39 protein-coding genes and 1 pseudogene (2 of these 40 running past the window's edge) are annotated in these 57,671 nt (G+C 59.9%); 20 read left to right on the top strand and 20 right to left on the bottom strand.

Features of this window, described 5'->3' with window-relative positions; genetic code table 11:
* The 3 genes from DBV08_RS27645 to DBV08_RS27655 all read left to right on the top strand — a co-directional run.
* Window positions 1-967, top strand: partial view of an FAD-dependent oxidoreductase gene (locus tag DBV08_RS27645; protein WP_019749255.1) — the 3' portion only. It extends 710 nt beyond the left edge of the window; only the last 967 of its 1,677 coding nucleotides appear in the window; its start codon lies off the left edge, out of view; its stop codon occupies window positions 965-967.
* A gap of 9 nt (window positions 968-976) precedes the next feature.
* Window positions 977-2,413 carry an ATP-binding protein gene (locus tag DBV08_RS27650; protein ID WP_124569519.1) on the top strand — a complete coding sequence of 479 codons (1,437 nt, stop codon included), beginning with the start codon at window positions 977-979 and terminating at the stop codon, window positions 2,411-2,413.
* Between the two features lie 70 nt (window positions 2,414-2,483).
* Complete coding sequence (locus tag DBV08_RS27655) at window positions 2,484-2,837, top strand: UBP-type zinc finger domain-containing protein (protein ID WP_124569520.1); 354 nt, start codon at window positions 2,484-2,486, stop codon at window positions 2,835-2,837.
* Between the two features lies 1 nt (window position 2,838).
* On the opposite strand, the gene DBV08_RS27660 is transcribed toward DBV08_RS27655, so the two are convergent.
* Window positions 2,839-3,168, bottom strand: coding sequence for a hypothetical protein (locus tag DBV08_RS27660; RefSeq protein WP_240952918.1), 330 nt, complete (start codon window positions 3,166-3,168; stop codon window positions 2,839-2,841).
* A 26-nt stretch (window positions 3,169-3,194) separates the two neighbouring features.
* Window positions 3,195-3,785, bottom strand: a complete 591-nt coding sequence (locus DBV08_RS33315) for a DUF3558 domain-containing protein (RefSeq protein WP_397488117.1) — start codon at window positions 3,783-3,785, stop codon at window positions 3,195-3,197.
* An 83-nt stretch (window positions 3,786-3,868) separates the two neighbouring features.
* On the opposite strand from DBV08_RS33315, the gene DBV08_RS27670 reads away from it, so the two are divergent.
* On the top strand, window positions 3,869-4,924 hold the full coding sequence (locus DBV08_RS27670) for a 2,3-butanediol dehydrogenase (protein WP_124569522.1): 1,056 nt from the start codon (window positions 3,869-3,871) through the stop codon (window positions 4,922-4,924).
* Here the strand turns inward: DBV08_RS27670 and DBV08_RS27675 are convergent.
* The 3 genes from DBV08_RS27675 to DBV08_RS27685 all read right to left on the bottom strand — a co-directional run bounded on the left by DBV08_RS27675 (window position 4,914) and on the right by DBV08_RS27685 (window position 7,193).
* The gene (locus DBV08_RS27675; RefSeq protein ID WP_007726052.1) at window positions 4,914-5,237 is read right to left on the bottom strand and encodes a ferredoxin family protein; all 324 of its coding nucleotides are present in this window, start codon (window positions 5,235-5,237) and stop codon (window positions 4,914-4,916) included. The genes DBV08_RS27670 and DBV08_RS27675 overlap by 11 nt on opposite strands.
* Window positions 5,234-6,823 (bottom strand): FAD-dependent oxidoreductase, encoded by a 1,590-nt coding sequence (locus DBV08_RS27680; RefSeq protein ID WP_124569523.1) that lies wholly within the window; start codon window positions 6,821-6,823, stop codon window positions 5,234-5,236. Before DBV08_RS27680 ends, DBV08_RS27675 begins: the two co-directional genes overlap by 4 nt.
* Before the next feature lie 124 nt (window positions 6,824-6,947).
* Window positions 6,948-7,193 carry a hypothetical protein gene (locus DBV08_RS27685; RefSeq protein WP_020908376.1) on the bottom strand — a complete coding sequence of 82 codons (246 nt, stop codon included), beginning with the start codon at window positions 7,191-7,193 and terminating at the stop codon, window positions 6,948-6,950.
* Window positions 7,194-7,416: 223 nt separating this feature from the next.
* Here DBV08_RS27685 and DBV08_RS27690 point away from each other — a divergent pair, with 223 nt between their 5' ends.
* Window positions 7,417-7,797, top strand: coding sequence for a helix-turn-helix domain-containing protein (locus DBV08_RS27690; RefSeq protein ID WP_124569524.1), 381 nt, complete (start codon window positions 7,417-7,419; stop codon window positions 7,795-7,797).
* On the opposite strand, the gene DBV08_RS27695 is transcribed toward DBV08_RS27690, so the two are convergent.
* The 5 genes from DBV08_RS27695 to DBV08_RS27710 all read right to left on the bottom strand — a co-directional run bounded on the left by DBV08_RS27695 (window position 7,794) and on the right by DBV08_RS27710 (window position 13,628).
* Window positions 7,794-9,587, bottom strand: a complete 1,794-nt coding sequence (locus DBV08_RS27695; RefSeq protein ID WP_124569525.1) for a long-chain fatty acid--CoA ligase — start codon at window positions 9,585-9,587, stop codon at window positions 7,794-7,796. The two genes, DBV08_RS27690 and DBV08_RS27695, sit on opposite strands and share 4 nt — an antisense overlap.
* Window positions 9,584-10,027 carry a MarR family winged helix-turn-helix transcriptional regulator gene (locus DBV08_RS27700; RefSeq protein ID WP_007726042.1) on the bottom strand — a complete coding sequence of 148 codons (444 nt, stop codon included), beginning with the start codon at window positions 10,025-10,027 and terminating at the stop codon, window positions 9,584-9,586. Before DBV08_RS27700 ends, DBV08_RS27695 begins: the two co-directional genes overlap by 4 nt.
* Window positions 10,028-10,129: 102 nt before the next feature.
* Window positions 10,130-10,261 (bottom strand): putative transporter small subunit, encoded by a 132-nt coding sequence (locus DBV08_RS32625; RefSeq protein WP_221621624.1) that lies wholly within the window; start codon window positions 10,259-10,261, stop codon window positions 10,130-10,132.
* Window positions 10,262-10,288: 27 nt separating this feature from the next.
* Window positions 10,289-11,941 (bottom strand): sodium:solute symporter family transporter, encoded by a 1,653-nt coding sequence (locus tag DBV08_RS27705; RefSeq protein ID WP_185564955.1) that lies wholly within the window; start codon window positions 11,939-11,941, stop codon window positions 10,289-10,291.
* A gap of 388 nt (window positions 11,942-12,329) precedes the next feature.
* Window positions 12,330-13,628, bottom strand: coding sequence for a plasmid pRiA4b ORF-3 family protein (locus DBV08_RS27710; protein ID WP_311716978.1), 1,299 nt, complete (start codon window positions 13,626-13,628; stop codon window positions 12,330-12,332).
* 339 nt (window positions 13,629-13,967) lie between these two features.
* Between DBV08_RS27710 and DBV08_RS27715 the strand changes: the two genes are divergently transcribed.
* The 12 genes from DBV08_RS27715 (at window position 13,968) to DBV08_RS33320 (ending at window position 40,229) form a co-directional block, all read left to right on the top strand.
* On the top strand, window positions 13,968-14,564 hold the full coding sequence (locus tag DBV08_RS27715; protein WP_007726024.1) for a T3SS (YopN, CesT) and YbjN peptide-binding chaperone 1: 597 nt from the start codon (window positions 13,968-13,970) through the stop codon (window positions 14,562-14,564).
* Window positions 14,565-15,240: 676 nt separating this feature from the next.
* Window positions 15,241-21,150: a DUF4011 domain-containing protein gene (locus DBV08_RS27720; RefSeq protein ID WP_260395783.1), complete on the top strand. Its 5,910-nt coding sequence runs from the start codon at window positions 15,241-15,243 to the stop codon at window positions 21,148-21,150.
* A 180-nt stretch (window positions 21,151-21,330) separates the two neighbouring features.
* Window positions 21,331-22,419 (top strand): DNA/RNA helicase domain-containing protein, encoded by a 1,089-nt coding sequence (locus DBV08_RS27725; protein WP_397488104.1) that lies wholly within the window; start codon window positions 21,331-21,333, stop codon window positions 22,417-22,419.
* The gene (gene pglX / locus DBV08_RS27730) at window positions 22,419-26,021 is read left to right on the top strand and encodes a BREX-2 system adenine-specific DNA-methyltransferase PglX (RefSeq protein ID WP_124569528.1); all 3,603 of its coding nucleotides are present in this window, start codon (window positions 22,419-22,421) and stop codon (window positions 26,019-26,021) included. The genes DBV08_RS27725 and pglX overlap by 1 nt, the downstream gene beginning before the upstream one ends.
* Window positions 26,021-28,516: a DUF6079 family protein gene (locus tag DBV08_RS33050; protein ID WP_260395788.1), complete on the top strand. Its 2,496-nt coding sequence runs from the start codon at window positions 26,021-26,023 to the stop codon at window positions 28,514-28,516. Before pglX ends, DBV08_RS33050 begins: the two co-directional genes overlap by 1 nt.
* Entirely contained in the window at window positions 28,468-29,931 is a 1,464-nt protein-coding gene (locus DBV08_RS33055) for a hypothetical protein (protein WP_260395784.1), read from the top strand. Before DBV08_RS33050 ends, DBV08_RS33055 begins: the two co-directional genes overlap by 49 nt.
* Window positions 29,928-32,729: a BREX-2 system phosphatase PglZ gene (gene pglZ / locus DBV08_RS27740; RefSeq protein WP_124569529.1), complete on the top strand. Its 2,802-nt coding sequence runs from the start codon at window positions 29,928-29,930 to the stop codon at window positions 32,727-32,729. The genes DBV08_RS33055 and pglZ overlap by 4 nt, the downstream gene beginning before the upstream one ends.
* Window positions 32,726-34,018, top strand: coding sequence for a BREX system ATP-binding protein BrxD (gene brxD / locus DBV08_RS27745; RefSeq protein ID WP_124569530.1), 1,293 nt, complete (start codon window positions 32,726-32,728; stop codon window positions 34,016-34,018). The genes pglZ and brxD overlap by 4 nt, the downstream gene beginning before the upstream one ends.
* The gene (locus DBV08_RS27750) at window positions 34,015-36,114 is read left to right on the top strand and encodes a DEAD/DEAH box helicase (RefSeq protein WP_124569531.1); all 2,100 of its coding nucleotides are present in this window, start codon (window positions 34,015-34,017) and stop codon (window positions 36,112-36,114) included. Before brxD ends, DBV08_RS27750 begins: the two co-directional genes overlap by 4 nt.
* Window positions 36,115-36,328: 214 nt before the next feature.
* Complete coding sequence (locus tag DBV08_RS27755; protein WP_124569532.1) at window positions 36,329-38,170, top strand: McrB family protein; 1,842 nt, start codon at window positions 36,329-36,331, stop codon at window positions 38,168-38,170.
* Window positions 38,167-39,606: a 5-methylcytosine restriction system specificity protein McrC gene (locus DBV08_RS27760; RefSeq protein WP_124569533.1), complete on the top strand. Its 1,440-nt coding sequence runs from the start codon at window positions 38,167-38,169 to the stop codon at window positions 39,604-39,606. The genes DBV08_RS27755 and DBV08_RS27760 overlap by 4 nt, the downstream gene beginning before the upstream one ends.
* A 35-nt stretch (window positions 39,607-39,641) precedes the next feature.
* Window positions 39,642-40,229 (top strand): DUF6642 family protein, encoded by a 588-nt coding sequence (locus DBV08_RS33320; protein ID WP_397488108.1) that lies wholly within the window; start codon window positions 39,642-39,644, stop codon window positions 40,227-40,229.
* Between the two features lie 178 nt (window positions 40,230-40,407).
* Here DBV08_RS33320 and DBV08_RS27765 read toward each other — a convergent pair whose 3' ends face one another.
* From DBV08_RS27765 to DBV08_RS27795, 7 genes are all read right to left on the bottom strand, one after another.
* Window positions 40,408-41,223 carry a hypothetical protein gene (locus tag DBV08_RS27765; protein ID WP_124569534.1) on the bottom strand — a complete coding sequence of 272 codons (816 nt, stop codon included), beginning with the start codon at window positions 41,221-41,223 and terminating at the stop codon, window positions 40,408-40,410.
* 47 nt (window positions 41,224-41,270) lie between these two features.
* Window positions 41,271-41,762, bottom strand: a complete 492-nt coding sequence (locus DBV08_RS27770; RefSeq protein ID WP_124569535.1) for a hypothetical protein — start codon at window positions 41,760-41,762, stop codon at window positions 41,271-41,273.
* Window positions 41,759-42,613, bottom strand: coding sequence for a ParA family protein (locus DBV08_RS27775; protein WP_003940667.1), 855 nt, complete (start codon window positions 42,611-42,613; stop codon window positions 41,759-41,761). The genes DBV08_RS27770 and DBV08_RS27775 overlap by 4 nt, the downstream gene beginning before the upstream one ends.
* Window positions 42,614-42,645: 32 nt before the next feature.
* Entirely contained in the window at window positions 42,646-45,570 is a 2,925-nt protein-coding gene (locus DBV08_RS27780; RefSeq protein WP_124569536.1) for a Z1 domain-containing protein, read from the bottom strand.
* Complete coding sequence (locus tag DBV08_RS27785; RefSeq protein WP_124569537.1) at window positions 45,567-47,084, bottom strand: ATP-binding protein; 1,518 nt, start codon at window positions 47,082-47,084, stop codon at window positions 45,567-45,569. The genes DBV08_RS27780 and DBV08_RS27785 overlap by 4 nt, the downstream gene beginning before the upstream one ends.
* Window positions 47,077-49,200, bottom strand: a complete 2,124-nt coding sequence (locus DBV08_RS27790; RefSeq protein ID WP_260395785.1) for a hypothetical protein — start codon at window positions 49,198-49,200, stop codon at window positions 47,077-47,079. Before DBV08_RS27790 ends, DBV08_RS27785 begins: the two co-directional genes overlap by 8 nt.
* Before the next feature lie 109 nt (window positions 49,201-49,309).
* Complete coding sequence (locus DBV08_RS27795) at window positions 49,310-50,410, bottom strand: LLM class flavin-dependent oxidoreductase (RefSeq protein WP_124569538.1); 1,101 nt, start codon at window positions 50,408-50,410, stop codon at window positions 49,310-49,312.
* Between the two features lie 297 nt (window positions 50,411-50,707).
* Here DBV08_RS27795 and DBV08_RS27800 point away from each other — a divergent pair, with 297 nt between their 5' ends.
* Window positions 50,708-51,709, top strand: coding sequence for an MBL fold metallo-hydrolase (locus tag DBV08_RS27800; RefSeq protein ID WP_124569539.1), 1,002 nt, complete (start codon window positions 50,708-50,710; stop codon window positions 51,707-51,709).
* Between the two features lie 42 nt (window positions 51,710-51,751).
* On the opposite strand, the gene DBV08_RS27805 is transcribed toward DBV08_RS27800, so the two are convergent.
* The gene (locus tag DBV08_RS27805) at window positions 51,752-52,672 is read right to left on the bottom strand and encodes a universal stress protein (protein WP_124569540.1); all 921 of its coding nucleotides are present in this window, start codon (window positions 52,670-52,672) and stop codon (window positions 51,752-51,754) included.
* Window positions 52,669-54,114: an amino acid permease gene (locus DBV08_RS27810; RefSeq protein ID WP_124569541.1), complete on the bottom strand. Its 1,446-nt coding sequence runs from the start codon at window positions 54,112-54,114 to the stop codon at window positions 52,669-52,671. Before DBV08_RS27810 ends, DBV08_RS27805 begins: the two co-directional genes overlap by 4 nt.
* Window positions 54,115-54,274: 160 nt before the next feature.
* Between DBV08_RS27810 and DBV08_RS27815 the strand changes: the two genes are divergently transcribed.
* Together DBV08_RS27815 and DBV08_RS27820 are read left to right on the top strand one after the other, a co-directional pair.
* Window positions 54,275-56,068, top strand: a complete 1,794-nt coding sequence (locus DBV08_RS27815; protein ID WP_124569542.1) for an alanine racemase — start codon at window positions 54,275-54,277, stop codon at window positions 56,066-56,068.
* 31 nt (window positions 56,069-56,099) lie between these two features.
* Window positions 56,100-56,942: a hypothetical protein gene (locus DBV08_RS27820; RefSeq protein ID WP_124569543.1), complete on the top strand. Its 843-nt coding sequence runs from the start codon at window positions 56,100-56,102 to the stop codon at window positions 56,940-56,942.
* Here the strand turns inward: DBV08_RS27820 and DBV08_RS27825 are convergent.
* Window positions 56,943-57,671 (bottom strand): annotated as a pseudogene (locus DBV08_RS27825) (TauD/TfdA dioxygenase family protein) (it continues 246 nt past the right edge of the window). It lies immediately after the preceding gene.

Raw genomic sequence — 57,671 nt, forward strand, 5'->3', positions numbered from 1 at the left:
CATCGGCGGCGGCCCAGCGGGTCTGGGAGCTGCTCTGTACGGCGCTTCGGAGGGGCTTCGGACGGTTCTCATCGAACGGCGAGCGACAGGCGGTCAGGCCGGCCAGAGTTCGCGGATCGAGAACTACCTCGGCTTCCCCGACGGAGTCTCCGGCGCACAGTTGGCCGATCGGGCGAGGCGCCAGGCAACCAAGTTCGGCGCCGAAGTCATCACCGCTCGCGACGTCACCGGTTTGGAAATCAACGGCTCGGCCCGCACAGTGCGTTTCGACGACGGTTCGTCGGTCGACGCTCATTCGGTCATCTTGGCGACAGGTGTTTCCTATCGCCAACTTTCGGCGCCGGGGCTCGATACATATACCGGGCGAGGGGTCTACTACGGGTCAGCTGTAACCGAAGCCGCTCGGTGCAGCGAGCAGGATGTGTACATCGTCGGCGGCGCCAATTCGGCCGGCCAAGCTGCGGTCTACCTCTCCCGCGGAGCTAGGTCCGTCACCATTCTCATTCGCGGCAACTCACTCGAAGCCTCGATGTCCTACTACCTGATTCAGCAGATCGAAAAGAATCCGAAGATCACCGTGCGCACGTGCACGGAGGTAGTCGGCGCTGAGGGTGACGATCACCTCGAACGAATCACACTGCGTAACAGAGCCACCGGAGAAGAAGACACTGTCGATGCTCAGTGGTTGTTCATCTTCATCGGTGCCGCTCCCCTGACCGACTGGCTCGGAGACGTGGTGGTCCGCGACGGAAATGGCTTCGTTCTTGCCGGCCCGGACCTTCCGTCCGAAGGCGTCACCCCGGACGGGTGGCCGCTCGACCGCGCACCACATCATCTCGAAACCAGTGTCCCCGGAGTGTTTGTCGCCGGGGACGTGCACGCCGAATCGGCCAAGCGCGTCGCGTCGGCCGTCGGAGAGGGCGCGATGGCCGTGATGTTTGTCCACCGCTATCTCGCTCAACAATAGGGAGATTCGATGTCCATTCCTGAGTGCAGCCCCGACCTGCTTCGCACCCTGTTCCTGTTCGAGAAGCTCACCGACGATCAGCTCGAATCGCTTTGCCAGGCAGGCCATATCACCGAGATTGACCGAGGTCAGGTCTACCTCGAAGGTGAGCCTGCCACCTGCTTCTACGTCCTGATCGAGGGCGAGGTGGTGCTGTCCAAGCTGTCGGGCGGCGAAGACATCGAGATCAACAGGACCACCCAGCGCGGCGTCTACTCGGGAGGCTGGACGGCGTATCTCGGCGATCGTGTACCGCAGGTCTACGCGGGGTCGATGCGAGTGACGACTCCTTCGACGTTTTTCGTCCTGGACGCCGACAAATTCGGCAACGCGATGCGCGAGTGGTTTCCGATGGCGGTTCATCTGCTCGAAGGTGTTTTCTTCGGCAAGAAGAACACCCAGCAGATCATCGACCAACGAGAACGACTGCTAGCGCTTGGATCACTGTCGGCGGGATTGACTCACGAGCTCAATAATCCTGCAGCCGCGGCAGTTCGAGCGACGGCGTCGTTGCGCGAGCGCGTGGCAGGTATGCGTCACAAGCTGGGAATGGTCGCGTCAGGCACCTACGACCGAGATGCCCTCGTCACGCTCATGCGACTTCAGGACGAAGTTGCAGAAGTTGTCGCCAAGGCGCCGACGCTCACGCCCCTCGAAGCCTCCGATCGGGAGGATTCGTTGGGCGAATGGTTCGAGGATCATTCGATTCGGGAGGGTTGGGATCTGGCTCCGACCTTCGTGCAGGCTGGTCTCGACACCGCTTGGCTCGACAATGTTGCTGCAGCCGTAGACGACTCGGTGTTGGAAGGCGCAATTCGCTGGCTGAATTACACCATCGAATCCGAACTCCTGATGAACGAGATCGCAGACTCCACAACGAGAATCTCGACGCTCGTCGGTGCGGCGAAACAGTATTCACAGATGGACCGCGCTCCCTTCCAGACCATCGATGTCCACGAACTACTTGACAGCACGTTGATCATGTTGGGGCAAAAGATCGGAAGCGGAATCGAAGTCGTCAAGGAATACGACCTCGCGCTGCCACCGATCGACGCGTACGCCGCCGAACTCAATCAGGTGTGGACCAACCTCATCGACAATGCGGTCTCTGCCATGGACGGGTCGGGAACACTCACCGTTCGGACAAGCCGCGATGGCGACCGCGTGTGCATCGAGATCTGCGACACCGGTGCCGGGATTCCCGATGACGTCATCGACAGGATCTTCGAACCGTTCTTCACGACTAAGCCTGTTGGCGAGGGAACCGGTCTCGGTCTTGATATTTCGTGGCGAATTGTGGTTGGCAAGCACCGTGGCGAACTGCGGGTGACGTCGGAGCCCGGTAACACCCGGTTCAGAGTTTTGTTGCCTATCGCGGGCCCACCGCGGGATACGCGCGACGACTAGTCGCCCTTGCACGGCCAGAACGCAAAGCGCACGATGAAATGACCGACTTCAGCCAGTGAGAGGGTGGACCATGACCGAGGGACTTCCAGCCGGGATCGATCCGAGCGTCCCGCCCAGTGGCGCGGGATGCGTCGAATGCGATGCGAGCGGCGGTTGGTGGGTGCACCTGCGTCGATGCGCGCAGTGCGGTCATGTCGGTTGTTGCGACTCCTCACCGTCACAGCACGCGAGCAAGCATGCGGCCTCGACGAAGCATCCGTTCATGCAGAGCTACGAACCTGGCGAGGATTGGTTCTGGAGCTTCGAAACCAACGAGGCGTACGACGGACCTGAATTGACGGCGCCCACTTCACATCCCGCAGATCAGCCGACCCCAGGGCCTAAAGGCCGTGTCCCGGCCGATTGGCAGCGACACATCCACTGACTCAGTTCGGTTGGTTGATCGACCTCAAAGTCGAGACGTTCGACGACTCCTGATCCAATGCGTTGTCGATGCAGGCTTGAAACTGAGCCTGCATTGCCTCCACGACCGCGATATGACTCGCCAACACATCGACGAGCGCATCGTGGCCACCGACAGCCTTCTGCGCGAACTTGTCCCGCAACGCCTGCGCCGAGCCCAGAGTCCCGAAGCCGTCAACTGTTCCCAATCGCTGAGCGGGAACGGAGAGTTTGCGCAACTCACCAAGCCAGTCGCCGCAATAATCGCGCAGTAGTTCTGCAGTTTTCGGATCGAGTGAAAACATCTCAACCATTGCCGCCATCCCTCTCAACGCAAGTATCACTTTGGTAAGTACGCCAGCAGGGCGATCGCCTGGCGGGTCGCCAATGCACAGACTTCCTCCTGGTGTCGCTCGCCCAGAAATGCGTCCACTCTTACGAACACCGCACCCTGAACAACTGGAATCGCGACCATGCACAGATTCTTTTGGACGTCCGTGACCTCGCGAAAGGTGACAGCGCCGGGAGCAACCATCGGAGCATCACGGATGTCAGTGTCCTTGGGATTTCGACGAACGTCGTCAAGCGAGTGAAATGTCGACCAAACGCCCAGCGCGTACCAGTCGGATTCCCAGCTACAGATTTCGAACTCCGCTTGACGTACGCCGAGCACTCCGTTGTCCTCCGTCCCGACGTCAACGCCAAGACTCGAGACAACATCGTCCGGGATCGCCGAACATGGATCGAACAGCCCATCAGTTCCTTCTGGGCGCACTGCATGCCCCTCGACCGTTGAGGAACAACCCCCGACCAACAGTGCGGCCGCGACCAAGACCACTGCACCCCTCACTCCCACAGCACTCCCCCTCATTCGCGGCCCGCTCACAGTATTGGACGCTCCCCAGTACCGATCGGTTCCACCCCATTGCATTCCGTTGCAACCCTTCACTCGCGCCGATAATCGGCCTAGCGTCGATCTACCAGGGGATTCACAACGAAGTGAGGTGCGGATCAATGAAGGCAGCACGGTTCCACGGGCAGAAGGACATCCGGATCGAAGAGATCCCTGAGCCCGAATTGCGGCCAGGAACAGTCAAGCTGAAGGTCGCGTGGTGCGGAATCTGCGGCACCGATCTCCACGAGTACCTCGAGGGACCGATCTTCATCTCCGCGCCCGGACACCCGCATCCACTCTCACACGAGAATGCGCCGGTCACGATGGGCCACGAATTCTCCGGCACCGTCGAAGAGATCGGCGAAGGTGTCACGGACGTCGAGGTCGGCGAAAATGTCGTCGTCGAGCCGTACTTCGTCTGCAACGAGTGTGCCCCCTGCAAGGCGGGCAACTACCACCTGTGTACGAAGATGGGGTTCATCGGCTTGGCCGGCGGCGGTGGTGGGCTCAGTGAGAAGGTCGTCGTCGACCGTCGCTGGATCCACAAGATCGGCAACATCCCGCTCGACGAGGCAGCTCTCATCGAACCGTTGAGCGTCGCCCATCACGCAGTCGTACGCAGTGGAGCCGAAAGCGGCAACGTCGCAATTGTGGGCGGAGCCGGACCGATCGGACTCCTCGTTGCGGCAGTTCTCAAAGGGCTGGGTGTCACGACGATCGTCACCGAACTCAGCGAAGCCCGCAAGGCCAAGGCCCTCTCCAGTGGCGTCGCCGACTACGTCATCGATCCCACCACCGAGGACGTCAAGGCGCGCGTCCTCGAACTCAGCGGAGGCATCGGCGCAGACATCGGCTTCGAGTGCGCAGGCGTCAACGCGGTCCTCGACACCATGCTCGACACGGTCCGGCCTGCTGGAGTTGTTGTCAACGTGTCGATTTGGGGCAAGCCCGCGACAATCGACATGCAGAAGCTGGTCCTCAAGGAAATCGATCTACGCGGAACCATCGCGTATGTACGCGACCATGAAGCGGTCATCAAGATGGTCCAGGACGGTGTCGTCGATCTGGCGCCATTCATCACCGGTCGTATTCAGCTCGAAGAATTGATCTCCGAAGGGTTCACCACTCTGATCGAGCACAACGACACTGCAGTCAAGATTCTCGTCAGGTCGTGACCGGACGGGGCACCTCCGGACCCACCGCAGTCAGCGATCCGGGTGCCCTCCCTTTGCCCCATCCGATTTTCTCTCGGTAGCGGCCGATGTGATCGTCCTCGATCACATCGGCCGTTTCCAGCGGTGTGGATTGCGGATGCACATACAGCGCATCCGTCGGGCAATATGCCTCACACATGAAGCAGGTCTGGCAATCCGATTGGCGCGCAATCACCGGGACGCCCGACGGCGTCCGATCGAAAACATCTGTGGGACAAACATCTACGCACTTGTCGCAGCCGATGCAGTCAGGCGCAGACACCAGCTCGATCATGAAGCCACCAGTGCAGACCCGGCAGATTCAGAAGTTCGGGTCCACACCGAATCCAAACCGCCGGTAAGAACGTGATGGTGCTGTGTCACATCGAGTTCGGGATAATCGTCCCGCTTGCTCATTCCCCGAGTCTCGGTCCGCGCCAACGTCGAGTGATACATCCAGCGACCGACGGCCGTGATCGCGGCAGCCTGTCGCGCCGCCATCCGACCTGCTGGATCCGCGCCCAGATCCGCACTCACTGCACCCCACAGCGATTCGAGCTCACCGAGCGCTGCGGATACTCGATCACCGCTGCGGAGGTAGTTCTTGTCGAAGGGAATCAGCTGCGCCTGAGCAGCTTTCACCACATCGTCGGCAGCAAACCCGGTTCGTACCGGATTACGCAATGCGACGGTTCCGGCTCCGCGTAGACCACTGGTAGCCCCGCGTCCGACCGACAGCGCATACCGCGCAGCGCCGGTTCCTGCCCATGAACCAGAGGACATCGCCCACGCGGCGTTGTGACTTCCCCCGCCGGTAAACCCTCCGCAGATTCGCTCTCGAGTCGCAGCGTCCCCGGCGGCAAACAGTCCTGGAACGGATGACGCGCAATCGTCGTCAACGACGTTGATTCCCCCAGTGCCGCGCACCGTGCCTTCAGCGAGCATGCCGACCTCGAATTTGTCAGTGAAGGGATCGATTCCGCGGCGATCGAATTGCAGGAAGAAGTTGGGTTGCCCCAGCCTCATTCGACGCTGCACCTCAGCGTCGGCCCGATCGATCTGCGCGAAGACCGGCTCATTCCGCAACGTGCTGGCGATGACGGACCTCCCCTTCGCCGAACCGGCACCTTCGAGCACGCTTCCGTCGGCGTGGAAGAACGTCGCGTACGCGTAGTAAGCCGTCTTGGTGATCGTCGATCCGGCCGCTGCGATTCCGTACGCGTTGGAGAACTCCATGCCGGAGAACTCCGCTCCGACTTCGGCTGCCATCAATGCACCGTCACCGGTATCGACATTGGTACCCAACGCACCGGACAGAAACGCACAACCTCCGCTGGCGACCACTACCGCGCCTGCCGAGACGCGGTAGTCCTGGTGTTCGTGACGCTGGTATCCGGCGACTCCGCGAACTCGGCCGGCACCGTCCACCAACAACTCGAGTGCCGGCGAATGGTCGAGGATCCGCACTCCGGCTCGACGAATCCAGGTGCGCATCCGTCGCATGTATTCAGGCCCCTGCAAGCCGGTGCGGATCTGCTTGCCCGTGCTGGAGTCGACGGGGAACGGATATCTGCCCTCCACCGCGAGGAGATCCATGTTGGAGTAGGTCTGCTCGAGGACGCGGTCCATCCAATGGTGGTCGGCAAGATATCCGCCGAGCGCCTCACGACCGGCCTTTGCCCGCTCACGGGCAGTCGTATCCGGTTCGACGTACCAAACACCCGTTCCGGAGGGGGCCGTTGCGCCGCTCGTTCCGCAGTAACCCTTGTCGACCAGGACGACGTCTGCACCGGCCTTGGCCGCACGCAACGCTGCCCATGCGCCGGCGGGGCCACCACCGATCACCAATACATCGGTGGAGAGTTCGAGGACGTTCGTCACTGGCCAGCTCCTGTCAGAGGTCTACGCAACACTTCTGTTGCTGCAATATTCCTCGAACGAACTACCCAGCGCCACAGTCAGAATCACTGTGAACTCAACCGGTCACCATCGCATCGACAGAGCGCTACGACGCTTCCCGCTCCTCGTCGGTGCACAACGCGGAGTACTTGGCGAAGGCTTCCTGCAAGGTCAGCGATTTGCGTCGCTCGGCGATGTCGCGGGGCTTTCCCTGTGCGACACATCGACGCGCATGCTCGATCACAGCTTCACGTATGACGCTGGAAATGTCCGCGCCCGTGAGCTCTTGGAGGGTCTCTAGGGCCCTCAGTTCCTCTACGTCGAATCTCACCGTTACCGATCGTCTAGCCACGCTCAGGATGTTACTTGCGGGTACACCAAATTTGGTGAGTTACGTATGCGTCGCATCGAATATCTTTGGGCGCCAAAACCTTCGAATTCGGATCTACGTGGGTAAATCGTTTTCCACCCGTGGCACTCATGTAATGCAACGCACACGGCGCCATCCAGCGTGCCGACGGACACTGTCGCTGTCTATGCTTGCGAAACACTGCCTTCGATCGGAGATACATCGCGTGAGCATCGACCACATTGTTTCCGCAGTCGACGGCGACGCTGCCGAGCGGATCAAGACGGCTCTGGCCCAGAGAGCCGCAACCTCGACGGACACGACCACGCTGGTGTTCGACGGCGTGAGCATCGAGATTCCGCCGTCGGTCGGCGACGCCGTCGTGCAGCTCCTGACCTACCTCGCTGCCGGAGACAGCGTCGCCCTCGGGCCCGTCGCAGAACTCCTCACCACCTCGCAGGCAGCAGAGATCCTCGGCGTTTCGGACACGTATGTACGCAAACTCGCCGACGCCGGCAAACTCCCGATCGAACTACGCGGCACCCACCGCAGGTTCCGCCTCGATGACGTGATGGCCTACCGCGAGCAGTTCCCCAAACGCGCCTAGCTCTTCGCGTACATTCCTTCGATTTCCTTCGAGAACCGATCGACGACGACATTGCGCTTGATTTTGAGCGTCGCTGTCATCTCACCGTCTTCCTCGGTCAGATCGCGATCGAGAATGACGAACTTCTTGATCGACTCCGCATGCGAGACAGCGGCATTGGCGTCGTCGACGGCCTTCTGAAGCTCCGCGCGAAGGTCCTTGTCATCGCGCAGTTCAGCGACGGTGGCGCCAGAAGGTTTGCCGTTCTCCGACTTCCACTTCTCGAACACCTCGGGGTCGACGGTCAGCAGCGCCGTGATGTAGGTCTTCCCGTCACCGACGACGACTGCCTGCGAGACGATGGAATGTGAACGGATACGGTCTTCCATCGGGCCGGGCGAGACGTTCTTGCCGCCCGCCGTCACCAGTAGATCCTTCTTGCGTCCCGTGATGGAAAGGTAACCGTCGCTGTCGAGTTCACCGAGATCTCCGGTGCGCATCCAGTCGTTGACAAACGACTCTTCGGTCGCCTTGTCGTTCTTCCAGTAGCCCTTGAAGACAACCCCGCCGTTGAGTTCGATCTCGCCGTCCTCGGCGATGCGAACCCCGTTGCCGCCCATCGGCTGTCCGACGGTTCCGATCTTCTGAGCACCCGGGACGTTGACGCAGTGCGCCGCAGTGGTTTCGGTGAGACCGTAACCCTCGTAGATCGGAACTCCGAGCCCACGGAAGAAGTGCCCCAGCTCAGGAGTCAGGGCGCCGCCGCCGGAGATCGCGAACCAGCACTCGCCGCCGAGAGCCTCACGAAGCTTCGAATACACGAGCTTGTCTGCCACTGCGTGCTTCGCCTTCAAGATCAGCGAGGGACCGCCCTTGTCGAGGGCTTGGCTGTACTCCTTGGCGGTGGCTTCGGCGAAGGCGAAGATCGCGCTGGGGATCTTTCCACCGGACTCCGCCTTGCGTGCTGCGCCGTCACGAACTTTTTCGAAGACACGCGGAACACCGAGGATGGTGTTGGGCTTGTACCGCTCGAATTGAGTTGTAATGGTGGCAAAGTCGGACCAGTGGGCCTGCGACGCACCAGCTTCGAACGTCGCGAGGGACACCGCGCGGGCCAGTACGTGCGCGAGCGGGAGGAAGGTCAGGACTCGGTTTCCCGGAACCGCCACCTTGCCGATCGATGCCGTGAGAATCCCGCGCACCTCGGACAGGAAGTTGCGATGCGTGAGGATGCATCCCTTGGGACGGCCTGTGGTGCCGGAGGTATAGACGAGTGACGCCAGATCGTCGGCCTTGATGCCCGCGAGTCGCTTCTTCAACTCGGTATCGTCAACGTCGGCGCCCTGTGCGGTCAGCTTTTCGACTGCTCCGTCGTCGATCTGCATGACGGCCTTGAGAGAGCTTGGCGCGTCCTGGAACAGCTGCTCGTGCGCGCCGGTTTCGACGATCGCGATGACGGCCTCGGAGTCTTCGAGGATCCAGCTGACCTGCCCCTGAGACGACGAGTCGTAGATCGGAACGGTAGCGGCGCCGGCAGCCCAGATAGCGAAGTCGAAGAGCGTCCACTCGTATCGGGTCGCGGAGAGCAGTGCGACGCGGTCGCCTGCCTGCACGCCAGCGGCGATGAGACCGTTTGCGACGCCCGTGACCTGCTCGGCGAACTCTTTAGCTGTTACATCTACCCAACCCTCTCCCTTGGGGCGGGAGAACACCGTCAGATCTGGCGTGCGCTCGGCGTGAGTGAAGACGGTGTGCACCACAGACTCATTGTCGGAGATGGTGAACTGGGCTTTGGCGCTGTACTCACTCACAGGGTGTCATCTCCGTTGGTCTGCGATTCGATGCTGATTCTGAAGCGGTGAAGTGCGCGGGCGAAGTCTGCGACCTCGGACTCGGTCCAATCGTGCAGCCTGCCGGCGACTTGGTCGAGCCGACGCGCGTCTGCGGCGTCGAGGTATTTGCGGCCAGCCTCCGTGAGGTGCAGCGGATTGCCCTGACGAACGGATCCCGGATCGGCATACACCCAGCCTGCCTCGATGCAGCCACGCACTTGGCGCGAGATGGTCGAGCGGTTGACGCCGAAGACTTCGGAGATCTCCGTGGCCTTGCAGCCGTCGTTGCGGCCGATGAAGGAGAGGAAGGAATGCTGCGCGATCGACGGGTGGTCATCGGAATGCCGATCCCCCGTCATCAGCTGCCGCGTCAGGTGCACCAGCTCGTCATGAACGGCTGGTGGACCGGTGAGCGCCATTGCTCCGTCGTGTTGCACTGGGCAACTATAACGCTGCCCCTAGTCCCGATTGCAATATGACCGCCGCCACCGACAAGAAGTCCGTCGGTGGCGGCGTGAAAGTTAGACCAGATCCTCACCGTTGCGGCGAGCAGTTGCCCAATCCTTGAAGAATCCCTTGCTGATAACTCCCAGCACGACCAAGACCAACGCCGGCCAGATCAGAACATAAATGGTCAGTAGAACTGTACTCATTCGTATTCCTTCCACTTGTCTCGACGGTTACTTTCCGGACGCTCCCACGGCAGGAAGCTCGTCATCGTCGAAGTCTCCCGTCCGCTGCTTGATCAGTTCGAAATCGAACGTCTCACGCTGATTGACGGACATCGCAAAGCACACGACGGTACTGACGGCATAGGCCACCAAAGATCCGCTGAGCGTTGGGTAGTCGTGGAGGAAGCCGATTGCGAACGGCGCGGACAGCACGATCGCCAGGCCACCGACGATCTCCGCAACCTTCAGGCCGAAGAATCCAAATGCCATGAGCCCCATCACCACTCCGATACCGACAACGGCAACGATGTCGGAGAAGATCCCGAACATCCCATCCATCGGCACCCAACTGAATCGGACGGGCAAGAAGGCGGCAAGCGCCACCAGCACCGACACAGTGAAGGCCTTGTTGGTGACCTTTCCCCAATGGAAGCTCGCGATAACCGGGAACACCAGCGCGCCCCACAGCGCGCCGACGAACACCAACAGATCCAGAATGCTCAATTGCAGACTTGCCAAGGAGATAGCCGCCGCCGTGGCAACAATCATCGTTACTCGGCCGATGAGCAGCATCCGTCGAGGGTTCGCATTAGCCTTGCCTGCGACGGCTTGGCCGTACACGTCGGTCATCACGATGGACGAGAGCGCAGCAAGGTCAGAGTCTGCCGTCGATGACAGCGCGCCGATGATCATGACAAAGAAGACAGCCAGCAAAATTCCGGGCAGGTACGACGCAGCCATCTGCGGAATCAGGTTGTTGACGTCACCATCCATCGGCTCGATTCCGAGGTACAGAGCGAGAACACCCAGCATTCCGACGCCGATAACGGTGGCGCCATATCCCACGGTTGCGGTGATGAAGGTGGGCTTGATCAGGTCTTCGCGGACCGCGAACAGACGTTGGGCAATGGTCTGATTGCCGATTGCGTAGGCAAGAACTGCCGCGATGTACGGCGCACCCTGCTCGAAAAAGGCAACGCTCGAGAAGAAGTTGCCCTGCTCAGCAGTAAGGTTGCCTGCCCCGGATTCGAAGGCTGCCGGGAACCCCGCCGCAAAGAAGATGAACGGCACCAAAACCGCTACCGCACCGAGCATTCCGATCAGCTGAACGAAGTCGGTCAACACCGAAGCACGGAAACCCGACCACAGCGTGTACAGCAAAACGCCCAGCGCAACGATGAACACACCCTGGATGAAGTTGAACGGCGAAAGCAACGCGATCAGCAGACCACCAGCGAGGAAGTTCGACATCAAACTGATGAGACTACCGACGATATTGGAGCCCGCGAGCATCAGCTGACTCGAGCGTCCGTGCCGCGCGTACATGACCTCAGCCAGTGTGTGGGCTTTCGGCGCTACTTTGCGAATTCGCTGGCCGAACGGATAAATGAAGAGAATCATCAACGCGCCCCATAAACCGTAGTGAATGGGGCCGGAGATTCCGTAGGTGTAGCCAGAAGTGGCGGATGCATACATCGACGACGCCCAAATCCAGGTGGCCGTCATACTCGCGGCCGAAACACCAAATCCTAATTTGTTTCCGGCGGTCATAAATCCGTCGGCATTTTCCTGCTTCTTACCAATACGAAGAGAAATCAGAAAAGTTCCACCATAAAAAGCAACAAGCAGTGAAACAATCACCAAGGTACTGAACTGGACCATGTCGGACCCCGTCACATGCCACATCCTTCGCACATAATCGGCAGAACAAAGCACAAAACCCCTGTTCAGGATTTTTACGCTTCGTTTCTGCACGCCCTAGGAGCGACCGCCATACCAACACCGGTCACATATTCAATTGACTAGCAACACGCACTTCGTCTTTTCGGAAACCCAACCTCCACAAAATAAATCTTCTGCGCAAGCTTTTGGCTCGACCACGCAATTCAACAACTGAGAATCGACCATAGCATGATGGCAATTTCGAACAAAAACTCCGATATTTTCCCACCCGAAAATATTCATGATTCCGCCGCAGAAAAATCGTGCGCTTCCAGCGCATATAACAACTCCGCATCGATTGAAATCGATGCTCGATTCGATCGCGTACCTACATCGACAGGACCATCCTGGCAAACCGTCGGCCCCACTCGGGATCGGCGGAAACATGCTGGTCCAGCGGATTGGAGACGATCGCCCCGATCATTCGCAGGTACAAGAGGGTGTCTCGCACCATCCACGTCCAATCGTCGTCGCCGAGGCGGGTTCCGTCTGTTGTCGACCAACCCAATGCCGTGAGTCCTTCGACCATCACTTCACTACGTTCGGACTCCGACAAGCCGGCAGCCAACGTAAGGAACAGAATTTGGCCGGCTTCCTGCGCCAACTCACCCTTTCCCAACGGCATGGCCGTCACGATATGACGCCACAGCTCGCCTTCATATGCAAGCACTGACGCGCCGAGTCGAGTCAGAATCAATGTGCCTCGGAGTTTCCGGACAAATCCCAGTGTCTTTGCGGCTTCAACGAGTACTGCTAATTGCGCGTCACTCCCTGCCGTGACATCGATCCAGTCACTGCCCCAATCGAATTCGTCTCGGGCGGCCGCAACATGGTCCAAAGGAAGTGACCCGGATGCCGTCAAAACAATCCCACCACCTCGCGCGGAGTTCAGCAGCCACAGCAGTTGACGGGTTGCTCCCTCACGCATCACCTCGAAGTAGTTGTCGTATCCGCCACGAAGCTCCGCTTCGGCAACTGCGGCAAACAGTTTCGGTGCGGAATGAACAGACAAGCGGCGCAAGAACTTCTCGAACAGCGAGCTTCCCACAGGCGGTGACTTATGCAATGCCACTGCAATGGTGACTGCTGCATCGGACTCTGCGGGAACAAAACGTTCGGGATCGAACAGTCCATTACTCGCCTGCCCGTTCAGGAACTCGCGATACCCGATCGGACCGCCAGAATCCTCCGGCGGGCACGCCCTCGCACCGTCAAGACAAGATGGCTCAGAAATCGGCTGGTCTTCGACAATCTGCTCCAGAACCAACGTGTGACTCCACCTTGCGCGGGCGTTGTACTCATAACGGACGTACTCCCCGACCGCGGTAACTGCCTCGTCGATCCGGACTTCGTCCTCACCAAACTCGTCTTCCTGGTATCCGTCACGCTCGATCACCTCTGGCGCGATATACCGATCTGGGCCATTGTCCGTTGAGTGATGGACACTCACCCACTGATGAGCGTGTTGATCTCCCCATCCCATCACCGCCTGCACAATCGAATGAAGCTGGTCCAGTTCGATATTCGACGGGACCGAAAACCGTCTCCAAATAGGCGGCGTGATGCAATCGAGTTCGATCCGCATGACAAAGTTCGCCACCTCCGGCCGTCGACGCTGATTCCGCATCTGCCTCGGCGTAAGGACCTTCATCTGGCTTTGCGCCGCTTGATATGCAGGTACCAAACGCAGATGTGAAGCTCGCCGAACTCGCTGACCCGTCATGTATGGAGGCTAGATCTACCTACCGACAGCCGAGATACTCACTGCCACAAGGTTGCCCGATTTGTCGGGGCTCGCATCTTGTCGCTGGTCGGCTGTCAAGTCCAGATCAACACGGACCTACCCAGGCATCTTTGATCATCCACTGCGCGGACAATAGTGTGCGCCGATTACCGTAGACCTGACAGCTACCGAACGAAAACAGTGCCCAGCGCCTGCTCGGACTGGCACAGAACATGAGGATCCATGAGCGACCAAGACACGACCGCCGACCAGCCCCTCCATATCAACGGCGCCATTGCCTTGGTGACGGACGAGCGCGACGAATTGGTTCGCCTGTGCGTTCAAACTCTCGCCGAACTACTGGGCAGTGAGCCTGCCACCGATGACGACGGCGACATTGTCGTGCCGGTTCACGGGTTTGTCGTCTACGTAACTGTTGCGGATGACGGCCCTCAGATCAACGTCTGGTCCTCGGTCCTGACGGGCCTCGGCAATCCCTCGCACGCTGCGACTCGACTGATCGAACTCGCGCAGGAATGGCCACGCCTGCGCTTCGCCTTCAGCGGCGACCACCTACTGGTCTCCACGATGCTCGACGCCGATCCCTTCGCTCCGCAGCATCTGCTGAACCTGATCGACGAGGTTCACGACTTCACTCACGAACTCGACGACGATTTTGCTGAATCCTTCGGAGGGTCCCTCGACTGCGACGCGGATGACGACAGCTACGCCGGCGAATGCACCACCGGTGGCTGCGGCGGAGACTGTGACTGTGCGTGCGGCGATGATGCAGACGGCGAGCTCAGCATCAGGGCGGTCACCTCGACGCCCAGCGAGTAAGCAATAACCCACGGCTAGTATTGCGCGCGTGCATCTCTGCGATTGCAGAGATGCACGCGCGCTGACGTTTGTTGCCACTTTCCAGTACCGCCGGAAGCGACAACATCCAGCCTTCGGCGGCGAACGCTATTCCAGTCGATACCGTGAAATGCAAGCGCGGCTATCTCGTTACGGTCCGCCAGCCGGCCGCGTTCGCTGGTACCAGGCGCGAACCTACGATCTGCGCATCCTCGACCGTGACACCCGGCGTTGCAGTTTCGCTCCTCGCAGCATTCATCTGGCTAGCCGAGGTATCGGAGTCAGGTAGCTGTGCCTTGTGGATCGAATATTTCAGGGTCTAGACCCTATTTCTCAAGAGGCGCAGACAGGGCGAACGCGCAACGCCCAGCCTGTTCTGAAATTCGCAATCCCTCGTTCATCAGTCACAGACAATAAGAGATCTCACATGAAAAGTATGCGAAACGATAGTGGGAATGTGCCGCAAAACGCCTAGACACTGCAGACCAGTCAGTGCCATGCCCTAACGTAATTAATTTGATCGTACGGAGTTGGAATCTTCGTCCGGGTAAATTGTGGAATACGATTCGGAGGAAAAGTGAACGAGCGTGAATCAGCACGGGACCGATGCCGTACGGAAGTTGATGGCATCTCCATCGAACTTCATACTCACCCCGCCGTGAACCTGGCTCTGGTCCACAACGGAGTACCGCTGGTACGGGGGCTCTCGATCACTAACAACTCCGATTCGCCCGTCGTCGATATGAAAGCAACCGTACAACTGCACGGTGCCGGCCAGGAACTCTCACCGGCTCGAACTGACATCGTCGACGGTTCTCTCGCTCCCGGTCACGAGGCGTTCTGGGACGACTACGCGGCCGTCGTGCCAACTGTTCCGCACCTTCGAGAACTGAACGAGAGCTACCCTGCCACCATCGCGGTCACCGTCTCACGCCTTTGGGGCGATGACATCGCGTTGAATGTGCCGATTAGAGTTCTAGCCCACAACGAGTGGTTCAATGCCCCCGAGTTCTTCGATTCACTGGCAGCCTTTGTTCAGCCAAACACCCGAGCTGTGAGCAATGTTCTCGACGCCGCGTCCGAGCTTCTTGGCAACCTCACCGGTTCCACCTCACTCGAGGGGTATCAGCGCGGACCACAACGTGCTGCAGAGATCGCGGCAGCAACCTACGAAGCCCTACGCCTCCGTCAGATTCGCTATATCGATCCGCCTGCCTCGTTCGAAGGAACGGGCCAGAAGATCCGAACGACGGCACAGGTACTCGATGAACGTTTCGGAACGTGCATCGATCTAGCAGTCACCTATGCAGCATGTTTGGAAGCGGCCGGACTGCGACCGGTCATCTGGCTTGTCAAGGGACATGCATTCGCTGGATTCATGCAAGAAGAAGCTCACCTCTCACACAGCGTCATTCTCGAGTCGAACGCGATAGCCAATCTCTTCGATTCCGGAAAAGTCGTAGCCGTCGAAGCTGCATACTACGACAGCAGCCCCGAAGGATCCTTCAAAAATGCTGTGGCACATGCTAGACGCCACTTCTCCCAGCCGGACGACCTCCATGGACTTGTCGCGATCGCATCCGCCCGCAAGGACGGTGTGCGGCCGCTTCCAACCTTCGACGAATTCGCATCGCCAATATCCGAGCGCACCGCTGCCGGCACAATTCAGCCGGACCTCAGCCTGCCCGATAACCTTCTCACTAAACAGAATTCGGTTGACACGGTCTTCGATGCAACTGACACTTCTCCCCCACGAGTTCAGAAATGGAAGCGATCCCTGCTTGACCTCAGTACACGGAACCGTCTGCTCAATTTGAAAGAGTCGCGGGAAGTTATCGATCTCCATGTCCCCATCGGCGGACTCGCATTACTCGATGATTTGGTGCATGCAGACGTTCCCATTGAGCTCACTCCCCACGACGAACTGAGTTCGATCCACGAACTCCAAGGCGCACGCCAAGCCCAAGACATCGACGATGCAACGGTTCTCGACTATTTACGCGACCGAAAGCGAATCTATGCAGTCGTCAAGCACGACGTATATACAGCCCGACTCAAGCACCTGCAACGCACCGCGCACACCATGTTCGAGGAGACCGGCAACGCCAATCTCTATCTGACATTCGGCGGATTGATGCATGCCACCAGCACCGGACGGCCAGCGCGAGCTCCCCTATTTTTGTTGCCCGTCAAGGTTACTGGCGGCTCTGGGCGCAGCCCCTTCAGGATTGTGGTCGACACGTCCGGCACATCAACACCAAACTACTGCCTCGTCGAGTGGCTACGGCTCAAGCACAGTGTCTCGATTCCTTCTTTGGAGACGCCACCTCTCGATGAGAGCGGCATAGACATCGACGCAGCTCTCAAGGGCATTCGCTCAGCGATGATCGAGCACAACTTGGATTTCCGCATCGATGAAACTGCGTCACTGGCCATTTGCCAGTTCGGAACTTTCGGCATGTGGAAAGACCTCGACGATCACTGGGACCTTCTCGAGCAGAGCCCCATCGTTCGTCATCTGACTCATCATGCTGGTGAGTCGTTCCGAGATTCACGTCGCCCGGACGGTACCGAGATTGAAGCTGTACCGGTCAAAGAACTCGACGTGCCCGTCCCAATCCCTGCCGATGGCTCACAGCTCCGTGCAGTGGCATTGGCAGCGGATGGTCACTCCTTCGTCCTGGAGGGCCCTCCCGGTACCGGCAAGTCACAAACCATCACCAACCTCATTGCGCACACTCTGGCTCAGGGCAAGACCGTGTTGTTCGTAGCCGAGAAGCAAGCCGCCCTCGAGGTGGTGAAAAAGCGGCTGACAAAGGTCGGCCTGGCCGAATTCACGCTGGACCTACATGGAAAGAGTCAGAGCGCTAACGCTATTCGCGCTCAGCTGAAGACCGCGATCGATCATTCTGTTCACTACAATCAGCGCGCCTGGTCAGCAAAGCTCGCTGAGTTGCGGGCCAAGCACGTCCCGCTCGACGACTATCCGTCCAAGATTCACACCGAGAACGGCGTCGAGCACACACTGTGGACTGCCTACGACACAGTCCTCAGCCTTGGCGACGGCCCGACGGCCACAATTCCTGCGCCTTATGTTGCGTCCCCTAAGGTCAGCGTTCGAGCAGTCACCAACGCATTGCAGCAATTCGAACGTGCTGCCCGGTCGGTCACGATAAATCGCGTCAATCCGTGGACCATCGTCGGAGCGATCGATCCGGCAGCATCGGAAGACTCGTTCCGCTCCGCTTCGGCGCAGATGAACTCCGCACTTGCGCTCGTACAGCAGACCCCGCCTGCTTTGCGGATCATCGAGCGGATGCGCACTCCCGCCGAGATCGAGGTCTTGTTGCCGCAGGCCCGCCGGCAGTCGAACTGGATGATCGCCGACCCGACCGTAGTCGAGCGCATGCAGGGCACCCAATGGACAACGTCCCGCACTTCACTACTCAGTGAGCTGACCCTGCTCCAACAGCAATGTGCGCCACTCACTGCAGTTTTCATGCCGAACTTCATCGGATCTGGTTCCGTCGAACCATTAATCGTAGCGGCCGAGGAGGTCAGCAAGGGCATATTCGGCAAAAAGAAGCGAACCGAGCAATTCATCCGCGATGTTGCACCGGCACTATTGCCTGGCGTGGCGATCGATCCGGACACCGCATTGCCGTTGTTGCGATCGATTTCCAGCGCACGCGAATTGACTCGACAAACTGTCGAACACATGCGCACCCTGCTCGGGCCATTTGCTCCCCCGGTCTGGAACCCTTTCAACGCTGACGCAGCACAGCAACTTCAGCCGGCGTTCGACTTCATCGATATGTCAGGTGACTACATCCGCGCACACCCGGGCATGTGGCGGATCCTGGTCGAGTCCGGTCTTGTGTCCCAACAGAACATCGATGCGCTCGCAGCGGTGTCACAAGCGTGGCTCACCTGGAAGAAACTCCTCGGGTTCAGCGACGCCGAGTTCGACCGTTGGTGTGATGAGTCCCATTGGCTGTCCGCGTGGGGTCGCGACTCAGAAGCCTGGAGATTTTCGATCGATGCAGACGCGGGAGCGTCCGTTCGCAAGTGGTCGACAATGTCGACATTCCTCGAGCCACTGCAAACTGCCGAGCTGAATGTCTTTGCCCATGAACTTCTCACGGGCGCTATCAACTCTTCGGACGCTGAAGTCGCTTTCATCCGTGGCCTGGCAGTTGCTTCGCTGAACGAACACAGAAGAACGCAGGGACTCACCAATTTCAACAAGGCCCTCAAGGATGGCGAGACTCTCGACTACGCCCGAGCCTCGGCGGCTCAACGCGAGGAACAGATCGCAGCCCTGCCCGCTGCATTGCTCGACCGACGCCTATTCAAGGCCGGTGCGCTGTCTGGCGAAATCGGGCAGCTTCGACGCCAACTCGATGCCAAGCGCGGTGGAACCACCTTCCGTCAGTTGATGACTCGCTACTCAGACCACATTTTGGCAGCAACGCCGTGCTTCTTCGTCAGCCCCACGTCCTTGGCTCAGTTCGTGCCGCCGGGATCAGCCACATTCGACGTCGTTGTATTCGATGAGGCCTCGCAGGTCACTGTCCCTCAAGCCATCGGCGCGCTGGGCCGCGCCCGCTCGGCCGTGATCGTCGGCGATTCGCAGCAAATGCCGCCGACTGCAATCGGCCAGGTGACCGCAAGCGATGGCGACGATGTCACTGAAGATGACGAGGTCATACCGGAGGATCTCGAGAGCATTCTGACGGAGTCCGTTGAATCTGGGGTTCCACGGCTGTGGCTATCCTGGCATTACCGGAGTCAAGACGAATCTCTGATCGCCTTCTCCAACCGCAAGTACTACGAGGGACGCCTCGCGAGTTTGCCTTCACCTGGCGGCGATGCCACAGCTGGCGTCGAATGGCGAAGAGTGCCAGGACATTTCAATCGCGAGACTAAACAACTGCACCGAACCAACATTGTCGAGGCGGAAGCGATTGTGGCCGAGATTCGCCAGCGCCTGTCGAATGCCAATCTGGCGTCTCAAAGCATCGGCGTCGTCACGTTCAACGCACAGCAACAGACCCTGGTGCTCGATTTGCTCGAGAAGACCGGAGACCCATTGGTCCTCGACCAACTGCGCACCGACAAGGAAGACGGAATCTTCGTCAAGAATCTCGAGAACGTGCAGGGCGACGAGCGAGATGTCATTCTCTTCACAACGGCATTCTCGAAGAAGCAGGACGATTCGAAGATGCCACTCAACTTCGGTCCACTGACTCGTACTGGTGGCGAGAAACGATTGAACGTCGCCATTACCCGTGCCCGCCGAAAGGTTGTCATCTTCACCTCGTTCGAGCCTTCGGACATCGATCTTTCACGCACCAAGTCGGTTGGAATGGCGCATCTTCGCGGATATCTGGAACTCGCTGCACAACCTGATCGCTCCAGGAACTCGTTCCAACCACGCCCCCAGAACACTTCCGATCAAATCCAGGAGTCGATCTGTGAAGCCTTGCGCCAACAGGGATACGAAGTCGAAGCAAATTACGGTCTGTCAGACTTTGTTCTGGACATTGTTCTTCGTGAACCAGAATCCGAATGTTGGCAGGTCGCAATCCTGCTCGACGGGCCGGCGTGGGCTGAGCGTCCGACGGTCGCTGACCGCGATCTGACACCACAGCTTCTCGAGTCGATGATGCATTGGGGAGCTTCAGTTCGCGTGTGGCTTCCCAATTGGATCGACAACCCCGAATCCGTTGTCCAACAAGTCAAGGAAGCGCTGACCAGATCGAAGCTCCGCATGGCCGAACGGCAAGCCCAGATCGACGCCGCAGCACTGGCTCAGGCCGAAGCTATCGCTGCCGCTGCGCTGGCTGAACTCGAAGTGTCGATATCGGTCGACTTCTCAGCCGACAACACCCGCTGGCTGAAATCGGATGAGCCCGACCACCCCGCTGAAGTGTCCGACGAACCCGTCCTGATCGGTCGGATGGCTGCAGCTGATACGCCCCCTGCCAGTCCTGTTGCCCGGGATTGGGATGGACGCGGAACCACGTATCTGGAGGCGCCCACAACAACGCTCGGACCACGCGGTGATCTCGATCGCGTGGATTCACCCTCGGTTCAGCAAACGATCCTGAGTGCAGTGCGGGAAACAGTAAACATCGAAGGCCCGATCTCGATGGACCGTTTGGCCCGTGACGTCGGCCGGCGCTTCGGTCTCGACCGTGTCTCGGCTGGGAAACGGGAGACGATCGTTCGTTGCATTCCGGCCGAGTTGATCAAAAAATCAGGACTCGGCGACTTTGTCTGGCCGAAGGAACTCAACCCGATTGGCTGGCGTGGCTACCGCACCACCCCGGCCGAGATCACGCGAAGTTTGATGGACATTGCGCCCGAGGAGATCGTGAATGCCATGATGGCGGTCTGTGGTAGCAAGTCGGATGTAGACTCCCTGCATCGTCGAACTTTGGCAGTCTTCAATCAGAAGCGACTGACCACTCCAACCCGGGAACGACTCGACGCTTGCATTCACCTCGGGCTTCAATCCGGTCAGCTGATCAAGATCGGTGAGCACTACCGCGCAGGATCGTAGCGCGGCACGAGTCGCTCAATCCGTCAGGTCGCGCTTCCGCTAATGTACTGAGCGCGGCCCGACGGACTTCCGCTGTGATTCACAGCCACGGACATGCCCCCACCCGCACGACTCGATTCGTGCTGCCTGGGGGATCTCACTGTGACCTTGCTTCGTACTTCTGCCAACAGGATTGGCGCGATGGCGAATCCTGATTCCTTGGTGGAACAGCTGTTGGAACAAATGCTGTTTCGTACCGGCCGGCGCGCAAGTGAATCGGAGCAGAAGTCGTGGAGCCGCAGCCTTCCCGTTCTAGCCAATGATTTGATCGAAGCCGGTTTGGGCGGCGTCGAGATGTTGGTCGAGTACCACTTACCTCTCACGTCTCAGCGCGCTGATGTCGTACTGGCCGGACTACATCCGACTACAGGCCGACCGTCATATGTCGTGGTGGAACTCAAGCAATGGTCGGCCGCCCAGCGATATGAAGGCAGCATTGACCTCGTCGATGTGCCGGGGATGCCCGGTGGCCCCAAACTGCACCCTGTCGCACAAGTCAAGGGCTATTGCGAGTACCTGTCAGATTTCGCGAAGGCTCTTGCAGATCAGCCCGATGCGGTTGCCGGCGTGGCCTACCTCCACAACGCTACGGATCCCGCAGCCGTCGCAGAACTACGGTCGTATCCCGCTTCCCTCGGCGGCCGGTTGTTTACCGGAGCCGACCGCGGAGATATGCAAACCTTCCTCAAATCTCGGCTCTCGACTGAGTCCTCCGGACACACTGCCGGTGATACGTTGATCCGTTCCGCAGTGGCACCATCTCAACAATTGCTTAAGGTAGCTGCCGCCGAGGTTCGCGATCGCCCGCAGTTCCACCTCTTAGGTGAGCAGCAACTCGCTGTTGACCTAGTACTCCACGCGGTGGATCAAGCTCACCAACTCGATCACAAGCGAGTCATCATCGTCACCGGTGGGCCTGGCAGTGGAAAAAGTGTCGTCGCACTGTCGCTAGTCGGTGAACTCGCACGGCGTGGTCGAACGGTGTTGCACGCCACAGGTTCCCGATCGTTCACTCAAACACTGCGCAAGGTGGCGGGTGCCCGAGCCCCACGCGTGCAGAAGATGTTCAGACCGGGTGCCCGCGTGGACACAACCGCGTTGACACGAATGAGTCCTGAGCAGTTTGTCCAGGTGGATAGGAACGGACTCAGCGCACTACTCGCTGCAGCCGAATCGTCCACAGAATCCGACCACACCGCCTCGGAACGCAATGAGAAGGAGCATGTCTGATGGCATTGGCCACGATGGCCGGAAACCAACTGACGACCGCGCTGAAGCCGCAACTGGCCCTGCTGGTTGACGATATGCGGACGCGTCTCACCGCTGACAGCACAGAGCTGGAGCGTTGGCGCACTACTCACCAGGCTGCTGTGCAGGAAAAGCGCACCGCTGTGTCCTGGACGGATTGGTCCGAAGATCAACTCACCCAGGCCGCTGTCGGCTGGCTACTCACCAGCGTGTTCGTGCGCTTCTGCGAAGACAACCTGCTGCTCGGTGACGCTGCAGTCTGGATCACGCATCCAGATTCAATGCTGCGCCAACGAGCTGTAGACGCCGAAACCTCCTTCTACCGTGAGCATCCCGACTACTCCTACCGCGAGTGGTTGGAACAATCCTTCGAGGCACTGCGCCAGTACCCTGCCACACAATCTCTCGTCGACGGACATGCCGCCCTCAACATCACCACCCCGTCCTCGGACGCGGTGCATCAGCTGCTCGCATTCTGGCGCCGCACCGAAGACGATGGCGAGTTGATGTGGACGTTCCGCGACAACCAACTCTCCACCCGCTTCCTCGGCGACCTCTACCAGGATCTTTCGGACTTCGCGAAGAAGAAGTACGCCCTGCTCCAAACCCCCGAATTTGTAGAAGAATTCATCCTCGACCAGACCATGGAGCCCGCACTCAAGGACCGCCCGCTTGAGGGTTTCAAGATCATCGATCCCACCTGCGGTTCCGGCCACTTCCTACTCGGCGCGTTCGCTCGTCTGGTTGAGCGTTGGCATCATCACGCCCCCGGACTGGAACTGCGAACCCGTGTCGACAACGCGTTGGCCTCGGTTTACGGCGTGGACTTGAACCCGTTTGCAGTGGCGATCGCGAAGTTTCGCCTGATCGTTGCGGCGTTGCAGGCTTGTGGCGAAACATCATTGGTGAATGCACCCAAGTTCACATTGAACCTCGCCAACGGCGATTCACTGCTCCACGGCCCCGAACAAGGAGCTGATGCATTCGACTTTGGCGATCTGTCGTTCGACAAGGATGCAGCTACATCTGGGTTCACCTACAGCACTGAAGACGCAGGCTTACTACGCAAGATCCTTGCACCCGGCCAGTATGACGCCGTCGTCGGTAACCCGCCCTACATCGTCGTCAGCGACAAAGCGCTCAACGCTCGATACCGAGAGATTTACCACTTCTGCAAGGGCACCTATGCACTTACGGTTCCGTTCATGGAGAAGTTCTTCGACCTTGCCAGATCGGGAGATCGGGCCGGATGGGTCGGCCAGATCACCTCGAACTCCTTCATGAAACGCGAATTCGGCGCTCCTATCATCGAACAATTTCTTGCGCGAAAGGATCTCAGGCTCGTTGCGGATACATCCGGGGCCTACATTCCGGGTCACGGAACGCCGACCGTCATTATTACTGGGCGTAACCATCCGAACATCCATGACACAACCCGCGCAGTCCTCGGCATTCAGGGTGAACCAGGAGCGCCCGACAATCCCGCGAAGGGCAAGGTATGGACCTCACTCGTCGAACATGTCAGCCTGCCTGCCTACGAGGACCAGTGGATCTCAGTCGTCAATCTTCCGCGCGAGAACCTACGCCTCCATCCGTGGAGTCTGAGCGGTGGTGGTGCCGTCGAGACGCTCTCAACTATTGAATCGGCCCGAACTGAGACGCTCGGCGATCGCACCAGCACAATTGGAAGAACCACCCACACTGGACTCGACGATGCCTTCTACGTAACACCTGAGGCTGCGAAGACTCGTCAATACATGGCCGATACGATGCCAATCGCGCTCGGCGAGGATGTACGTGACTATCTTGTATCCCCCACCCTTGTCACCCTTTTCCCGTACAACGCGGAAGGCGACCCATGTGAGCCGAATAGAAGAGCGCAGCAAGTCCTATGGCTAAATCGCACGGCTCTCAGCCGACGCGTCGACTTCAAACAATCGCTTACCGAGCGCGGTCTCCGGTGGTTCGATCACTCCATGTTTTTCAAGAAGCGCTATCGAGTGCCACTCGGAATTGCTTTCGCTTTTGTCGCGACGCACAACCACTTTGTACTCGACCGCGGCGGCAAGGTGTTCAAGCAGTCCGCGCCGGTGATCAAGCTGCCGGAGGGTGCGACCGAGGACGATCACCTTCGGCTGTTGGGCACCCTCAACAGCTCGACCGCATGCTTCTGGCTGAAGCAGAACAGCCATAACAAGGGTGAAGGCGGCGGCGCTCGAGTGGACGCGGGCTACGCAGCGATGGGGAGTGAACTATGGAAGAACACATATGAGTTCACGGGAACCACTCTCAAGGACTTTCCGCTCCCCACGCACACACCGCTCGAACGCGGGCGACGGATCGACGATCTCTCGCAGCACCTCGCAGCACAGGAGCCCGCGGCAGCAATTACTCGAAACGGCGCTACCAAGAGCACCATTGACGCGGCCCGCGCGGAGCATGCCCGCATTCGAGCGCTGATGGTTGCCGAACAAGACGAACTCGATTGGGAGGTCTACCTCCATTACGGCCTCATCGACGGCGAACTGTTCCTTCCGCCTCGCGATGTGCCGGGCATCGAGTTGGGTGAACGCGCCTTCGAGATTTCACTTGCTCGGAAGGTCGCGGCTGGCGAAGCCGAATCTGCCTGGTTCAGCCGGCACGGTTCAACACCTGTCACCGAGATCCCTGCCCACCTGCCGGCCGAGTACCGCGAACTCGTCGAGAAGCGTTTGGCCGCAATTGAATCCAACCCCTTCATTCGACTGCTCGAGCGACCGGAGTACAAGCGACGCTGGGCCGGCGACTCGTGGGACGTCAAACTTCAGCAAGCACTGAAGGATTGGATTCTCGACAAACTCGAGGAACCGTCGCTCTGGTTTACTCCGCAGGGCGCTCCGCAGTGCCTGTCTGTGGCTGAACTTGCTGGGTATGTCGAGAAGAACGCCGAATTCATTGAGGCGCTGGATCTGTGGGCCGGCAAGAAGGACGCACCCGTTACCGAAACCCTCGTCAAACTGCTCTCCGACGAGGCTGTACCTTACCTCGCCGCTTTGCGCTACAAGGATTCTGGGCTTCGCAAGCGCACCGAGTGGGAACGAGTCTGGGCGCTACAGCGCGAAGAGGACGCCGGCTTGATCAAGGCCACCGATATTCCAGTCCCGCCGAAGTACACGGGTGCCGATTTCGTCAAACAATCGTACTGGTCGCATCGTGGCAAGCTCGACGTACCCAAGGAACGGTTCGTCTCGTACCCGGGCGCAGGCCGCGCCACCGATCCCACACCACTACTCGGCTGGGCCGGCTGGAACCATGCCCAGCAGGGAATTGCTCTCGCCACCGTCTACGCCTATCGCGAGTCTGAGGGCACGGCACTCACCGAACTGGTACCCGTGGTCGCCGGCATCGCCGAGGTTTTGCCGTGGGTTAGGCAGTGGCACACCGGAGTTGACCCCACTTTCGGGATCGACCTGGCCGAGTATCTCACCGGACAGCTCCACGAAAAAGCCTCCGCCGTCGGAATTCCCGTCGGCGATCTCTCAGCCTGGCGTCCCGCCAAAACCACTCGAGCCCGCAAGGCTGCTCCCAGAAAGGCCGCGCAGTGATGTTCCCCGGCAACTCCGCATCATCCGCACGCACTCTGCGGGAGACCTTCGCGATCTCGGAATCGCACGGCACCAATGACTACGTTCTCCGTCTATCCGACTCTGTCGCCGAAGATCGGTTGGCCGCGACCGTCGACTCGTATGTCGTCACCCCTGCCATTGCCGAAGCATTCAATCAGGCGTTGTCCGTGGTCGAAGAGTCGCTGCGGACCGGGGAGAACAAGTCTGCGTACCTCAACGGATCGTTCGGCTCCGGTAAGTCGCACTTCATGGCGGTGCTGCACGGCGTTCTGGGCCACGCGCCGAAGGCCCTATCGATTCCTGAACTGCAACCGATCATTGCTCAGCACCAAGCAATTTCGAATGCCAAACTCCTACGTTTGACGTTCCACTTCCTGGATTCACAGACCATCGAATCAGCCTTGTTCGATCAATACCTGCGTCAGATCGCTGCCCTGCACCCGAACGCCTTGCCGCCCGTGCTGCACTCGGCCGGTGGACTGTTCGCCGATGCCGATAATCGTCGTGCCGAAGTGGGCGAGGCCAAGTTCTTCGCCGCGCTCAACGGTGTGGACGGCGGACAGCCGTCGGGAGCTGTGAACTGGGCAGCTCTGGGGCAGTCGACCGGAATGTGGTCTGCCGAAAGTTATTCAGCAGCAACCTCCCCCGGTGCGGATCCGGCGGAACGCTCCCGCTTGCAGCAGGCACTGATCGCCTCGTACTTCACTAGCTACTCCCGCAATACTGACTGGCTTCCCCTCGAAGACGGACTCGCCGTCATCGCCGACCACGCGAAGTCGCTGGGCTATGACGGTGTTGTCCTGATGCTCGACGAGCTGGTGTTGTGGTTGACCTTCCTCATCACCGAACGCGACAAGTTCAATGCAGAAGTTCAGAAGATCACAAAGCTGGTAGAGACCAGCCGCGGACGGCTTGCAGTTCCGATCTGCTCGTTCATCGCGCGGCAGCATGACCTTGCAAAGTGGGTTGCTACCGGATCCGAATCCGGTGCAACTCAGCAGGCCCTCGAACAGGCTTTTGCGCATCAAGCCGGCCGGTTCGGCAATGTCGAACTTGGTGACGAGAACCTGCCGTTCATCGCGAAGAAGCGACTGTTGAGTCCCCTCGACTCGGATGCCCAGGCCGCGCTGGACAATGCGTTTGCCCATCTGGACCGCAATCCAAAGGTCTGGGATGTGCTGCTCGACGGCGTCAACACCGACGGGCAGTACCGCGGTTCCGATTCCGATGCGTTCAAGCTGACCTACCCGTTCTCCCCCGCACTGATCGCAACACTGCGGGCATTGTCGGGGCAGATGCAGCGTGAACGCACTGCGCTGAAGGTTATGCAGCAGATGCTGCAGGACAACGCTGATCGTTTGACAGTCGACAATGTCATTCCTGTCGGCGAAGCATTCGACTACATCATCGACAGTGCAAACTCGACGCCGATCAACGATGCTGCTGCAAGCACATTCAAGACCGCGCGCACACTCTGGACCGAGAAGCTGCGGCCGTTGTTGTTCCGCAGCGCCGGTATCGAAGAAACAACCGCGGACGATGCCGTACCACCAGGGTTGCGCGCAGATATCCGGATCGCAAAGACATTGCTGATGTCAGCGGTCGCGCCAAACGTCCCGGCGCTCAAACAGATCGATGCCAGCCGCCTCGCGTCGCTCAATCACGGCAGCGTTGTCAGTATCATTCCCGGTGATCAGATCGGCCAGATCACTAACAAGGTCAAGCAGTGGGCTGCGGAGATCCCTGAGCTGTCCGTCACTGCTGATGCGAACCCCATCATTTCCGTCACTCTCGAGTCTGTCGACTACGAGCGCATCATCACTCGCGCGCAAGCTGAGGACACGGACGGCCGGCGCCGGGAACTGATGCGTACCCTGCTCTCCGAGCACTTCGGTGTTGTCGGCGTCGATCACACCGTTGATAATGCGTTGCTGCGCAACAAGGTTTGGCGGGGAACCGAGCGCCCCGTCGAGGTGGTGTTCGGTAACGTCCGCGATCGCGGGTATCTTCCCGACGAATCATTCCGGCCCACCACCGCCGGCGCATTGCGGCTGGTCGTAGATCTTCCGTTCGACGATTCCGGGCACACCACGTCCGAAGACCACGACCGTATCGAGGCGCTGCTGCGCACTGGCCAGGACCGCTTCACGGTGGCCTGGTTGCCCAGCTTCTTCTCCGAGAAGGTCACGCGACAGTTGGGTTTGCTCGTCATCCTCAACTATGTGCTCGCGGGTGATCGTTGGGCGTCGTACGCGAATGAGCTGTCCGAAGCGGACCGCGCCGCTGCCCGCTCGATCTTGCAGCAACAGCAGTCGCAGGTGCTCGGGCAATTGAGCAACGCGATCCAGGTGTCTTACGGAGTCGCCAGTGGTGCCCAGTTCCCCGAAGGACAGCCCCCTTACGTTCTCTGCACGCCGGTTTCGCAGTGCAGCCGCCGATCGGAAACACACTTGGCGAAGCCGTCGACCGTCTGATCACGGACGCCTTCGACGCGCTCTATCCGGATCACCCGGAATTCACGCCCGTCGACAAGGTGATCAGCCGCCGCGAACTCAACACTGTGTTGACACGGTTGCGTGAGGCACAGTCTCAGGCGGACGGTCGGTTCCCGCTCGAACGTAGCGAACGGGACGTCGCCCGCCGGGTCGTCGAGCCGCTCGGTATCGCGAAAACCAATGAGACGCACCTGATCTTCGGGCCTGAACAGTTCACGGCGTGGCGTACCCGCATCACCCAGGAACTCTCTCGCTTGGCGATCGACGAGCAGTCCGACGTCGATATCGAGGTGTTGCGGACCGCCATCGCTGCGAGTGGACCCAAGCGCGGCCTGACGTCCGACATGATCGATCTGGTTGCCGGGGCGTGGGCTGCGCAAACCAAGCGCTCCTGGTTCCTGCACTCGAGCCCGATCGACGAGCCCTCGATAGGCGATATCCGCCGGGGCACCGCGCTGCGTCTGGAACCGTTGCCGGATCAATACGAATGGCACAAGGCGATCACGCGGTGGAAGACCTGGACCGGTCTGGTAGTCAACGAATATTTGACTGCTACGAACCTTGCCGCGTTCGCGGACAATGTGCGCTCGTATGCGCGCACTACGTTCGTTGGCCGCAGTCAGTTCGTCACCGCACTCGGGGAGGCCTACAGCTACCTTGGAATCGATCCGGAGAAGGGCCGGTCCGCGCTGGCTGCCGATCTGGCCGAGCTGTTCGAGACGCGATTGACTCACGTCGACAACCTCGGTCTTGTAGCCGCGATCGCTGATGCGCCATTACGCGGCACAGACGTCGAGGCGTCCAAGTCACTTACTTCTGCCGCCGCGATTGAGCAGGCTCTCATCCGCTACCCGCTCGGTCGGTGGGACGTGCTCCGCGATGCAGCCACTTCGGATACTGACGAGGGTTCCGCGAGCGCACGTGTCATTTTGTCCAAACTGCAGCAGGCATTCGAATCGCACGAGGCAGTGCAGAGCCTTCCTCCCGCTCTCGCGAGTGCCGCCGGTGACCGCGATACCTGGCTCGAAGAAGCTGCAATAAGAGGACGAAAAAAGCGAAACGATGCGGATACGGAACGCGAAGAGCAGGAGAGCAAACGTCGGGAGCTAGAAGTTCAACGCGAACTCGAACGCCAACGTCAGGAACTAGAACGCGAGCGTCGGGAGCTAGAACACCAACGTGAGTTCGAACGCCAACGTCAGGAGCTAGAACGCCAGCGCGAACTTGAGCGCGAACGTGAGGAGCGAGAGCGGAAGCCAGTTGGTGGAACCACCGAGACCATCACAGTCGCGGACACTACCGCTGCGTCCGCTGTTGAGGCTCAGCTCCGAAAGATGCTCGACAATTACCCGGACGCAAAAATTACCGTGACTATTACAAGGCTCGAATCGTGACAGTTCCAACGCGGCTCCCGGAGGCGGATGTGGCCGGCATCCGCACCGCGATCGGTCAGTTCCGTGCAAGCCGGCATCGCCGCGGGGTTATTGCGCTCGCCGCGGCGCCCGTGTGGTCTGGTGCCGACGCCTTCCAGCTCGACGGCCAGAGCGTGAAGATCCGAGTTGGTCCGAGTGTGCTCGCGATTCGTGACGCGCTGACCGAGCGACACCACTTCGATTGGGTTGTGATCCTGACAGATCGGGAGTCGGCCGAACTGCCCGCTGGAGTTGTCGATCATTTGGTCTCGGGCCGGCTGTCCAATCTGGATCCATGGCCCGCGCTAAGAGAGAAGTTCCGGGCAAACCGACAAGAGTTCAATCTGCTCTCCCTCGACAACGACGCCGCCCGCTCCGCGTTGCGCGAACTGGGTGATTCGGTGCCGCCCGCCCCGGGTGGTGTCCTGACCAACGACCACCTGTTCGGGGCCCTCGCCCAACGTAATTTCGGGCTGACTGCCAGCGAGGTCACTCCTCATCATGTGTCTCTGTGGTCAATGAATACCGAACGGACCAAAGAGTTTTCAGCGTGGCGTGACCGGACCGCACCGGTCTTGGTCGAACAGTTCTATCTCTGGCTCGAACGCACCCTCGGCCCCCTCGGTCGCTCAATGACGATCGTGTGGCGCACCAGTGGGCCAGCGCAATTGGTTCCCCTCGGGCTCGTCGCCGCGCTGATCGACGATTCCGCCGCCGCATCCGCAGCCTTCCCCACGTCGATCGACGTGACCGTCAAAGTGCGAACCCTTCTCGAAGTCGAGCTCGGTCACCACACTTTGACGGAGCAGCAGCTCTCCGCCTGGGGCAATACGGCAGCCCTCGCTGTTACCGGCGCCGACGTTCCGGATGATGTCCTGCGCCGGGCCGAGCAGCTGGTGGTCCGTTTGCAGGCGACGTCGTTAGTTGGTCGATCGGACGTCCTGTCGTCCGCGCGCCCGCCTCGTATCGCCCGATTCGCAGCAGCTCTTGCTGCCGCCGAACAGAATCCAGATCTCACGGCAGTGGAAAATGCGTGGGCTGACGTAGTCGCACATCGTGAATCGCGAGTGGACTCCTCCGACGCACCACGCGACGTCCGGGTAGGCGCCGCTGCCCTACGGCTACTGCGGTGGACGCGCCGCGATGCCCAACGACCGTCGACACTCGCCGGGTGGCTGACGTACTACCGCAGCGAATTGTCTTGGGTGGACGGTGCCGTCAACGATGCCTTCGTCGGTGCCGACGACCCGACCCTCGCGGCGGCGGCACATCGGATCATCACGACTGTGCGCGCCCGTCGCGGAGAGCAAGACCGACAGTTCGCGACTCTGGTCTCGTCCAGCGGCACTCATCACCTGAACCGCCCCGGCGCCCCCATATACATCGAGGACATCCTCGACCGCGTGGTCCTGCCGCTCACAGTTGCTGCGCCGGGTGCCAGCGCGCTCAGCACGGCCACTCGATCTCCGGTACTGCTCGTCATCGCCGACGGAATGGGTGCCACCGCAGCCAACGAGGTTGTTGCCGACGCACTCCGTCGCTATCGCCCCCAATGGCAAGAATGCACCCTGGTCTCCGAGGAACCGAACAGTGCAGCTCTCGCTGCCCTGCCGACCGTTACCGAATTCTCCCGCTGCACACTGCTATCCGGCGCACTCCAACGTGGCGGACAGTCTGAGGAACGCCGAGGATTCGCCTCGTGGCTGCAATCGCACGCATTGCGCGGCGCGGGTCAGGTGCTCTTCCATAAAGCGGACCTGGAAGCAGTCTCGCGCGGCAACGCGCTCGCGCAGGACGTGCGTACCGCAGTCGAAAACACAAAAGACCGCCCCGTCATTGCCTGTGTCCTCAATGACATCGATGACGCCCTCGATCGGTCCGATCCGATCGGCACCACTTGGACCACGGCGGGTTTCAAGCATCTCGATGCGCTCTTGTCTGCTGCGGCAGCAGTCGGTCGCACCATTGTCCTTGTCAGCGACCACGGTCATGTCGTCGAGCGTCGTGAGCAGCCGAGTGTGCAGCGCGGTCAGCAGGTTTCGGCTCGATACCGCCTAGCAGCGGGCGCCGATGCAGCCTCCGTGCCAATTGACGAGGTCCTGGTCGAAGGTCCGCGTGTACTCACCGACAGCCACAGCGCGGTCCTCGCGGTAGACGAGCAACTCCGGTACACCGGGATGAAAGCCGGCTACCACGGCGGCGCCACGCTAGCCGAAGCTGTCATTCCCATCTCGATCCTCGTCAACGGTGCCGTACCTCCACACCTTGGCCTCGAGGTGTCTCCTTCCCCGGTACCCGCCTGGTGGGAACCGAGCCGCACAGCAGTTGTTCTGCAGACACCGGTCACCGCTGCACCGGCTATTGCGTCGAAGCGGAAGAAAACGGTTGCGCCGAAGCTGTCACCACAATCCGATGCGCTGTTCGATGTCGGCACTCCCGCCGCGACAGTGGCTGCTTCACCCGTCGTTTCCGGCGGGCGCGACAAGGTGGAAGAACTACTCGGGACCGCACTGTTTGCACAGCAGTACAAGACATTCGGACGCAACCTCGAAAAAGCTGCCATCGAGACTCTTCTCCGTGAGACGATTGCCGGCAACGGAGTGTTATCACTCGTACGCGCTGCCGAAATACTCGGCGTACCTTCGACACGCGCCAGTAGAGCATTGTCGGTCGTGGCCCAGATCTTGAACACCGACGGCGTCGTAGTTCTCAGTGTCAACGGCACCGAACTGGAAGTGGAGGCTGCCCTGATGTTCGAGCAGTTCGGAGTCCCCCAGTGACCGCCCTGTCACCGGTTCGTCGCCGCGAGATCCTCCAGTCTCTACGCCAGGGCACCGTGCCTGACGGCAATCTCGACGTCCTCGCTGTCGGTATCGACCTCTTCGCCACCACCATCGACGAGGATCTCGACGCCGTTGCCTCGGGGGGAGCGATCTTCAAAGCCGTACGCGGCGAGTACGGCTCGGGTAAGACGTTCTTCTCCCGGTGGGTCGAGCAACGCGCGATGCAACGTGGTCTCGCCGTCGCGGAAGTTCAGATCAGCGAACTCGAAACCCCGCTGCACAAGCTCGAGACCGTGTATCGACGGACTATCGAAGAGTTGCGGACCTCGGCCTTCGCCAAGAGCGCGTTTCGCAATGTCATCGACGCTTGGTTGTACGGGATCGAAGAAGACGCAGCCACCGCTGCCGGTGCCGACGAAGCCACTGCCGAGCAAATCGCGGCGCTACTCGAACAGCGCCTCGCCAGTGTCGCCACCGCCACCCCGGTGTATCCGATGGTCTTACGCGCCTACCGCGATGCCGTCGACCGTGACGATGCCGCAACCGCCGATGCTCTCATCGCGTGGCTCGGCGGTCAGCCGCATGTGGGTGCCGCTGCGAAACGTGTAGCCGGAGTGCGTCAGGACGTCGACCATTTTCTTGCGATGGGCTTTCTGCAAGGACTCCTCGCAGTACTCAAAGGCGCACGACACCCCGGCCTCGTTCTGGTGATCGACGAAGTCGAAACATTGCAGCGGATGCGCTCGGACAGTCGCGCGAAGGCCTTGAATGCACTGCGGCAGTGGATCGATGAGCTCGACTCCGGCCGCTACCCCGGCCTCTACCTGATCATCACCGGAACTCCGGCGTTCTACGACGGACGATTAGGGGTGCAGGCATTGCCCCCGCTCGCGCAGCGACTGCAGACGGACTTCGGGACGGACGCACGATTCGACAATCCTCGCGCTCCCCAAATCAGGCTCACCGGGTTCGATCTTGATCGCCTCGTCGAAGTCGGCATCCGCGTTCGCGACGTCTACGCCGATGGATCGTCTGAGTCGGACCGAATCCGCACGCTGGTCGACGACGCTTACCTGCGCGACCTGGCCGATGCCGTTGCCGGCGAGCTCGGTGGGAAAGTCGGGGTATCCCCACGCATCTTCCTCAAGAAGCTTGTCGCTGACGTACTGGACCGAGTCGATCAATTCGCCGACTTTGATCCACGCCAACACTATTCACTAACCATCGCAGACAGTGAGAAGGCCGAAATCGTTCAGGCCACCAGCGCTGATGAGGTCGAGCTGTGACTGCCGGTTTCGACCGACTCGATCCGGTTATCCAGCACCACATCGTCAATTCACTCGGGTGGCCCGGATTGCGACCCTTGCAGGACGAATCGGTCGCGCCAATCAGCACCGGGTCAGACGCAATTCTGTTGGCACCTACCGCGGGCGGCAAAACGGAAGCTGCAATGTTCCCGTTGCTGACGCGTATGCAGACGGAGCGATGGACCGGCATCTCTGTTCTCTACATCTGCCCGCTCAAGGCACTTCTCAACAACCTTCAACCACGCATCGCCGGTTACGCCGAGTGGATGGGACGCGACGCCTCAACTTGGCACGGTGACGTGACATCCTCCGCCCGCGGCCGTATAAAGCGCGACCGCCCGGATGTTTTGTTGACGACGCCCGAGTCCCTCGAATCAATGTTGGTTTCTGAAGGCGTCGATGCAGCTGAGGTACTCGGCGGTGTCCAGGCAGTTGTCGTCGATGAAGTTCATGCGTTCGCGGGTGACGATCGCGGGTGGCATCTGCTCGCCGTACTAGCCCGCCTCGAAACATTGTTGGGCCGCAGGCTTCAGCGTGTCGGGATGTCAGCCACCGTCGGGAATCCAGATCAGCTGTTGAGCTGGTTGCAAGGCGGCTCGGTTCGTGCCGGTCTCGTGATCGCGCCATCGCTTGACGGCGGCGCTGTCGTGCCCGACATTACCGTCGACTCAGTGGGCAGCGTCGAGAATGCCTCCAAAGTAATTGCCACACTGCACAAAGGCGAGAAGCGGCTAGTGTTCGTCGACTCGCGACGACTGGCTGAGGAACTCGGCAAGTCTCTGAGAGAGCGCGGAATCACGACATTCGTTTCCCACTCGTCGCTCTCTGCTGCGGAGCGCCGAGAGTCTGAGGAAGCCTTTGCTGAAGCGCGCGACTGTGTCATCGTCGCAACGTCCACTCTCGAGCTCGGCATCGATGTCGGAGATCTTGACCGCGTTATCCAGATCAACGCGCCGCGCACGGTCTCGTCTTTTCTGCAACGACTAGGTCGGACTGGGCGGAGGCCTGGTTCCACCCGTAACTGTCTGTTCCTGTGCATCACGGAAGAAGCAGTCCTCGACGCTCTCGGTATGTTGCAGTGTTGGTCAGCTGGATGGGTCGAGCCGGTTCTCCCCACCCCCGAGCCTCGGCACATTGTGGCTCAACAGATTCTTGCATCGGCCTTGCAGACCAGGCGAGTACCACTCACCGATTGGCAACAAGGCTGGGGTTCACTCCCTCTCTTCGATGACACTGCCCCCGAGATCATGTCTCACCTCCTCACCGAAGGGTTCCTTGAACAGGACTCCGGAACCGCATTCATCGGGCTCGAAGCCGAGAAGCACTTCGGCCGCCGACACTTCATGGAACTCCTCGCAGTATTCACCGCCGCACCGGAGTTCAAGGTGCTCGCTGGTCGCGACGAAATCGGGTCCGTCGAGACAGCGCTGCTGACCGAAGAAGTAGAAGGGCGTCGAATCTTGTTGCTGGGTGGGCGTTCTTGGGCGGTCACCCATATCGATTGGAAACGGCGATTCTGCTACGTCGAGGCCACGGAGATCCCAGGAAAGGCCAAATGGAGCTCGATCCCCGATGGTCCCTCCTTTGAAATCGCGCGTGGGATGAGGGAGGTTCTCCTCGGCTCGCTTCCGCAAGGTGTGACTCTCACCCGTCGTGCGGTGACAACGATCGACGGCATCCGTGGCGTCCGCTCTGGCACCGTCACCGACGGATCATTCGTCATCGCCCGGGACGAGCGTGAAGACTGGCGCTGGTGGACCTGGGCAGGTGCGAAGGCGAACCGAACCTTAGGCGCTTGGATTCCGGACCTGATCGTCCCGCGCCAGATGTCGCGGGCAGACTGCGTACGCCTGCACCGCGACCTAAGCGTTCAAGACATCCGTGACGGACTTGCAGCTGCGCGCGCCCACGATGCGCCGCGACCTCTACCTGCCGTCGACAAAGGTGCGCTGCGAGGGCTGAAATTCTCCGTCGCTCTCCCAGAGCGTTTGGCCCGCCAAACGCTCTCCGCGCGGTTGGTCAACACGATCGGGTCAGAACTAGTGTTGACCGAAAAGACTCAGTTACGCAGCTAGCTTGTTCACTTCGCCTCTGTAGCCCTGGTTCTGAATGCCTGGCCTGATCACCGCGCCGAACTCGCAGCGGTACCGATACCGCACCAACGTGTAGCTGTGACATAACTGTGTAAAGTCCCTGATAGAGGTCCAGCCTTCGGGAGTTCAAGCAGTCAACTCATCGAAACGATCTTCAGCACGTTAGTAAATCCAATGAAAGTACTGGTGGCCTGCAATGATCAGTGACATCGAGCTCTCGCACGTCGAGGACGCCATGCTCGAATTCGACAGCACGGGCCGAATCGAGGTCTTGAAGAAGTACAAATTCAAGCCTGCCACCGGTTACCTCGCACGCCATAAGGGAAAGTTCTACGATCCGAAAGCTATCGTCGGGATTGGCCACTTACACGCGACTGGCGAGCCTCTCAACTCCCAACAATTCGTAACGGATGTTGCCCGGCGTCGGCTGAAAGCTCTCGATGTCCAGGTCCTAGAGTTCAACGGGTTGTGGTGGGTAAATCAGGGCGAGACGTTTGCACAACAAAGCACTGGTGGATACCTCTGGGCAAGCAAAGTCGCAGGGAACGGGCGGACTCCGAGACATTGGTCAGATGTCTCGCGCATGCAACCCGGGCAGACCATCATTCACTACGCGCGTGGAGCGATCGTCGCGATCGGAACTGTTGCTGGGAAACCCGGCGTTGCCCCGAACCCTGGTCACTCGGATTCAGAGCCCGGTTACGTCTGCCCGGTCGACTACCGAGTTTTGGACGATCCTATTCCCAGGTCCCAAATACCATCCGAGCTCGATTCTGCCAACCCATTCGACATCAATGGCAAAGTCAAGCAGGCTTACCTCATCCGGATCGACGACAACGACGTGCCTCCGTTTCTTGAGTTTCTTGACAAGTGCATTCCGACCTTGTTTAACAGCAGACCTACGCACCCGTCTCGTTACTCCGTCCCCACCATCAGCGGCCCAGATACCTTGTCCGATCCAATTCTAGAGACACTTCTAACGTTCAAGAACGTCATTCTCGAAGGAGTCCCCGGAACCGGAAAAACCTACGCCCTCAATAAAATTGCCCAAAATTGGTTGGATCGAACAGGCCGCGAGCTGCAGCAATTCAACGGGCAGGATTTCGCTACGATTGTGATGCACCCGAGCTCGTCGTACGAAGATTTCGTAGAGGGGCTGCGTCCGAGTCGCGGCGGCCGATCGCCAGATTTTTTCGACGAAGAATCTGGGCAGACCTCTGGTTTCGCCATCTCCGACGGCTTCTTCGTTGATGTCTGCAAAAAAGCGGTTGCGTCTCCGAACAAAGATGTCCTGGTCCTCGTCGACGAACTGAACCGGTGCAACATACCTAGCGTCTTCGGAGATCTGATGCTAACCATCGAAGCGTCGAAACGTGCGACCTACATCGGCGATAGTTCTAGCCGGGCGGTCCGAGCATCGATGTGGGACGCATCCACCACCGCTCAACTCCCCTACTCCGGCCGAACGTTCTTCGTGCCGGACAATGTTTACGTCGTTGCCACTACTAACACCACCGACCGATCTGTCGCTCCACTCGACGCAGCTTTGCGGCGAAGATTTGCCTTCCTTCGGCTTGAGCCGCAAATGACCGAACTGCTTGTGCCGGAGAGTACTTCCTCAGAAATTCGCGATGTCTTTCAGCGAGGTACTGCGACGATCAGCCGGGTGAATGATTTGGCATTACGCACACTTTTGGGACCCGACGCGATCCTCGGGCACTCCTATTTTCACGCCATTGCAGCCGAACTTGGAAGCGACAGCCTCGCCGATCCGTTGGCCATGATCGTCCGACACTGGCGATTCACAATCCTCCCCCAACTCATCGACTCCGTGCGCGCGTTCAATGCAGAAGAAATCCTCGATCCACGAACTCGCAGTGTCTGGTTCGCCCATCATCCCGAGCTCGCAGGGCCCGAACAAACATCCGCGATCGAAGCACTCCAACAATTCGATCTGCATTTGGAAGAAGATTTGCAGATGAAGATAGCGGTCGAAGGAACGGGACTTGCTCGGGGCGCCCGCGTGATCGACGCGTGAGCATCACAGTTTCTGCTTCACCTCGCGGTGCACGAGTCGGAATCGTCGCCACCGGAAATGCCGACGCCCAAGCGTTGATCACTGTTGCGCCAAAAATGTGGCGACCACCGGGCACACCACGATTACAAACCGTGGGCCCAGACGATAGTGTTGGAAGGCACTTCGACATCGCTCTCTACGAGACCGATCGGATTCAGGTTGATGAGCCTCGCGCACTCGAGTCAATCGTTGAAAACTACTTGTGCCAAACGATTTCCAATTCAGACAACGAACCTGCGGAAGGTTTACTCCAACCTTCAGTCAATCTCCCTGGTGAATACACACCAACGTCAGCCAACAAATCCAATACCACTGATCTGCTTAGACTATTCGACAAACTCGACCTGTTGAGGCCGGACGATGCAGAACTAGATGCCACCACGCTACGATCCCCCCTCCACCGACCCCTCGTGTACCGTCGATTGCTCGATGAAGTATCCCGCCGCTTGAACAACGCGCGCCGCGGATATCGCGAAGTCTCCCGGGTACATTCAACAATCCGTGGCCGCGCTGACCCGCGGAGCATCAACCTGCACTTGCAGACTGGCAGCCCACACGTCTTGTGTCATTACTCCGAACTCACCGAGTCGACCACGCTGCTGGGCATCATATGTTCGGCGCTCGACTTCATCGCGGATGGTTTGGCGCTGAACTCCCCCTTCGACGGAAACCTGTCAACATCTCGACTTCGGCACGATGCCATCGGGTTACGCCGGATACTCAGCGAAGTTACTTCCGTTTCTATCCGTGCGGCCCTGCACGAAGGACCCAGGCTCCGATTGAACCGACTAGATCAGCAGTGGTCACAAGCCTTGTCCATCGCGCTCGCGGTTCTATCGCAAGTTGAGCTCGTTTCGTCCCAAGTATCCACACACCACACCGAGACATTCGAGTTGTCCATCCGTACTGACAAGCTCTGGGAACGAATCATTGAACACGTCGCGCTAAAACTCGGATTCGACCTGACTCTCAATCAGAGACAGATAAACCGGACACTGGTGGTCGATCCATGGATCGACGTCGTTGACCAATCCAATCCTCGCACCTACCCGGATGTTCTTGCTGTCGATGGCGACCAACTGTGGATCATCGACGCCAAGTACAAACAGCGTGACGTTGCCAGTTCACCGAGCCGCGACGACCAGTACCAACTTTTCGCCTACAGCCATCTCGCGTCGCACCCGCACTGCACAACGACATTGGCTGTTCTCATCTACCCCGGTCTGGGGGAAATGCGCACGTGGACCCGCGGCGGTGACGACGACGCAACGCTTTATGCGTGCAGCATTCCTTTTCCCCAGCCCCAAGACGTAAGAAATGCCGGAGACTGGGAACAGTACCTTTGCCGGTCAGCAAATCTCCTAGGCACCCAGCTGAACCGGCCGTCCCCTCAATAGTCGCCCACACCATTATCACCGATGAGGAGTATCTCGTGACCAAACCACCAGGAGTTCTTTGCCTTGAAGGTGATTGGGGAGATTCACTCGAAGATCGCATGAGTATTGAACCAGCACTACGAGTCTTGGAACGTAGCGGGAATATCTCACTCATCCACCGCGATGTTGCGACCCTTGCCGAATTCGAGCACCTAGTCGACCGTTGGTCTCGGATGCGAAGCCAGCGGTATCGATTTCTGTGTCTTGACTTCCACGGATCACCGAACACTCTTCATCTCGGAGCAAACGATGTCACCTTTGACGAACTTGGCGACATCCTCGAAGGTCGGTGTTTCGGGAAAACTGTGTACCTAGGATCATGCCGAACACTGACGGCACCAGACGATCGACTGATCGAATTCTGCAAACAAACTCAAGCCAAAGCACTTGTGGGATATACCCGAAACGTTGATTGGGTCGAGTCAGTTGCCTTTGAGCTTATTCTGATCTCGGAGCTTACAGCGCGCTCGAACGTAAAGCCGGCGTACACAGCGATGCGCTCAAAATATCCCGATCTTTGCGCGCGCATGGGCCTTCGAATGGCACACAGTAGCTGGGTCTCAGACCGAGCACTTGTCACGTAAGAAACTTCGACGGGCGGAAAGAACTATGTCGCGAATCGATTAAGCAGCGTGAGCCGTGCTGCAAAACCAGGTGCCGATCCTGAGAATTTCTATCCGATTCACGGATACCTTGACATATGTAAGCACATAACTCGATGGAGATCTGATCTGCTGATCGAGTTTCAATGCGGAAGCATCATCAACGGTAGTCAGCCACGCTCCTAGCAATCTTCTGTTTGGACTCAGATGAAAGCTGGGTCTCGATGAAGTCGTTCAAACGCTCTGGCGTCGTGTCGACCCTGACCGCAGGCTCGACGGTCGACCAGGTGCTGTAGTCACCTTGATCACCGAAGGTAATTACCCCAACCCCATGTTCGGCCGCCACAAGTCGGACAGACTCGAGGTCATCTGCCAAGGAGTCCCTGCGAACTTGCGGAATGTGGAGCAACACATACGCATGCGTCACGCTCCGCCTGTGAGCCAACGCCTCATAGACCGCTGTCACGTTGATCTGATCAGCAGGTTTTACCTCGAATGACACGATCTCGATGTATTTACCCGGAAGGTAGTCGTACTTCTTCAGATTAACGGAAACGATGTCAGGCCGACTCCAACGACCACCGGTGACCCGGCGCCCTTGACTCGATGTGTCTTCTACGACAATCGAATTCGATCGCGTATCGTGACTCCAGAAATTGCTGAGAGTCTCGACCAATGGCCCGTACAAATGAATTTCTCGAACACGAGACGGAATAGAAACTCCACCAACCGTTTCGATCGGACTATCCCCGGGATCCAGTGAAGCCTCGCCGTCATGCGCGCGCCGCAGGCTGCCTCCACCTCCCGGCCCTAATACAACGGCCTTCTTTCGAATCAGCTCTGTGCGCGCTCGCAGATATCTTGGGGTTCCCCAACCCAACAGTCGTCGGGTATATATATTGCCTTGAGTTGAACCATCCAAAGGGAGTGCTTGATAGAGGGAGTACTCATCATTATTCAGCTGAAAATCGTTCAACTTGATCTCCGTAGATGTTGACTCGGTGTCCGAGATTCCTGGCGCCCCTACCGGAACGCACTCCCCTTCGAGGTCAGTGCCTTCACCCGCTCGACGGTCCAGACCGCCAGCACATCGACCTTCCGTTTACGGCCGGTCTCCTTGTGCGTGTCGATCTCCTGCTCCGCGATGATGTCCTTGATACCGTCCGCATCGAGAGCTGAAAGACGTTCCAACAGAACTTCTTCCCCTTCAACCTTGAAGACCTCGAACGGGTCGAAAGCGCCGGGCTCCCGCTTCACCTTCGGAGTCGCAGCACGACGACGCGGCGCCGGCGCAGAAGCAGGTACCGCAGCGGCGGATCCATCGGACGGAACTGCGAAAGCGCTTTCAATTGCCTTCGCGAACCGTGGGGTACGGGCAGCTTCCTCCGCGACTACCTGAACCAGCTTGGCCAGCAACACCGATGCCGAGGCATTAGTTGCACCCAACTTCAAGAGCGCAGCACCGGTCTCCTGAACCTGCACCCGACGACGTGCCTCATCGATACCCGCACTCATAGCTTCGCCTGCGCTTCCGTGAGAATGTTCTGCGTGATCGCACGCATCTGATCGAACTGACCTGCATTGCCGTACTTCACCTTCAAAGTGCTGTACGGGTGAAACTCCGCCGACGCGGCAATCTGATTCGACTCCGCAAGATACTCCGGCAATACGTGTGGGACGTTGGGATCGCGTCGAAGATTTCGCACAGTCGTACGGTGCACCGCCGAGTTGGACTTGTACTTGGTGATCACCAACCCAAGTTCGAAGAGTTCACGGCCGAGTTCCTTGCCGAACTTCGCGATATGCGTCTGGATCTGCGGAATGCCGTACGTGGAGAGCACATCCGGGATCGTGGGGATCACATAGCCGTCAGCCATGGCCAATCCGTTGAGTGTGATCGGCCCGAGATTCGGCGGGCAATCGATCAGGACGTAGTCGTAGTACGGCATCACCGGTGCGACGGCATCCCTCAACAATTCAACCGGCTTGGTGGAGTTCCGATCAGCAACCCGAAGGGCACTGATCTCCTCCTGCAGCTCGATCAAATCGAGAGATGAGGGAAGCAGATCCACACCCGTCACTCGCTTGACCGGCGAGACTCCGCGCTGAATCGAAGCTTCGAGATCGAAGTTCGACGTGCCATCGACAGCGTCACGGAAAATGGTTGCGCTGGTCAGCCCTTGCTTGTTGAGTTCGAGCCAGTGATCCTCGCTGATCATCATCGTCGTGAGATTGATCTGCGCATCGAGGTCGATCAGCAGCACGCGCTGACCGAATTCGAGCGACATGAACTCGGCCAACCCCGCGGTGATCGTCGTCTTACCGACGCCGCCCTTGAGGTTGATCGTCGCAATCGTCTTAGCCATCAGAACCATTCCTGTCTCCCACCACAACACACCTAGTTCGCATCGACGATCGCCCCTGTCCCTGACTGCTTCATCCGAAAACCGATTCGCCCCAACGGCTCCGCCGCGTGCGGAAGCGCGTACGAGAACAACGTCGCAAAATCGCGCGAGTCCACCGGGCCAGCCTGTGCCCGTTTCAACTGACGCGGAGCCGGATCGTTCGCAAATACCAGAATCAATGCACCGCGAGTCTTCCGATGAAGTGCACCCGTAAGCGGTCCACCGTTCTTCTTCGGGCTGCCCGCAATGTGCTCGATCGCATCGCGCTCACGAACGGCCGTACCGGTGAAACCTGTTCGGTACTCGCGTTCCTGGCGTTTGCGATTGACGATCGGAAGTTTCTCGTGCCAACCCTTGATCTCGATCGGCTCCCGGGTCTTGGGGTACGGAAGCAGAACTGCGAAGTCTTCGAGCAATCCGGATTCGATTGCGATCGAGAGCGCTTCGCGGTGGGGACCGAAATCCCACCCGTTCGCCCACTCGAACTGGTCGACGGCCTCCAACACCACATGGGCAGGGACGATGCCGTATCGCGCAGTGAACGATCGCGAAACGTCATCCTTGTCAACGAAATTGAAGGACCCTGTTTCGTCCAACGACTTCAACAATGGTGTAACCGCCTCGAAGTGCCGAGCGTTGATCGAACCGTCGCCTCGCGGGGGCTGCATCGTGAAGCTGAAACTTTCACCACCCATGCCTCGATAAACCAGATCGGCGTTGAACATCTTGTTTCGAGCCGTTGGTCTGAGCCACGGCAGCTGCTGAAACACCATCGGCGGCACATCGCGTGGAGTGACCCACGGTTCGCCCTTCTCATTCACACCGCTGAACCGAGTGAGCTCATTCCGGAACTCCTGCTCGTCCCGAACGATCGCCTCGAACGCCTTGTACATGTCGTAGTCCGTGCCGGCGGGTCCGCCAACCGTGCGGCCGATGAACAGGCGCACCAGGTCTCGGTACCCGGGGCGGAAACCGAACCATCGTCCCATCTGCATCAATGTGTCAGCTTGGCCCGTTCGACGCGTGTAGTAGGTGATGGTCAGGCCCTCGACTGTAAAGCCGCGACTCAGCTTCGTTCCGCCGACAAGGATCTTCCACACTCCTCGTTCCTGGAAATCGAGGGAATCCTGCTTGTAGTCCTTCTCCGCCGCACCATTGACCACGATGACAGGGCTGGTGCCCTCGGAAATCTTGTCGTAGGCGGCGCCGATGAACTCCTCCAACTCGACAAAAGACTCAGGGTTCGGCAGTTCACTGCCCCGTGCCGCACTCACCACTGCAAAGTCCTCGGCCCAGAGCTTGTCAAGCCTCGCGAGACTCTTTGCCTGGCTGTACCCCGCCGACTTCCACAAGGCCTTGAAATCGTTGGCCACCGCGTCGTGCTCGGCCTGCTTCACCGATTCGTGCACCAACATCGTGTGGTGCCGATACGGCTTGGCGCCCTTCGATTCCCGGAAAAGCTTGATCGCCCCGGTCAGGACAAACGAGTCGAGAGCCCGCAATTGTTCGGCAGAACGATCCTCGTCGCACTCAGCCCGGAGATCCCGGACGTACGCTTTCTCGTTCGAATTGACCGGAGTCTTGTCGTCGTCCTCGACGTCGTCGAGATCGTGGAAGTCCGCACCACCCATGTACGGGCCGGGCCGCTCGAGACTGACGATGAAGTCCGAAGGAAAGACGTTGACGCTGTCTTCCGGATCGACAAACACATTGGCAAAAGGTGTTGCGGTGTAACCGATGTACTGGGCACGCTTGAGTAGACCGAGGATCTCAGCGATCTGTCCGTTGATCGCCGTCCGCTCGATCTGCTCGGTTTTCATCTTCTTCGGATCAATTGTGTTCACCGATGCCTGATCTGCCTCGTCGTCGATGATCAGGGCAGGGATCTGATCGAGTTCGGTCGGGACTTTCTTCAGATCGGCCACCAGCTTCTTGAGGCTGGAGACGTTCTTCTTCACGACCGCGATACGAATATTGCTCGGGTACAGATTCTTCGGATCATTCAGAGGAAGGGAGTGATCCACTGTTTCGAAGTGCAGTGCGCTCAGGCCCGCGAGCAGGCTCTTGTAGTCAAAGGTCGAGGTGGTGAGCCGGCGGATAGCCGGGATTTCATTAGTCTTGTTCGGATCGATTTCGTGTTCGAGAAAGTTCCCGTTTCGCCAGTCCTCGTCGTTGGCGTAGTCGTCGTCCACACCGGCACTGATGTTTTGACGACCGACCAATTCCATGTCGAGGCGCCGCTGAGTCTGGCTCCGGAGAATCTCGATAGTGCCGGTCAGAACGATGACCAAGCGGTAGCCGGCGTCGATCGCCTTGGCCACTACGCCACTGAAATTCGCCGTCTTCCCGCTCTGGACGTAGCCGACCACCAAACCTTTGGACTGACACGGCTCGGGCCGCGTCGGATCCGCAAGCCGGTGCACAACCTCAGTGGTTGCAATGTCCAGCTTTCCGATTGTCGCCTCGTCCCAGTTCTTGTCGGCTAGAACTCGCTTGTAAGCGCGCCAATAGAAGTCGTGCTCGCGCCGGCGCTCGGAGGTGTACCAGGGGTCCCACGGCTGCTGAGCAGCAATGACAACCGGCCCACCTTCGCGAGGGAAGTGCGCATCCATCTCGGCGTGGGCGTCGACCGGCAATCCCAACAAGTCGTAGATCCGAGCCCGCCGTTCCGGACTTTGCGGAACAGTCGCCCCCACCCATGTCTCAACACTTTCCGCATCCCACTGCCGCAGACGCGAGGTGAGCGCCGTTCGTACACCGACAGCATTGTCGTCGAGGAACACATCGATGATGTCCGCGATGGTCAGGCCGTCCGGATAGCTAGCTCGCAGGCGCGCGTTGACCGGGTACAACACGTTCTCGGGCGGAAACCCGTCACCGAGTTCACGTGCAACCGCACGGAATACTTCATCACTCACTGCACTACCTGCTCCCGGTGCGCTGACACTGCGGAAATCAACACTTCCTGCCACGCCTTCGTCTTTTCTCTCTGACGAGCGCTGATTCTCGTTCCTTCGAACATCTCGCCCACCAACAGGAAGACAAGAGTCTTGAGCACCGGAGCATCAGCCGGGTCGAGACTGCGACGTCCGAGCAGATCACGCCGAAAACGCGCATTGATCCACAAAGTTCGAGTCTTGAGGTCGACTTCGAAGAACTGATCACGCGCCAAAGCTCGCCAACCCACGGCAACCGGATCATCACCGACGCTGAATTCGAAGGCGTCGCTGAAGGAATCGAGCACGTCTTCCGGAAAGCCGGATGCCGGCTCGATGACGCTGATCGGCCGAGGTGCAGAACTTCGGGCTGCCCGCACGACGCGCTCGGCATCGGTCAGATATGAACGGAATCCACCGTTGCCATCCGTGAAGACGGCCCCGTCGACGGCAGCCGACGCAGTGGCGTCGAGCGTCACCCCCGATTTCTCGGGATTGATGGTGATGTGCTGCAGCAGAGAATCGTTCAGATCGACAGCAATTCGCGCCAATCCGTAGTCCGGTCGGCCCCGCACTATCGCGTTCCATCCACCGATCTGCAGGAGTCGATCGTGCCGATAGAAGTAGAGCCCCTGCTGGTCGCGGCCGGGGGCGCCGTGGATACGAAATTCCGGTGCATTGCTCCGGGCGGGCCACACGTGAGCTTCGGTGGTTACTGTGGCACCGGCGATCGACACGGTAAGTGTCCGAGGGTAGTTGGGGTCGCCGGTGCGCGGATACCGGAACGGGTCGATGGCACTGACTGTGCGCAGCGCGCCGGCGCGTCCCGCTTCGACGTCGAAGACATCGACAGTCAGAGCGATCCGGCCGGATTCGATGAGACGGTGAAATACGACGCCGAGGTGACTGCGCACGTCGTTGATGGTCTGTTCGAGCCAGCTGGTCTGCTCGTCCGCGTGCGCGGACATGAGAAATGTTGTGATGCCGCGCCATTCGACAACAGTTCCGGTGTCGAAGGGAAAACGGGGCGTGACTGCGTCGAAGAATTCTTCGGCTTGCCGGTCCTCGATCACCGAAACTGACTGACGCCCCTGCGCTGAGGCCGAGTCGATCTCGCGGCCCTGCGTTGGGTGCCCGGACTTTCGAGACCACACTCGGAGCAACCGAGCCTGACTCAACGACGCCGCCTTCATCCCTACACCGAAATGACCCAGGTCCTCGGCGGCATAGTCGCGTCGGCGGCCGTAGGTCATCGCGGAATCAATGGTGTCACTGTCCATGCCGGAGCCGTTGTCGATCACCATCATCGACACGATCCGTGTGCCGTCCTGAACGAACCTGATCAGCACGTGGGAGGCCGCGGCGTCGAGGCTGTTGTCGATCAGATCGGCGAGCGCTGTCGCGATGGTGTGGTGCAAGCCGATGGCGCCGGCGAGGGACTCGTCCGCAGCAAGGATCTTGGCGCCCACTATGCGGGTGTCCGCGACGTCAGTCATGGGATGCATCCTTACCCTCTACCTCGTCGATTTCGGATGCTTCGCCGCGCCTCCATGCCGCCTCCAGGAAGTCCAGAACCAGGTCTTCACCACGATCTTCATACGCGCGCAGTATCTTTCGTGGACGGTCTTCGCCGTCCAGACACACGGCCTCGGCGAGAATCCGCACCAAATGTCTCTCGGCAGTTCGCAATGGCTCGCGATTGCCAACCTCTGCGAGTGCCTGACGTAGTGGGTCGATGTCAGAGTGGACGATCGCCGGTCGGACCACGCGGAAGGTTCCGTCTTGCCACAACTCGAGCAACACGTCTTCGCCCTCCACAGCGGAGAGTTCACGCAGGAATCGGCGGATAGTGCCGAACGTCGGCTGCGCTCCGGTCCATCGAACTGCTTGAACGCCGAGGTGGCTCTCCAACTCGATGGTCTCGCCGCGCGCACAGCCGGCAGCGACCGCGACACCGGCGGGTACAGCAAACCCGGAGCCCCGCAGATGATCTGCGGTCACGGTCAGTCGATACCGCCACGTACTCCCTGACCGGTACAGGCGGCGAGTCAACTCTGGCGTCTTCGCAGTGTTGCGTGTCCGCTTGCGCCGGACTATCCCGTCACCACCAATGTTGAACTCACTGGTTCCTTCAGCCTCTCCCGGAGAAACCGATTCCTCCCCAACGGAATCCGCGCTTCCCCAGGCGTGCAGCCGCCACACTGCGCCGTCGAGCGCCACGCGATCGTCGGCCTCGAGCGCGCGCTCGATCGACCGGTCACTGCGATCGGACTTCAGCAACTCCACAAGCTCGACGACGGACTTCGGCGATCCGACGGCTTCGAGCGCGCCGACTGCCAGATCGGAGATCCGACGCGCACGCGTCAGCGCAGACTCCGCCACTACGACGACCCCGCACCATGCAAGCCACTTCTCCAGTTCGCCGCGTGACATCGACACCACTTCGGCGACGTCGTCGAGTGCAACCACACCGTTGGGGGACTCGAAGTCTTCCAGCAATGTCTGAGTGCGTTTCTTGGCCGCCGCGACGCCCGGAGCGGCCGCCCAACCGTCAGTCACCTCGAAGTAGTCGTCGAGCCGGTCCATAACCAACCACAGAGGAACTCCGTAACCAGGCACCTCCGCCGCGATGCTCGGATGCACTTCGAGAAGCCGATCAAGGGAAGCCACCGGCTGAATCTCGACTCGCAGGCTGGCAAGCAAGTTCCCCACGGCTGTCCCGAATCCGCACGCCGCGTTGAGTTTGGCTTTCACGTCGGCCTCGATCTGCCCGACTCGCCCCGAGCCCACTCCGAGCTTGGCTCCGATCGCTCCCCTGCGCTGCGGAACTCGCGCCACGATCCGCTCACGCAACACCAACGACTCCCGCTCATCCAGCTGCGAGAAGAGATTGTCGATCTCGTCCATCGCGTCAGTACGGTCGGTGTCGGGCAAGTCGTTCGGCGTCAGAGCCGAGATCCGGGCGGCAACTTCCTGAATCGAGGCCGGAGATTCATCGTCGATCTCGACGGTGACGAGTGGTCTGCTGTCCTGGCCTCGGACCCGTCGCCACATTGCCAGCTGAGCGAGATCGTCGAGCAGCGCTGTGATCGCGGGTGGGGCAACTGCTTCCTCAGCGGTCTCGACGCGGGCGAGCGGAGTCGTCATGACCGCACAGACCAACAGGTTGAGCACTATGTCGTGCACCGTCTGTTCGCTAGTTCCGCGCACGCCGAAGATCTCAGCGGTCGTGTGCGTCAGTAGACCGCCGATTGCTTTGTCGGTGGTGAGCCGTGACAACGCCGTCACTGCGCGAGTATCGAGACTCAACACCTCCAGCGGGAGATCTTCACCAAGGAGCGGAAAGCTCTCGTGTAATACCGCTGCCGCGTGGTGAGCGATGTAGAGGGACGCCAGCTCGGCGAGAACCTTCTCGAGATCGACCTCGAGAACAGTGAACGACGGCGCTTCGCTGAACCACCAATCAGGCGACGGGGCCAGCGGCTCGAGCAGCGCAGCACGATCGGATACGTAGTCGTCCAACCAAGGAAACAGATCGACCCACAGCGTCTGACTCAGCTCGTTCGCGGGAAGCGAGTTCACACCCAACGTCAACGCACTACTCCCACTCACGGATACCTTCATTGCGGTCAAAACCGACCGCGATGTCGGTAACAAGTTACTGCAGCTTGTGAGCCGTCGCAGCGCCGGACCTGCTTACCCGACAGTCAGGCTTCTCCGCTCAGTCGACGGCGGTGAATCCCTTCGCCCGATCTTTATCGGCCGAGGTCCACAGCGTCGTCGACAGTTCGGCCTTCACCAGCGGGATAACCTCCTCCGCAAAGCGGCGCAAAGTGTCCTTCTGCTGCTCGAAGTCGAGCACGTGATTGACCGACACCGATTGGAAATCGTGGCCGTAACTCTCGTGGTAATCGACGATCTTCTCGGCGACTCGCTCCGAAGACCCGACCAACGCCGGCCCACGGTCGACGGCCTCCTCGATCGTCCGGAAGCTCGTCGACTTTCCGACCGCTTTGGGGTCGTGCTTGCGTTTGTCAGCTTGTGCAACGGCGCCCTCGTAGATCGGACGGAACTCTTCGATGGCCTGCTCGGTGGTATCGGAGAGGAACAACCCGCCCGAACCCGATCCGACGTACGCCTTGGACGGGTCGTGCCCGTATGCCAGGTACTGCTCGCGGTAGTGGTCGATCAGAACTTTGTAGTTCTCACGAGGCTGGAAGGCGTTGGCGGTGACGATGGGGTCGCCCCACTTGGCCGCGAGTTCGACGGCCTCGAACGAGGTAGCCGATCCATGCCAGATACGGAACGGGCCGTCGTAGGGACGCGGTAGCGTCGTCGCGTCCTCGAGCGATGGTCGGTGGGTTCCCACCCACTTGACGTTTTCCTCGCTGATCAGCAGTTTGAGGAGTTCATAGTTCTCGGTGAGGTACTCGTACTGCTTGGCGATATCCAACCCGAGGAGCGGGTACTGAAGGACCTCGTTGCCCTTGCCGATCACGATCTCGAGGCGTCCCCGGCTCAGCTGATCGATGGTTCCGAAATCTTCGGCGACTCGAATCGGGTCGAGTAGCGACAGAACGGTGACACCCGTCGAGAGCAGGATTCTGTCTGTGGCCTGCGCAATTGCCCCCAAAACGACGGTTGGCGCCGACGAAAGAACCGGCCCGGCGTGGCGCTCACCCACCGAGAACGAATCGATACCCAGTTCTTCGGCGAGAACCGCCAGTTCGACGACGCGGTTGAGCCGATCGGACGGGGCAACTTCCTCGCCGGTCACTGGATGGGGTGGGTTGAAAATGATGTCCAGAACCTGAAAACGCATGACCCGTCTTTCTCGATAACCGCACAGCGCGCCTGTCCCTCGGAGGCTAGTGCGCGGTTCCTCGACGGATCCGCCAACCGACCGACGCTCCCAATGCAACCAACGTGCGAAATCTACTAATCAGCAGCATCTTTCGACTAAACGAGACCAGTCGGTCGATAAAACTCTCACCGATCCGAAGTCGACCGAAAACATGCCGAACTCCCGCCAGGCAGGACCTGTGTCACCAACCAAACGAGCGCACGGTAAACATGAAGTACTAAGAGTGCGTTCCCTTATCGTTAAGAGGTACTTGATATGAACGGTGCGGCAGCCATCGGTGATGGCATATTTCAGATTCCTGTCCCGATCACGGACAACCCGCTCGGGCACACGCTCGTCTACGCAATGGAATCCCCCGGCGGACTGATCTTGGTCGACGCTGGTTGGGGCGATGACAACGGCTGGCAGGGCCTCAACGCGGGGCTCGCCGAAATCGGGCATTCGGTGACCGACATCGAAGGCGTCGTGGTCACGCACTTCCATCCGGACCACACCGGACTGTGCGGACGGGTCCGCGAGGCATCCGGCGCCTGGATCGCGATGCACGAGGACGACCACTACCTGTTCGATCAGATGTCGACTGCACGCGACGACGAGTGGATGGCCTACCAGCTCGAGAACATGGAACGCGCTGGAGCCCCCAAAGCCGACCGCGATGCATTTAAATTGACAGCTGCGGGCGAGTCTCCCGTGGGCCCCGAGTCCGCTCCCGACCGCCTTCTCGCGGACGACGAGATCATCGCGCTGACCGGCCGCGGCCTCCGCGTTGTCTACACCCCCGGCCACACGCCTGGCCACGTCTGCTTCTACCTCGACGACGCCGACGTCATGTTCACCGGCGACCACGTCCTGCAGAAGACAACCCCACACGTCGGCAACTTCGTGTACCCACTCGACGAGCGTGACGCCCTCGCCGATTTCCTCGACTCGCTCGCACGGGTGCAGAACATGAACATCACCCGCGGTCTCGGCGCTCACGGCATTCCGATCGACGACGTCGGAGGTCGCGCCGGCGAGCTGATCGAGCACCACCAGGAACGACTCGATCACCTGCTGCAGGAGTTCGCCGACGACAAGCTCACGGTGTGGGACGTCGCGGCAAAGATGAAGTGGTACAAGCCGTGGGCCGAGATCTCCCCGATGGGCAAGACGATGGCACTCTCCGAGGGTGCAGCTCACCTTCGCCATCTGGTTGCCCGAGAGCAGGTATCTCAGGTTCCCGGCTCCGAGCCCGCGCTCTTCGCTCGCTCCGTCTGAAAGATCAGGGCCGACAAGCACTCCGCTCGTCGGCCCTGATCTTTATTCCGATTCGGCCTGATCGACTATTCGAGTCGACGCCGATCGCGGGACCACCACCACTGGAACCGGCGAGTACCGCACGATCTTCGCTGCCCGACTGCCGAGAAACACCCGCGCCAGTGGACCTGCCTTGCTCGAGCCGACCGTCAGAACGTCACCTCGATCCCACTCGATGCCCTCGAGCGCCTCGGCCCAGTTACGACCATGGCTGATAACCGATTCCATGACGTCAGGTATTTCGGGCAGTGCACGCACTCTCTCGAAGGCAGCATTCGTCTCGCGCTCGACCACCTCGGCCCACTCGGAGACGACCGGCGAGTCCCCCTCGGTCCCGAGCGTGGTCGTGTACTGCGCGTTTGCGCGAACTGCAAACGCCGCCAATCTGAGTCCGGCATCGACACGCGCAGCCACGGTCGCGGCGGCGAGCACCAGGTCGTCCTGATCGGGTGTGCCCGAGTACGCGGCGGTGACGCGGCGAACCACCTCACCGGGCTTGGTTCGAAATCCCCTCGGCGCCAGCGCGACCGGGACGTCGGAGCTGTGCAGCAAGCGGGAGGTGACGCTGCCGAGAGCCACGTGGCCGAATACCCCGGCTGTGGACGAGTCCAGGACGATCATCTTGGCTTCGTGCTCGTGAACGAGATCGAGCAGGCCACTCGACGTCGACTGAGCCTCATGCACGACATAGGTCACGTCGACGTCGGAGGGCATGTCTGCCCGCGCTTTCGCCAGTGCCGCTTCGGCTTCGGCTCGCAATTGCTGGTGGTATTCGGCGTCGACACGCGCCATTCCGGGCGGTGGCGGCGAGGGAATCACCGCGCAGATCACCAGCGGTTCACCGGACGAGCGCGCCAACAGCGTTGCCAGATGGACGGTTCCGGAACTGTCACCGTCGGGTGCATATCCCGCGAGCAGCGTCATGACTCGGACTCCGATCCCAGTTCGGCGCGGTTCTTCGCACCGAGGCGCGAGTGCTTCATACCGTAGGCGAAGTACCAGATGATCGCGACGGTCACCCAGATGAGGAACACGTAGATCGTGACGGTTCGGAGGTCCTTGATGATCCACAGGCAGCCCAGGATCGAGAGGATCGGCGTCACCGGATAGCCGGGAACTTTGAAGCTGCGCGGCAGGTCCGGGTCACTGCGCCGCAGAATGATGACCCCGATCGAGACCACGAGGAAGGCCACCAGGGTTCCGATGCTGGTCATTTCGGCGAGGAAGTTGATCGGAATGAAACCAGCCAGAATGCTGATGACGACGCAGACGATGATGGTGTTGGGCACCGGCGTCAGAGTTCGCGGGTTCACCTTGTGGAAGATCGACGGAATCATGCCGTCGCGTGACATCGCGAACAGGATGCGGGTCTGACCGTAGATGACCACGAGCGTGACGCTGCAGATGGAGATCACCGCACCGGCGGCCAGAAGTGTTCCCGGCCAGGTAGATCCGGTCACCTGTTCGAGGATGGCGGACAGTCCGGCTTCCTGACCTTCGAACGACGCGGAATCCTGTGCACCGATCGCCACAGCGACGACGGCGATGTAGATCGCGGTGACGGACACGAGTGCAATGAGGATCGCGAGAGGGAGATTGCGACGAGGGTTCTTCACTTCTTCACCGGCGGTAGACACTGCGTCGAGGCCGATGTACGAGAAGAAGATGATTCCGGCGGCGGACATGACGCCGCTAAATCCGAACGGTGCGAAGTCGGCGAAGTGATTACTGTTCCATCCGGCGATGCCGACCACGATGAAGAGCAACAGAATTGCAAGTTTGATCGAGACCATGATGGCGTTGGCCTTGGCCGATTCACTGGCGCCGCGAATGAGCAGAACACCGCACAGGCACACCAGGATCACTGCGGGCAAATTGATGATGCCGCCCTGCTCCGGCGCTTGTGACAACGCGTCGGGAATCTGGAACCCGAAGAGGTTGCCCAATAGCTGGTTCAAATACTGCGACCATCCGACGGACACCGCCGCGGCCGAGACTCCGTACTCGAGAAGCAGACACGCTCCGACGGCCATGGCTGGAAGCTCTCCGAGCGTCGCGTAAGCGTAGGAATACGACGAGCCCGACGCCGGGACAGCTCCGGCCAGCTCCGCGTAACAAATCGCTGTGAGTCCCGCGACGACACCGGCAACAATGAAGGAGATGATCACTGCCGGACCCGCAACCGGGACCGCCTGCGAGAGGACGAAGAAAATACCGGTGCCGATCGTGGCGCCGATGCCGAACATGGACAACTGCGCCAAACCGATACTGCGGGTCAGCTCACCGCCGTTGGTATCTGCGCCGGTCTCCTGGTCTATCTGCAAAGCCGGCTTGCGCCGAAGTACGTGTTTGACGAGAGTAGCCATCGACGCTCCTCTAGAGTGCCTGGTAGGAAACTGTTGTATCCTCATACTGCACGTAAGTGTCCTGCGACACAACAGTTGGAGCAAAGTTGCCCAGCTCACGCCAACCGTCCGGTCTGGAATGCCCGGATCGTGAACCGCCTTCGGAGAAAACGGGGAGATCATGACCGGACCGACCATCACCGTCGACCTGCGTCGTATCGAACAGAATGCGCGCGTCCTCGTCGAGGCGTCCAGCGCTCACGGTATATCGGTGGCCGGTGTCAGCAAATCTACGTGCGGATCCCCCAAAGTGGCACGAGCAATGGTCCGCGGCGGCGTCACGCAGATCGCCGACTCCCGCCTGGACAACCTGGCCCGCATTCGCCGCGACGGCATCACCGTTCCCCTGATGCTGATCCGCGCACCGTCGCTGAACGAGATCGACGACACGATCCGCTACGCGGACATCAGCCTCAACTCCGAGTTGACGACGATTGCTGCTCTGGGCAGAGCAGCACAAACGCGAGGAGTCGTCCACGACATCGTGCTGATGATCGACCTCGGAGATCTCCGCGAAGGGATCCTGCCGGCGGAGGCGTTGGACGTAGTCGCTGAAATCCTTCCCATCGAGGGCATCAGACTGATCGGAATCGGCGCGAACCTCGCCTGCGTCGGCGGCATCCAACCGACCGTCGACAACCTGTCGAATCTGGTCTACCTAGCCGACGAAATCACGAAGCGGTTCTCGATCGAACTGCCGATCGTTTCCGGCGGCAATACGTTCTCACTGCCACTACTCGAGACGGGCACGATGCCCGAGGGGATCAACCATCTGCGTTTGGGCGCCAGCATCGTACTGGCCGAATCACCTACTCCCCCCGGACTGTACGAACTGCTGAACAACGATGCCTTCACTCTCACCGCGGACATCATCGAGGCGAAGGTCAAGCCGTCGCGGCCGTATGGAGTCTCAGGCGAAGATGCATTCGGCCGACGCCCCGTCTTCGACAACGAGGACAAGCCGAGCCGACGCCTGATCTTGTCCATCGGCCGCGAAGACATCTCGCCGGAAGGCTTGACCCCGATCGATCCGCGCCTGAAGGTGATCAGTGCCAGCAGCGATCACCTCCTCGTCGACGCCGGAGAAACAGGCGACGAATACCGACTGGGTGGCACGGTCGACTTCACGATCGATTACGGCGCGCTCTTGATGGCGATGACGTCGCCCTACGTCGAAAAGCGTTATGTCCTGGGCACCGAACCGATCGACGCCAATGCAACAGTCGAATTGATCGACCTCGAAACTGCCGGCCTGGCACGCCATCTCCTCGATCACGGTCTACGCGAAGACATGTCCGGAATCGGATTCAACTGCATCCAAGCCGAGAACGCTGCCGCGGATCTCACGACGTTGCCGCTGTGGCTCACTTCCGAGGCCTGGCAGAACACCAGAATTCCGATCGCCACCGAACCCGGAACCGATTTGGGTGCAATCATTTTCGCCTCCCACGGCGATATCGAGCAATTGCTGTCGTCCGCGGCGGATCTGCACGGCCCCAGTTTGGAGAACACCGTCTTGGTGGGGGTCAAGAACGCCACGGTCGATCACAAGCGCGCACTCGACGAGTACGGGGTGTTGCTGGTGACGATCGACGAGATCGATCGTCATGGCATGGCAGCCTTGATGCCTCATGTCCTCGCCGCGGCGGGCCAGGGCGTGAACGGTGTCCACGTCCACTTCGACATGGACATCATCGACGGGCGTGTTCTCGGCGTCGACGACACGACGCATCTGGGCGGCCTCACATTCCGAGAAGCGCACCTGGCCGCCGAATTCATCAGCGAGACCGGCCTGACGAGATCGATGTCGATCGGAAGCGTCGCAGCGGCGGACTCGGATCCTCTCGGCCGTCAGGCGACCTTCGTCGACGGATTGGTTGCATCGCTGCTGGGGCGCAAGGTGGTCAAAGCCTGACGTTGTCGGCAGCCCTTGCGAGAATCGTCCGATGATCACGCGGAGCCCCGGTCAACACGTATTCATCGCACTCGGCACGCCATGGATCGATGCCGTAGTCGCGTTTCTCGAACCCAGAGCGCGTGTGGATCCCTGGATCATGCACGGAAAGATGGCCATCGGTGACCTGGTGATCACTGTTCTCGACACCACTCCTCGCACGGTGCTCTGCATCGAGACCGTGGCTGCGCCGTTCGACGGCACGTCGCGGATGGAAGTCGACGAAGAAGTGAGCGCGCTCCGCTCTTTACCCGTCGTTCCCGAACTCGAACAACGATGGTCCATCACTTTTCCCACGGATCCAGGGCCGGTCGACGACGCACTGGCCGACCGGATTCTCACGGCCGTCCAGTCCTACGGTGCGCCCTACATCGGCGACATCGACACACTGGATCCGATGTCCACGGCTGCCCACGCCCGAACGTTGATGAACGAGCGCGGAGACTGCACCGGTTGCAGCTCACCGATGCCGTTGCGAAAGTTCAACAGCGGCGATCGCCTTCACTTTCATTCCGCACCACGGATCTTCAGGCGGGCCGAACTTGGGGACGACTACCCAGCCGTCCTGTGCCGCAAATGCACCGGAAGGATGGCCATTTCCGGGCACACCAACTTCATCGACTACATGCTGTCGAAGAATCCACTGTGCCCGCAGTGCGGTGCACACAGAACCGCTCAGTGTGCCCCGGGGATGCCGGTCCATCCGTTCGATCACCTACCGTGGCTCGCCGGAACGGGCTGCGTCGTGGGACCGGACACCCCGGAATGGACGTGCCGAGCGTGCAGTCACTCATGGGGACAGATGTTCCCGCCGGATCACCCGCAGCACGACTGATCAGTTCGCGGCGAAGCCGGGAAGCCGATCGATGTCCGCGATGATCGAATACTCCGCGGCGTCCCCCTGGAGGATTCGACTCTGCTCGCCGTGGACGTCGACGGGGACGTCGCCGGCCAATGTCACTCGGTGCACACTGCGGGCCTGAGTCCCGTAGTCGGCGATCCCGTAGTGCTGAGTCGCCTGGTTGTCCCAGATCGCCAGGTCGCCGGCCGTCCAGTTCCATCGAACAGTGTTTTCCAACTTGATGATTCACGCCTGGAGGATCTGGTAGAGAGCGACCGACTCGGACGGCTTGAGCCCGACGAACTCCTTGAAGAAGTGACCGAGCAGGAGGGTCTTCTCCCCCGTCGCCGGATGGATCCGCACCACCGGGTGTTCGGTCTCGTAGATTTCTCGGGTGAACTCGGCGTAGTAGGCCAGGCGCTCCGGGTCTACCGGGTTCGCCTGGTTGGCGACCTCGGCGTAGTCGTAGGCATTGGTGTGAACGGCCCGCAGATTCTCGACGAAGACTTTCAGTGAAGGCGGCAGTTGGTCGTATGCAGCGGTGGTGGACGCCCACGTGGTCGCTCCGCCGTACTCGGGAATGGTCGTCGCTCGCAGAATCGAGGCTTTCGGGATGCGGTCGACGAACGTCACGTCCGTATGCCAACTGTTGGCGGCGCGGTCGAGCACCAACAGCTTGTCGCCCCTGGACTTCACCGTCGGGTGCGGGGTGGTCTGCGTGCC

The organism is Rhodococcus sp. KBW08 (genome assembly GCF_003852455.1).
Classification (GTDB): domain Bacteria; phylum Actinomycetota; class Actinomycetes; order Mycobacteriales; family Mycobacteriaceae; genus Rhodococcus_F; species Rhodococcus_F baikonurensis.

Excerpts from the sequence above, each read along its gene's own strand:
- DBV08_RS27715 (WP_007726024.1), top strand. The coding sequence starts at position 13,968 with ATGAGCGACCAAGACACGACCGCCGACCAGCCCCTCCATATCAACGGC.
- DBV08_RS32625 (WP_221621624.1), bottom strand. The coding sequence starts at position 10,261 with ATGAGTACAGTTCTACTGACCATTTATGTTCTGATCTGGCCGGCGTTG.
- DBV08_RS27660 (WP_240952918.1), bottom strand. The coding sequence starts at position 3,168 with ATGGTTGAGATGTTTTCACTCGATCCGAAAACTGCAGAACTACTGCGC.
- DBV08_RS27710 (WP_311716978.1), bottom strand. The coding sequence starts at position 13,628 with ATGCGGAATCAGCGTCGACGGCCGGAGGTGGCGAACTTTGTCATGCGG.
- DBV08_RS27670 (WP_124569522.1), top strand. The coding sequence starts at position 3,869 with ATGAAGGCAGCACGGTTCCACGGGCAGAAGGACATCCGGATCGAAGAG.
- DBV08_RS27805 (WP_124569540.1), bottom strand. The coding sequence starts at position 52,672 with ATGACGCTGCTCGCGGGATATGCACCCGACGGTGACAGTTCCGGAACC.
- DBV08_RS27810 (WP_124569541.1), bottom strand. The coding sequence starts at position 54,114 with ATGGCTACTCTCGTCAAACACGTACTTCGGCGCAAGCCGGCTTTGCAG.
- DBV08_RS27775 (WP_003940667.1), bottom strand. The coding sequence starts at position 42,613 with ATGGCTAAGACGATTGCGACGATCAACCTCAAGGGCGGCGTCGGTAAG.
- DBV08_RS33315 (WP_397488117.1), bottom strand. The coding sequence starts at position 3,785 with ATGCAATGGGGTGGAACCGATCGGTACTGGGGAGCGTCCAATACTGTG.
- DBV08_RS27770 (WP_124569535.1), bottom strand. The coding sequence starts at position 41,762 with ATGAGTGCGGGTATCGATGAGGCACGTCGTCGGGTGCAGGTTCAGGAG.
- pglX (WP_124569528.1), top strand. The coding sequence starts at position 22,419 with ATGGCATTGGCCACGATGGCCGGAAACCAACTGACGACCGCGCTGAAG.
- DBV08_RS27800 (WP_124569539.1), top strand. The coding sequence starts at position 50,708 with ATGAACGGTGCGGCAGCCATCGGTGATGGCATATTTCAGATTCCTGTC.
- DBV08_RS27700 (WP_007726042.1), bottom strand. The coding sequence starts at position 10,027 with ATGGCGCTCACCGGTCCACCAGCCGTTCATGACGAGCTGGTGCACCTG.
- DBV08_RS27820 (WP_124569543.1), top strand. The coding sequence starts at position 56,100 with ATGATCACGCGGAGCCCCGGTCAACACGTATTCATCGCACTCGGCACG.
- DBV08_RS33050 (WP_260395788.1), top strand. The coding sequence starts at position 26,021 with ATGTTCCCCGGCAACTCCGCATCATCCGCACGCACTCTGCGGGAGACC.
- DBV08_RS27655 (WP_124569520.1), top strand. The coding sequence starts at position 2,484 with ATGACCGAGGGACTTCCAGCCGGGATCGATCCGAGCGTCCCGCCCAGT.
- DBV08_RS27795 (WP_124569538.1), bottom strand. The coding sequence starts at position 50,410 with ATGCGTTTTCAGGTTCTGGACATCATTTTCAACCCACCCCATCCAGTG.
- DBV08_RS27650 (WP_124569519.1), top strand. The coding sequence starts at position 977 with ATGTCCATTCCTGAGTGCAGCCCCGACCTGCTTCGCACCCTGTTCCTG.
- DBV08_RS27785 (WP_124569537.1), bottom strand. The coding sequence starts at position 47,084 with ATGACTGACGTCGCGGACACCCGCATAGTGGGCGCCAAGATCCTTGCT.
- DBV08_RS27705 (WP_185564955.1), bottom strand. The coding sequence starts at position 11,941 with ATGGTCCAGTTCAGTACCTTGGTGATTGTTTCACTGCTTGTTGCTTTT.
- DBV08_RS27755 (WP_124569532.1), top strand. The coding sequence starts at position 36,329 with ATGATCAGTGACATCGAGCTCTCGCACGTCGAGGACGCCATGCTCGAA.
- DBV08_RS27725 (WP_397488104.1), top strand. The coding sequence starts at position 21,331 with ATGGCGAATCCTGATTCCTTGGTGGAACAGCTGTTGGAACAAATGCTG.
- DBV08_RS27815 (WP_124569542.1), top strand. The coding sequence starts at position 54,275 with ATGACCGGACCGACCATCACCGTCGACCTGCGTCGTATCGAACAGAAT.
- DBV08_RS27675 (WP_007726052.1), bottom strand. The coding sequence starts at position 5,237 with ATGATCGAGCTGGTGTCTGCGCCTGACTGCATCGGCTGCGACAAGTGC.